Annotated in this window: 46 protein-coding genes and 1 pseudogene (1 of these 47 running past the window's edge); 27 read left to right on the plus strand and 20 right to left on the minus strand. The window is 66.3% G+C overall.

Going from position 1 to position 57,352, the window contains the following annotated elements:
* The first annotated feature begins 122 nt into the window (after positions 1-122).
* From AVHM3334_RS02320 to AVHM3334_RS02340, 5 genes are all read left to right on the plus strand, one after another.
* The gene (locus AVHM3334_RS02320; RefSeq protein WP_284409287.1) at positions 123-1,172 is read left to right on the plus strand and encodes a hypothetical protein; all 1,050 of its coding nucleotides are present in this window, start codon (positions 123-125) and stop codon (positions 1,170-1,172) included.
* 240 nt (positions 1,173-1,412) lie between these two features.
* Complete coding sequence (locus tag AVHM3334_RS02325) at positions 1,413-2,702, plus strand: M20/M25/M40 family metallo-hydrolase (RefSeq protein WP_284409289.1); 1,290 nt, start codon at positions 1,413-1,415, stop codon at positions 2,700-2,702.
* Positions 2,703-2,935: 233 nt separating this feature from the next.
* Positions 2,936-3,496, plus strand: a complete 561-nt coding sequence (locus tag AVHM3334_RS02330; protein WP_284409291.1) for a sugar O-acetyltransferase — start codon at positions 2,936-2,938, stop codon at positions 3,494-3,496.
* 178 nt (positions 3,497-3,674) lie between these two features.
* On the plus strand, positions 3,675-4,136 hold the full coding sequence (locus tag AVHM3334_RS02335) for an Rrf2 family transcriptional regulator (RefSeq protein ID WP_284409293.1): 462 nt from the start codon (positions 3,675-3,677) through the stop codon (positions 4,134-4,136).
* Positions 4,126-5,082 carry an NAD(P)/FAD-dependent oxidoreductase gene (locus AVHM3334_RS02340; protein WP_284409295.1) on the plus strand — a complete coding sequence of 319 codons (957 nt, stop codon included), beginning with the start codon at positions 4,126-4,128 and terminating at the stop codon, positions 5,080-5,082. Before AVHM3334_RS02335 ends, AVHM3334_RS02340 begins: the two co-directional genes overlap by 11 nt.
* A gap of 88 nt (positions 5,083-5,170) precedes the next feature.
* Here AVHM3334_RS02340 and AVHM3334_RS02345 read toward each other — a convergent pair whose 3' ends face one another.
* Together AVHM3334_RS02345 and AVHM3334_RS02350 are read right to left on the minus strand one after the other, a co-directional pair.
* Complete coding sequence (locus tag AVHM3334_RS02345) at positions 5,171-5,329, minus strand: hypothetical protein (RefSeq protein WP_284409297.1); 159 nt, start codon at positions 5,327-5,329, stop codon at positions 5,171-5,173.
* A gap of 248 nt (positions 5,330-5,577) precedes the next feature.
* Positions 5,578-7,413, minus strand: coding sequence for an ABC transporter ATP-binding protein (locus tag AVHM3334_RS02350; RefSeq protein WP_284409299.1), 1,836 nt, complete (start codon positions 7,411-7,413; stop codon positions 5,578-5,580).
* 234 nt (positions 7,414-7,647) lie between these two features.
* On the opposite strand from AVHM3334_RS02350, the gene AVHM3334_RS02355 reads away from it, so the two are divergent.
* A complete protein-coding gene (locus AVHM3334_RS02355; RefSeq protein WP_284409301.1) occupies positions 7,648-8,913 on the plus strand; it encodes an SLC13 family permease in 1,266 nt (421 codons plus the stop codon).
* 14 nt (positions 8,914-8,927) lie between these two features.
* On the opposite strand, the gene AVHM3334_RS02360 is transcribed toward AVHM3334_RS02355, so the two are convergent.
* Positions 8,928-9,599 (minus strand): hypothetical protein, encoded by a 672-nt coding sequence (locus AVHM3334_RS02360; RefSeq protein ID WP_284409303.1) that lies wholly within the window; start codon positions 9,597-9,599, stop codon positions 8,928-8,930.
* Positions 9,600-9,908: 309 nt separating this feature from the next.
* On the opposite strand from AVHM3334_RS02360, the gene AVHM3334_RS02365 reads away from it, so the two are divergent.
* Positions 9,909-10,460 (plus strand): hypothetical protein, encoded by a 552-nt coding sequence (locus tag AVHM3334_RS02365; RefSeq protein WP_284409305.1) that lies wholly within the window; start codon positions 9,909-9,911, stop codon positions 10,458-10,460.
* Positions 10,460-10,630, plus strand: a complete 171-nt coding sequence (locus AVHM3334_RS02370) for a hypothetical protein (protein ID WP_284409307.1) — start codon at positions 10,460-10,462, stop codon at positions 10,628-10,630. The genes AVHM3334_RS02365 and AVHM3334_RS02370 overlap by 1 nt, the downstream gene beginning before the upstream one ends.
* Before the next feature lie 57 nt (positions 10,631-10,687).
* Here AVHM3334_RS02370 and AVHM3334_RS02375 read toward each other — a convergent pair.
* Positions 10,688-11,469, minus strand: a pseudogene (locus AVHM3334_RS02375) (IS630 family transposase).
* 663 nt (positions 11,470-12,132) lie between these two features.
* On the opposite strand from AVHM3334_RS02375, the gene AVHM3334_RS02380 reads away from it, so the two are divergent.
* From AVHM3334_RS02380 to AVHM3334_RS02390, 3 genes are all read left to right on the plus strand, one after another.
* Positions 12,133-12,432 (plus strand): iron uptake protein, encoded by a 300-nt coding sequence (locus AVHM3334_RS02380; protein ID WP_284409309.1) that lies wholly within the window; start codon positions 12,133-12,135, stop codon positions 12,430-12,432.
* 74 nt (positions 12,433-12,506) lie between these two features.
* Complete coding sequence (locus AVHM3334_RS02385; RefSeq protein ID WP_284409311.1) at positions 12,507-14,189, plus strand: PepSY-associated TM helix domain-containing protein; 1,683 nt, start codon at positions 12,507-12,509, stop codon at positions 14,187-14,189.
* Positions 14,182-14,535: a DUF3325 domain-containing protein gene (locus tag AVHM3334_RS02390; protein WP_284409313.1), complete on the plus strand. Its 354-nt coding sequence runs from the start codon at positions 14,182-14,184 to the stop codon at positions 14,533-14,535. The genes AVHM3334_RS02385 and AVHM3334_RS02390 overlap by 8 nt, the downstream gene beginning before the upstream one ends.
* A 277-nt stretch (positions 14,536-14,812) precedes the next feature.
* Here the strand turns inward: AVHM3334_RS02390 and AVHM3334_RS02395 are convergent, their stop codons facing one another.
* Positions 14,813-15,283, minus strand: coding sequence for a CopD family protein (locus AVHM3334_RS02395; RefSeq protein ID WP_284409315.1), 471 nt, complete (start codon positions 15,281-15,283; stop codon positions 14,813-14,815).
* Positions 15,284-15,518: 235 nt separating this feature from the next.
* Between AVHM3334_RS02395 and AVHM3334_RS02400 the strand changes: the two genes are divergently transcribed.
* The 8 genes from AVHM3334_RS02400 to AVHM3334_RS02435 all read left to right on the plus strand — a co-directional run bounded on the left by AVHM3334_RS02400 (position 15,519) and on the right by AVHM3334_RS02435 (position 30,490).
* Complete coding sequence (locus AVHM3334_RS02400; RefSeq protein ID WP_284409317.1) at positions 15,519-18,674, plus strand: bifunctional diguanylate cyclase/phosphodiesterase; 3,156 nt, start codon at positions 15,519-15,521, stop codon at positions 18,672-18,674.
* Positions 18,675-18,744: 70 nt separating this feature from the next.
* Positions 18,745-19,077 (plus strand): YnfA family protein, encoded by a 333-nt coding sequence (locus AVHM3334_RS02405; protein WP_284409319.1) that lies wholly within the window; start codon positions 18,745-18,747, stop codon positions 19,075-19,077.
* A gap of 219 nt (positions 19,078-19,296) precedes the next feature.
* The gene (gene smc / locus AVHM3334_RS02410) at positions 19,297-22,821 is read left to right on the plus strand and encodes a chromosome segregation protein SMC (protein WP_284409321.1); all 3,525 of its coding nucleotides are present in this window, start codon (positions 19,297-19,299) and stop codon (positions 22,819-22,821) included.
* A 27-nt stretch (positions 22,822-22,848) separates the two neighbouring features.
* Positions 22,849-23,973, plus strand: coding sequence for a cell division protein FtsZ (locus AVHM3334_RS02415; protein WP_284409323.1), 1,125 nt, complete (start codon positions 22,849-22,851; stop codon positions 23,971-23,973).
* Between the two features lie 33 nt (positions 23,974-24,006).
* Positions 24,007-24,543 (plus strand): hypothetical protein, encoded by a 537-nt coding sequence (locus AVHM3334_RS02420; protein WP_284409325.1) that lies wholly within the window; start codon positions 24,007-24,009, stop codon positions 24,541-24,543.
* 31 nt (positions 24,544-24,574) lie between these two features.
* Positions 24,575-26,791, plus strand: coding sequence for an NAD-dependent DNA ligase LigA (gene ligA, locus AVHM3334_RS02425; protein WP_284409405.1), 2,217 nt, complete (start codon positions 24,575-24,577; stop codon positions 26,789-26,791).
* Between the two features lie 99 nt (positions 26,792-26,890).
* Complete coding sequence (locus tag AVHM3334_RS02430) at positions 26,891-29,482, plus strand: penicillin-binding protein 1A (protein WP_502869834.1); 2,592 nt, start codon at positions 26,891-26,893, stop codon at positions 29,480-29,482.
* Positions 29,483-29,707: 225 nt separating this feature from the next.
* Entirely contained in the window at positions 29,708-30,490 is a 783-nt protein-coding gene (locus AVHM3334_RS02435) for a transporter substrate-binding domain-containing protein (RefSeq protein ID WP_502869835.1), read from the plus strand.
* Between the two features lie 149 nt (positions 30,491-30,639).
* Here AVHM3334_RS02435 and AVHM3334_RS02440 read toward each other — a convergent pair whose 3' ends face one another.
* Both AVHM3334_RS02440 and AVHM3334_RS02445 read right to left on the minus strand, forming a co-directional pair.
* Entirely contained in the window at positions 30,640-31,188 is a 549-nt protein-coding gene (locus AVHM3334_RS02440) for an NUDIX hydrolase (protein WP_284409327.1), read from the minus strand.
* Positions 31,189-31,325: 137 nt separating this feature from the next.
* Positions 31,326-32,021, minus strand: coding sequence for a fumarylacetoacetate hydrolase family protein (locus AVHM3334_RS02445; protein WP_284409329.1), 696 nt, complete (start codon positions 32,019-32,021; stop codon positions 31,326-31,328).
* A gap of 144 nt (positions 32,022-32,165) precedes the next feature.
* Here AVHM3334_RS02445 and maiA point away from each other — a divergent pair, with 144 nt between their 5' ends.
* Positions 32,166-32,834: a maleylacetoacetate isomerase gene (gene maiA, locus AVHM3334_RS02450; protein ID WP_284409331.1), complete on the plus strand. Its 669-nt coding sequence runs from the start codon at positions 32,166-32,168 to the stop codon at positions 32,832-32,834.
* 14 nt (positions 32,835-32,848) lie between these two features.
* Positions 32,849-33,739, plus strand: a complete 891-nt coding sequence (locus tag AVHM3334_RS02455; RefSeq protein WP_284409333.1) for a purine nucleoside phosphorylase YfiH/LACC1 family protein — start codon at positions 32,849-32,851, stop codon at positions 33,737-33,739.
* On the opposite strand, the gene AVHM3334_RS02460 is transcribed toward AVHM3334_RS02455, so the two are convergent.
* Positions 33,647-34,024: a hypothetical protein gene (locus tag AVHM3334_RS02460; protein WP_284409335.1), complete on the minus strand. Its 378-nt coding sequence runs from the start codon at positions 34,022-34,024 to the stop codon at positions 33,647-33,649. The genes AVHM3334_RS02455 and AVHM3334_RS02460 overlap by 93 nt on opposite strands.
* Before the next feature lie 130 nt (positions 34,025-34,154).
* Between AVHM3334_RS02460 and AVHM3334_RS02465 the strand changes: the two genes are divergently transcribed.
* The 3 genes from AVHM3334_RS02465 to phbB all read left to right on the plus strand — a co-directional run bounded on the left by AVHM3334_RS02465 (position 34,155) and on the right by phbB (position 38,134).
* Entirely contained in the window at positions 34,155-35,870 is a 1,716-nt protein-coding gene (locus AVHM3334_RS02465) for a PHA/PHB synthase family protein (RefSeq protein WP_284409337.1), read from the plus strand.
* Positions 35,871-35,984: 114 nt separating this feature from the next.
* Positions 35,985-37,166: an acetyl-CoA C-acetyltransferase gene (locus tag AVHM3334_RS02470; protein WP_284409339.1), complete on the plus strand. Its 1,182-nt coding sequence runs from the start codon at positions 35,985-35,987 to the stop codon at positions 37,164-37,166.
* A gap of 230 nt (positions 37,167-37,396) precedes the next feature.
* Entirely contained in the window at positions 37,397-38,134 is a 738-nt protein-coding gene (gene phbB, locus AVHM3334_RS02475; protein WP_284409341.1) for an acetoacetyl-CoA reductase, read from the plus strand.
* A 402-nt stretch (positions 38,135-38,536) separates the two neighbouring features.
* On the opposite strand, the gene AVHM3334_RS02480 is transcribed toward phbB, so the two are convergent.
* The 6 genes from AVHM3334_RS02480 to dapC all read right to left on the minus strand — a co-directional run bounded on the left by AVHM3334_RS02480 (position 38,537) and on the right by dapC (position 46,203).
* A complete protein-coding gene (locus AVHM3334_RS02480) occupies positions 38,537-40,594 on the minus strand; it encodes an ABC-F family ATP-binding cassette domain-containing protein (RefSeq protein WP_284409343.1) in 2,058 nt (685 codons plus the stop codon).
* A 143-nt stretch (positions 40,595-40,737) separates the two neighbouring features.
* Entirely contained in the window at positions 40,738-41,685 is a 948-nt protein-coding gene (prmB, locus tag AVHM3334_RS02485) for a 50S ribosomal protein L3 N(5)-glutamine methyltransferase (protein WP_284409345.1), read from the minus strand.
* Positions 41,682-42,857 carry a succinyl-diaminopimelate desuccinylase gene (gene dapE / locus AVHM3334_RS02490; protein WP_284409347.1) on the minus strand — a complete coding sequence of 392 codons (1,176 nt, stop codon included), beginning with the start codon at positions 42,855-42,857 and terminating at the stop codon, positions 41,682-41,684. The genes prmB and dapE overlap by 4 nt, the downstream gene beginning before the upstream one ends.
* 60 nt (positions 42,858-42,917) lie before the next feature.
* Entirely contained in the window at positions 42,918-44,078 is a 1,161-nt protein-coding gene (locus AVHM3334_RS02495; RefSeq protein ID WP_284409349.1) for a PilT/PilU family type 4a pilus ATPase, read from the minus strand.
* An 89-nt stretch (positions 44,079-44,167) separates the two neighbouring features.
* A complete protein-coding gene (gene dapD / locus AVHM3334_RS02500; protein ID WP_092745800.1) occupies positions 44,168-44,992 on the minus strand; it encodes a 2,3,4,5-tetrahydropyridine-2,6-dicarboxylate N-succinyltransferase in 825 nt (274 codons plus the stop codon).
* 8 nt (positions 44,993-45,000) lie between these two features.
* Positions 45,001-46,203 (minus strand): succinyldiaminopimelate transaminase, encoded by a 1,203-nt coding sequence (gene dapC, locus AVHM3334_RS02505; RefSeq protein WP_284409353.1) that lies wholly within the window; start codon positions 46,201-46,203, stop codon positions 45,001-45,003.
* Between the two features lie 222 nt (positions 46,204-46,425).
* Here dapC and AVHM3334_RS02510 point away from each other — a divergent pair, with 222 nt between their 5' ends.
* Complete coding sequence (locus AVHM3334_RS02510) at positions 46,426-47,919, plus strand: methyl-accepting chemotaxis protein (protein WP_284409354.1); 1,494 nt, start codon at positions 46,426-46,428, stop codon at positions 47,917-47,919.
* Positions 47,920-48,007: 88 nt separating this feature from the next.
* Here AVHM3334_RS02510 and rsxB read toward each other — a convergent pair whose 3' ends face one another.
* The 5 genes from rsxB to AVHM3334_RS02535 all read right to left on the minus strand — a co-directional run bounded on the left by rsxB (position 48,008) and on the right by AVHM3334_RS02535 (position 53,166).
* A complete protein-coding gene (gene rsxB, locus AVHM3334_RS02515; protein WP_284409360.1) occupies positions 48,008-48,700 on the minus strand; it encodes an electron transport complex subunit RsxB in 693 nt (230 codons plus the stop codon).
* The gene (locus AVHM3334_RS02520) at positions 48,697-50,118 is read right to left on the minus strand and encodes a polyhydroxyalkanoate depolymerase (protein ID WP_284409361.1); all 1,422 of its coding nucleotides are present in this window, start codon (positions 50,116-50,118) and stop codon (positions 48,697-48,699) included. Before AVHM3334_RS02520 ends, rsxB begins: the two co-directional genes overlap by 4 nt.
* 203 nt (positions 50,119-50,321) lie before the next feature.
* Entirely contained in the window at positions 50,322-51,386 is a 1,065-nt protein-coding gene (locus AVHM3334_RS02525) for a GTP pyrophosphokinase (RefSeq protein WP_284409363.1), read from the minus strand.
* A gap of 150 nt (positions 51,387-51,536) precedes the next feature.
* Positions 51,537-52,571 carry a tRNA dihydrouridine(20/20a) synthase DusA gene (dusA, locus tag AVHM3334_RS02530; RefSeq protein WP_284409365.1) on the minus strand — a complete coding sequence of 345 codons (1,035 nt, stop codon included), beginning with the start codon at positions 52,569-52,571 and terminating at the stop codon, positions 51,537-51,539.
* 142 nt (positions 52,572-52,713) lie between these two features.
* The gene (locus tag AVHM3334_RS02535) at positions 52,714-53,166 is read right to left on the minus strand and encodes an Lrp/AsnC family transcriptional regulator (RefSeq protein ID WP_284409367.1); all 453 of its coding nucleotides are present in this window, start codon (positions 53,164-53,166) and stop codon (positions 52,714-52,716) included.
* Positions 53,167-53,319: 153 nt separating this feature from the next.
* Between AVHM3334_RS02535 and AVHM3334_RS02540 the strand changes: the two genes are divergently transcribed.
* Both AVHM3334_RS02540 and xopAP read left to right on the plus strand, forming a co-directional pair.
* Positions 53,320-54,459: a saccharopine dehydrogenase family protein gene (locus AVHM3334_RS02540; RefSeq protein ID WP_284409369.1), complete on the plus strand. Its 1,140-nt coding sequence runs from the start codon at positions 53,320-53,322 to the stop codon at positions 54,457-54,459.
* A gap of 391 nt (positions 54,460-54,850) precedes the next feature.
* Entirely contained in the window at positions 54,851-55,816 is a 966-nt protein-coding gene (xopAP, locus tag AVHM3334_RS02545) for a XopAP family type III secretion system effector (protein WP_284409371.1), read from the plus strand.
* On the opposite strand, the gene AVHM3334_RS02550 is transcribed toward xopAP, so the two are convergent.
* A protein-coding gene (locus AVHM3334_RS02550; protein WP_284409373.1) for a sensor domain-containing diguanylate cyclase crosses the window boundary here: on the minus strand, positions 55,813-57,352 show its 3' portion. It continues 539 nt past the right edge of the window; only the last 1,540 of its 2,079 coding nucleotides appear in the window; its start codon lies off the right edge, out of view; its stop codon occupies positions 55,813-55,815. The two genes, xopAP and AVHM3334_RS02550, sit on opposite strands and share 4 nt — an antisense overlap.

Here is a 57,352-nt window from a genome sequence, read left to right on the forward strand (position 1 = left end):
GCGACGACGTACCGGCCGCGAATCGGTTCGGCTCTTGAGCGATGACTTCGCAATGGCGCACCGTTTGATCGACAGGACTGCGCACACTTTGATCACCAACGATCCACGCTCAGGCCACCGCCATGAATACTTCCGTCAACAACTTCACCTCCGGCAAACTGGGGGGCATCCCTCCGAGAACTGAGTCCGCACCTGTCAAGGAGCCGGCCCTTAAAAAGTCGGACTCGCAGAAAAGCCTGAGCGGCCCCGGTGGACTGCAGGCAAACAACCATGCGAAGCGGGATTTGGACGTCAGCTCCCGTCCGCGCGTCAATATCAACGACCTGCGAAAGACCGCACTGCTCAAGCACCAAAGGCAGGAACAGAATGCCGAGATGGTTGCCGCACGCAATCAAAGCACCAGGGCCCTTGACGGAAAAGTGTCTGCCGATGAGAAGGGCTCCTTCCTGAGCGCTCTTACCAGCAGCCCACTGTTCAACAAGATGCGGGAGACCAACAGCGGCAATGAAAACGCGATCATTACCGAGACGCCGCCTGCTGCCGATCCGGTGCATTCGGAGGGGGTGGATGTGCCGCCAAAAGCTCAGCCTACCCCTCCGCCTCCACCGCCGTTGCCTCCCAAGGCAGGGCAGGGTACCCCGGATGAAATCAAGGTGGACATCGACGCGCCACCGCTTTCGGAGAGCGATTCCGACGACGAGGTGGACATCGACGCGCCACCGCTTTCGGAGAGCGATTCCGACGACGAGGTGGACATCGACGCGCCACCGCTTTCGGAGAGCGATTCCGACGACGAGGTAGATGTTGATATGCACCTCAAGGCCAACCCCGGAAATCACGGCATCCAGGAGGAAATCGAGGTGGACATGGATGCTCCGCCCCCGCCGGACGACGAACCCGACGATGGGCACGAGTTGGGTGTCACTGCGCATAACGGTAAATTTGCGCTACCGCACGGACTTTTTGAACACCTCCAGCCGGACGAACAAACGAATAAACTGATGCAGATGCAGATGCAGCATCAGATCAACGCGAATGCAGTGAACGAGTTAACTGTCCAGAATGAGATGCTAGCGACCATTCGCGATGTGCGTGCAAAAATTGCAGAGGCTTACCGCAAGAGTTTCGAGGCCGCTGCCAAAGCGATGGTGGACGGGGCTGGCAAAGGCTAAACGCAAGATGTTCGAGGCCGCAGCCAAAGCGATGGTGGACGCAGCACCTACATAGGCCCGCAAAGCTTCTCGTACCTCGGGGGCTCGCCGGTTCTGGCGCGTCCCTGGGGGCTGCTTGCGTCAGCCATGGCTATCGCAGCCCCACGGAATGATTCATCCATTGCAAGAATCGTCGTGGTTGGAATCTCTGTTGCAGCGGCCAATAATGGCTTTTCCATGGTTCATGCCGCTCGCTCCACCATGCACTCTTTGCAGACCGCTCCGTCTTCCGTGCGACCCCTGATCGCAGCCCTGTCCCTGGTTTTTGTTGCCACGCTGGCCCATGCCGCACCGGTGGCCGATGTCCATGCCCTGGCGCAGAAAGAGCAGCAACCGCTGCTCGATACGCTCCGCGACCTGGTGCACATCGAATCGGGCAGCAAGGACATCGAAGGCTTGAACCAGATCGCAGAGCGGATCGCCAAGCCACTGCAGGCGCAGGGCGCCCAGGTCGAGATCCTGCAGCCCGCCGACATCTATCGCCTGGACGACACCCCGGAGAAGGTAGGGCCGATCGTCCACGCCGAGTTCAAGGGCACCGGCACGAAGAAGATCCTTTTCATCGCCCACATGGACACCGTGTACCTGAAGGGCATGCTGAAAGACCAGCCGTTTCGCATCGACGGCGGCAAGGCGTACGGCCTGGGCATCGCGGACGACAAGCAGGGCGTGGCGACCATCCTGCACACCGTCAACATGTTGCAAAAACTGGGCTTCAAGGAGTACGGCACGCTCACGGTGCTGATCAACGGCGACGAAGAAATCAGCTCCCCCGGCGCTCGCAGCACCATCACGCGCATCGCGGCCGATCAGGACGCGGTGTTTTCGTTCGAGGGCGGAGGCTCCGACGGCAGCCTGCGGCTGGCTACCAGCGGCATCGGCGCGGCTTACCTCACGGTGCAGGGCCGGGCCTCGCATGCCGGCGCGGCACCTGAAAAGGGCGTGAACGCGCTCTACGAGTTGTCGCACCAGTTGCTGCAACTGAAGGACCTGTCCAAGCCCGAGCAGGGCCTGAAGCTGAACTGGACCGTTGCCCAGGCCGGCACCAATCGCAATGTGATTCCCGCCGAGGCCACGGCCCAGGCGGATGCCCGCGCCCTGCGCGTGGCCGATTTCGAGGGGCTGGAAAAAGAACTCCAGGCCAAGGTGCAGACCAGGCTGCTGCCCGACTCCAAGGTGTCGATGAAGTTCGAGGTTCGCCGCCCGCCGCTGGAAGCCAGCGAGGCATCGCGCCGCGTGGCCGGCTACGGCAAGGTGATCTATGAAGAACTGGGCCTGCCGCTCAACGTGGTGGACAAGGCCACGGGCGGTGGCACCGACGCCGCTTTCGCCGCGCTCAAGACGCGCGGCGCGGTGGTGGAGGGCATGGGCCTGTCGGGCTACGGCGCGCATTCCAACAATGCCGAATACGTGCAGATCGACACCATCGTGCCCCGGCTGTACCTGGCCACGCGCATGGTCATGGACATCTCGCGCGGCGTGCTCAAGTAACGCGGCGCGGAGCGCTCGGCCGACGGCCGGGCGTGGTGCAGCCCCCGCCAGCCGATGGCGGGCGGGCCGAGCCACCCGAGCCACAGCAGAGCTTGCGGCCGGCTCCATGAGTTTGCTATTTATTTGATAGCTATATGCCGGCGTTTTTATTGCGCTAGAGGCTTTTTTGCCATCACCCCTGGTGAGGGTCGAGATCGCTTTCCGGTCCCCGGCGGCCACCGCACAATGGCCCGATGACCTCCCAAAAAGAAAACATGCTGGCCGGCCGGCCCTACCATGCCCGCGACCCCGAACTCCAGGCCGACATGGCCGCCAACAAGCGCTGGCTCGTGCGCTACAACGCGGCGCTGGCGGCCGATCCAGCGGAGCGCCGCGCACTGCTGGCCGAACACCTGGGCTCGGTGGGCGAGGGCGCGGTGATCCGCCCGCCGTTCCACTGCGATTACGGCTTCAACATCCACCTGGGAACCGGCGTGTTCCTCAATTTCAACTGCGTCATCCTGGACGTGGTCGAGGTGCACATCGGTGACGGCACGCAGATCGGCCCCGGCGTTCAGTTGCTGGCCGCCGACCATCCCCGTTCGCCGCAGGAGCGGGCAAGCGGCCTGGAGTTCGGCCGTCCGGTCCATATCGGTCGCAATGTGTGGATCGGCGGGGGGGCGCTGGTGATGCCCGGCGTGACGGTGGGCGACGACGCGATCATCGGTGCCGGCAGCGTCGTGACGCGCGACGTGCCGACCGGCGCCATTGTGGTGGGCAACCCGGCGCGGGTGCTGCCGCCACGACAACACTGACCAAAGCGGACGCGCGGTGCGCTGCGCGGGCCATTGATGTGCGCGGACCGAACTGGCCTGAAAAGCAACTCTTTCGCTGGAGCGGGCGGTGCCACGCAGTGCCCGAACGCCTGGGCCGATGCACGCCCGCATCAACCCTTCGCTTGTCAAAAGCATTTCATGCGACTAGTAATGTTGCATGAAAAAAGACGGCAAGTTGTCCGCCGTGCTGCATGTGCTCTTGCACATGGCGGAGAGTAAGACCCCGTCAACCTCGGAATCGCTGGCGCAGGCCGTGCAGAGCCATCCGGTGGTCGTGCGGCGCGTGATGGCGGGTCTGCGCGACGCCGGCTTCGTGGCATCGGCCAAGGGGCATGGCGGCGGGTGGGTGCTCTCGTGCCCGCTGGAAGGCGTGAGCCTGGCCGACATCCACCGCGCCGTGGGCGAGCCGGCTTTTCTGGCAGTAGGCCACCGCACCGAGCGCCCTGAATGCCTCGTCGAGCAGGCGGTGAACGCGGCGCTCGACGGCACTTACCGCGAAGCCGAGGCATTGCTGCTGGCGCGCCTGGAGCAGATCACCCTGGTCGATCTGTCGCGCGATTTCCACGACCGTTGGGCCAGCAGCGGTGTTTCTAAAAAGGATATTTCCCATGCGGTTTGATGCTCTGGTGATTGGCGGCAGTGTTGCCGGGCTGTCTGCCGCGATGCAGATCGCCCGCGCGCGGCGCAGTGTGTGCATGGTGGATGCGTGTGCACCGCGCAACCGCTTCGCAGCGGCGTCGCACGGTTTTTTCGGGCAGGACTGCACCCGGCCGCAAGACATGGTTGCGCTGGCGCGCAGCCAGCTCATGGCCTACCCTTCGGTGACCTTCAAGGCCGCATCGGCCCTTCACGCCCGGGCCATCGGCAAGGCAGCGCTTTCACGCCGGGCCAGCGGTGCAGGCACCGATGCAGCGGGGACCGAAGAGGGATTCGCGGTGGAGCTGGATTCGGGCGAAACGCTGCTCGCCCAAAAGCTCCTGCTGGCCACCGGCCTGCGTGATGAACTGCCTGCGATCCCTGGCCTGTCGGAACGCTGGGGCGCCACGGTGCTGCATTGCCCGTATTGCCACGGCTACGAAGTCGGAGGCGCTCCAGCCGGAACGCTGTATGCCGCGCCGACGTCGGTGCACCACGCGATGCTGGTGGGCGATTGGGGGCCGATGACGCTGTTCCTGAACGGGCATGAAGCGCCCGAGCCGCAGGCGCTGGCGCAACGGGCTGCCCGCGGCATTGCCGTCGAGCCGGCCCGGGTGCTGGGACTGGAGGGCGATGCGCCCGCGTTGTCCGGCGTGCGCCTGGACGATGGACGCTGCGTGCCGATCAAGGCCCTGTTCGTGCCCCCGCGCACGCACATGGCCAGCCCGTTGGCAGAGCAGTTGGGATGTGCTTTCGACGAAGGCATGTCGGGCCCGATGATCCGCGTCGATGCGACGCAGCAGACGACCGTGCCTGGGGTGTTCGCCGCCGGCGATGCGGCCATGCCGGGCCACAACGCCGCGCTGGCCGCGGCCAACGGTGTCATGGCGGGCGTGTGCCTGCACAAGGCACTGGTCTTCGGGACCTGAAGAGAAAGTCTTTTCGAGGGGGAATGATGCGGCGGCTGGCCGAGTGGGCGCAGCGCGGTGTCGCGCTGGCCTGTCCGGTGAAATCAGTTCAAAGAATGATCCGCAGCACGATGAACACCACCACCGTGGTGCCCACGCACATCAGTACGCGCTTGCCCTGGGGTATGGGGTTGTTCTTGAGCGTGAAATAAGTGCCTGCGCCGGCGCCGGCGCCGATCGAGATGCCGAGAATGGATGCGAATGACATGGAAGGTTCCCCCTGGAGTGATGAATCGGATGGAGCGCCGCGTGTCTGGCCAGGGGGCAGGGCGCGTTGCCTGCGTTGGCGCGTCGCGGCGGGAGAAGGGGCGCAGCCTACGGAGGCTTGCGCCCTGAACCTTTAACCCCCGGCAAGCGGGTCGGGCATGGCTGCCGGATTGCTATATTAATGATAGCATCCCGCCGTCATGGAATATGCCCTGGAGCGCTGCCAGGGCCCCAGCTTTTTCCGCAGTTTCAATCGTCTTCGGATTTGCCCAGGAAGCCGCCGCTCTGGTGCCCCCACAGCCGCGCATACACGCCGCCCTGGGCCAGCAATTGCGCGTGAGTGCCTTCCTCGATCACCCGGCCGGCGTCCAGCACGATCAGGCGATCCATCGCGGCGATGGTCGAGAGGCGGTGGGCGATGGCGATCACCGTCTTGCCCTCCATCAGCGTGTCCAGGCTCTCCTGGATCGCTGCCTCGACCTCGGAATCGAGCGCGCTGGTCGCCTCGTCCAGCAGCAGGATGGGCGCGTCCTTCAGCATCACCCGGGCGATGGCCACGCGCTGGCGCTGGCCGCCCGAGAGCTTCACGCCGCGCTCGCCCACGTGGGCTTCGTAGCCACGGCGGCCCTGCAGGTCGGTCAGCGTATCGATGAAATCGGCCGCTTGCGCACGGGCGGCGGCGGCATTCAGGTCTTCTTCGCTCGCATCGGGCCGGCCGTAGAGGATGTTGTCGCGCATGGAGCGGTGCAGCAGCGAGGTGTCCTGCGTGACCATGCCGATCGCCTGGCGCAGGCTGTCCTGCGTCACATGGGCGATGTCCTGCCCGTCGATCAGCACGCGGCCGGTCTGCACGTCGTGAAAGCGCAGCAGCAGGTTCACCAGCGTCGATTTACCCGCGCCCGAGCGGCCGATCAGGCCGATCTTCTCGCCCGGGCGGATGGTGAGATTCAATTGATCGATCACCGGCTTGCCGCCCTGATAGGCGAAGGTCACGTTGTCGAATCGCACCTCGCCGCGCGGCACGGCCAGCGGGCGGGCGTCGGGGGCGTCCACCACCGTGCGTGGCCGGGTCAGGGTGTTGATGCCGTCCTGGATGGTGCCCACGCTTTCGAACAGCGTGGTCATCTCCCACATCACCCAGTGGGCGTGGCCCGACACGCGCAGGGCCATGGCGGTGACGGCCGCCACGGCGCCCGCACCCACCTGGCCCAGCGACCAAAGCCACAGCGCGGTGCCGCATGCGCCGACCATCATGCCCACGACCAGGATGTGGTTCACGATCTCGAACTGGCTCACCAGGCGCATCTGCGCATAGCCGGTGTGCTTGAACGCATCCATGGCCGCACGGGCGAACTCGGCCTCGCGCCGGGTGTGCGAGAACAGCTTGACGGTAGCGATGTTGGTGTAGGCGTCGGTGATGCGCCCGGTCATGACGGACCGCGCATCGGCCTGCGCCTTGCCCACCTGGCCCAGGCGCGGCACGAAATACCAGCACGCCAGGCCATAGAACCCGATCCAGATGAGGAACGGGGCCAGCAGCCGCACGTCGAAGCCGGCCGCCAGCAGCAGGATGGTGAACAGGTACACGCCCATGCCGATCACCACATCGGTGGTGGTGAAGATCATGTCGCGCACGGCCAGGGCGGTCTGCATGATCTTGGTGGTGATGCGGCCCGCGAACTCGTCGGCATAGAAGGCCATGCTCTGGCCCAGCATCAGCCGGTGGAAGTTCCAGCGCAGGCGCAGCGGAAAATTGATGGCGAGCGTCTGGTGCTTGACGCTGGTCTGCACCGCCACCAGCACGATGCTGGCCAGCAGCATGCCGATCACCAGCGCCAGCGTGCCTTTGCGCTCGGCCCACAGCATGGCCGGGGTCACCTGGGTGAGCCAGTCCACCACGTGGCCCAGCACCGCGAACAGCAGGGCTTCGTACACGGCGATGGCGGCCGACAGGCCGGCCATGGCCACGACGTAGCGGCGAAGTCCACGCGTGCCGGCCCACACGAAGGCCATGAAATCCTCAGGGGGAAGGGTGGGTTCTGCGATGGGGTAGGCGGGCAGTCGCTTCTCGAAAAACTGGAACACGGGCTCAACTCCTTGGGCCGCCATCCTAAGGGGCTGCCGTGAATCTTGTGGCTGGGGGGCTTGCCCAGGCCTTCGCCACCATGGGCCTTGGCCCGCGTCCGACGCATGGCAGGCCGGCGCGCTCCCTAGAATCCCGAATGCTGGCCATGGCGCGACGACATTCGCGCTTCATGAACATGCCGGCCTCTCTTTTTTATGGTTCTCGTCGATCGTTTTTTTGGAACAAAGGCTTTCATGCTTGCACCGCAGCAGTGGATTTGGGGCGTGGTCGGGGTGGCAACGGGTGCAGTCATCCTGCGGCCGTGGCGCTTGCCCGAGGCTGTGTGGGCGGTGGCGGGCGCGCTGGCGCTGGTCGGCTTCGGGCTCCTGCCGGCAAGCCAGGCCTGGCGGGGCGTGCTGCGCGGCGAGGACGTCTATCTGTTTCTCGCCGGGATGATGCTGCTGTCCGAAATGGCGCGGCGCGAGGGCGTGTTCGACTGGCTGGCGGCACTCGCCGCCCGGCGCGCAGGCGGCTCGGGCAGCCGGCTTTTCACCTGGGTGTACTTGGTGGGCACGCTGGTGACCGTGTTCCTGTCCAACGATGCCACGGCGGTGGTGCTCACGCCTGCGGTGTTCGCCGTGGCCCGCGCGGTCGGCGCGTCGCCGCTGCCCTACCTGTTCATCTGTGCGTTCGTCGCCAATGCGGCGAGCTTCGTGCTGCCGATCTCCAACCCCGCCAATCTGGTGCTGTGGGGCGGCCACATGCCATCGCTGCCCCAGTGGCTGGCGCTGTTCGCGCTGCCATCGCTGGCCTCCATCGCCGCGACGTTCCTGGCCCTGCGGTTCGCCCTGCGGCACGATATCGACGCCACCATCCGCACCGAGGTGCCCTCGAGTCCGCTGAGCCGCGGTGGCCAGCTCGCGGCGGGTGGCCTGGCCGTGTCGGTGGTGGTGCTGGTGGCGTGCGCCTGGATGCGCGTGCCGCTGGGCTGGCCCACGCTGGGCGCGGCGCTGGTCACGCTGGTGCTGCTGCGCCTGGGGTGCGGCAGTGCGGCCTGGCCGGCGGTGCGCGCGGTGTCGTGGAGCGTGCTGCCGCTGGTGGCCGGCCTGTTCGTGTTCGTTCAGGCGCTGGAGTACACGGGCGTGGTGGGCCTGCTGGCCGGCGCCCTTCGGCATGCCGCTACCGCCTGGCCGGGCGGCGCCGACGTGGGCGTAGGGGCCTTGCTCGGCGTGGCCGCCAATCTGGTGAACAACCTGCCGGCGGGCCTGTTGGCGGGCGCGGCGCTGGACGCCGCCAATGCATCGCCCTCCATGCGTGCAGCCGCGCTGATGGGCATCGACATCGGGCCGAACCTGTCGATCACCGGCTCGCTGGCCACGCTGCTGTGGCTGGCCGCCCTGCGGCGCGAGGGCGAATCAGTGAGCGGCTGGCAGTTTCTGCGGCTGGGCGCCTGGGTGATGCCCATGGGCCTGGGTGCAGCGCTGCTGACCCTCTGGCTGACCCACGCCGTGACGCGCTGACCGGCCGGCAAGTCCTATCGGTACACCACCGTGATGCGTGGCACGGTTTTCACGCCAGGCTGGCGGGCTAGGAAATCCGACAGGAATGCGATCAGGCTCTTTTCGCACAGCGCCATCACGGCCGGGTCAGACGCCATGGCCGCGCCCTGTTTCGCCGCCCGCTGCGATGCCTCCTGGGTCAGTTTGATCACCGCGCCCTTGTTGTCCGTCAGCAGGCCGCCCGACAGCACGCGATGGCGCAGCTGGGTGATGGCGGGGGTCGCTACCAGCGTGGGTTTGGCCAGGTGGATCTCGATGCCGGCGGGCGTGCTGCGCAGCTCGTAGCTCTGCGGACGCAGGTCGTAGCCGAACGAATATTCGGCGGTGTACCAGATCGCCACTACGCCGGTGGATGCCAGTCCCAGCACCGACTTTTCGACGATCTGCGTGGTGCCTTCCTCGCGCACCACGGTCGCGGCCATCAGCTTCATCTGCTCCGACAACGACTGCTTGCTCACCGTCAGGTAGTCGGTGTAGCGGGTGTAGCCCAGCAATTGCTCGGTTTTCTGGCTCACTTCCTGCTGGAGTTGCGCCACCTGGGCCCGGGCTGCACGCATGCGGCCCTGGGCCACCCACCAGGCCGTGGCGGCAATGGCGGCCAGCATGGCAAGCAGCAAGGTCAAAAGGGTGAGGCGGGCACGTGACATAAGCGAAGGCAGGCGAAAAAGCGAAGGGCAGAGCATAGCCGGGCGGCGGCCGATGCCTGCAGCGGCTGAAGGGAGTTGAGATAAACCCAGTCCCTGCACTGCGATAAATCGGGATTTAGGGGGACCAGATGGGATTTACCGAATCGGCCCACTGAAATCAGATTGCAATCACTGCAACGCCCTGTTTCCGGTTGGCGGGGCAGTTTGTAAGTCTAGCGAAAGCAGAACCATCGGTAATCCGGGGCCGGCAGGGAGGCCGGTACGTCTTCCGCGCATCGTGGAGCGGCGTGACAAAAAAAGTCGGGACCAATGGCCGATAACTCACTCACCTGCCGCCGCGAGGGCTGCAACACACCCGTCCAGATATCCGATGCGGGCACCATCAACCGACTCATGCTCAAGCTGCGGCAGCTGTACGTGCAATCCACGCAGGCGGCCGATGAAGCCACGCAGTACTGGGCAGACGTCGCCACGCAATCGCAGAGCCCTTTGGCGCCGCTGGCCCACGTGCCAGGCGTGTTCGCGGCGCTTTGGACTCCTGATGTTGCACCCACCACAGCAACGGTGCTGGGTACGGCCGGGTACGGCTTTGCAGCGCTGCCCAAAAGCCTCATCCACTTCACGACCAAGGCAGGGGCTGCAGGCATCGCGCGAACCGGCGTCATCAACTCCAGCAAGTTCGGGCTGCACGGATTCTTCGGTCCCGGTGTGTACATGGCGAGATTCGGCCGGCCTGTGAACATGATGATAAAAGAGGCGGCCAGCATTCCGATCCATCTTCCAACGCCTGGGGGCACTGTCCGAATCCTCCCTTACCTCGTGTACGTGCGCTGGGGCTTCAACGGTGTGAAGATGCTCTGATGAAACGCCCTCGCTTTTCGACCCTTTTCGGCTGGTTCGCCGTGCTCTTCGGCTGGAGCTGCTGGGTGCTGGCCTACGTGCAGGCCAACTGGTGGTGGGTGGTGGTCTCCGTGATCCCGTATGTGATCTACCAGGCATTCTTCAACAAGGATGGGCAGGACACCGACTGAGCTACTCGAACAGGTCCGACTGCGGGCCGCTGGCCAGCTTGGCTTTGATGCGTTTACTCACAAGTCAGAAATATAGGCGACAGATGGGTGTCTGAAGAATGACCTGATGAGTGCAGGATCTTCAGCCACCGACTGCAACTGCGCATCCACACGCTCCTTGAGCTTCTCCCCCTTTCGCAATGGACTGCGTGCCACCCCTGTGCGCTTGGCGTGGCTCCATACCAGCTCATCTGGATTGAGGTCTGGCGCATAGCCGGGCAGGAAGTGCAACGTCAATGCGCCCGCCGTGCTTGCCACGTATTGCTTGACGAGGGCCTTCTTGTGAGCCGGCAAGCCATCGACGACCAAGTGCACGGGTTTCTCACGCTCGGCCATCATGTTCTTGAGCAGTTGCACTAACAACTCGCCTGTAAGCGCTCCCTGGTAGGTCTCAAACCAGAACGCCCCTTTGGAGTTGACGGCTGAGGCCGCCGAGATCGACTGGCGCTGGCCCGGGCGCTCCACGACCGGGGTCTGGCCCTTGGCTCCCCAGGTCTTGCCATGCACGGCATCAGCGCGAAAGCCCGACGTGGGTTTTTGCCGTTGACCCAGCGAAAAACCTGGCGCTCCTGCACGGGTGTGAGGCTGCGCGGGCGGCCTGTGCCTTTGGTCGAGCGCAGCGCGCGCAGCCCATTTCCGCGCCCGCTGGCAGCGGCTTTGCACTTGTAGGCCCAGCCCCTGTGCATGCCAAAGGAAGCCGCCACCGATGCTGGCGACTCTCCTTCGCGCATGCGCTGTACGGCCAGCATGCGCATTTCTTCCAACACATTGTGGGCCAGGGTGCGTCCGTCTCTTTTCATGCCGTCAATGAAAGCACCGATCGCCGCTCTGCGCAAGAGAGTGTTCTCTAAGTTACTGACTTATGAGTAAGTGCAACGAGATCGCGGTGATAGCGAGAACCGCATTGAAATCAAAAGTCCAGCACAACTTCGGTAACTTCTGGAACTTCAAATGCACTAAATGCGGGGAACAAGTGCGCACCAGGCAAAGCCGAGACGGGTCACCTACTGAGGCCATGTGCTACGGGAAGGAGCGAGTTGGCTGCGGTGCTACTTACAAAGTCACCCCTGACGGATCGGGTCAGTGTGACGTGGTGCCGCATAAAAGCTCGGTCACATGCCCCAGTGATGCTTGCAAGCAAGTGTTCTCCGTTTGGACCAGCGAGGTGAGGCATGGAATGTCCTGGCCTTGCCCCGCCTGCTGCAAGAAGGCATGGGTGGCCTATAGCGTCAAGGAAGCGCCACAAGCACTCTAAAGACCGGACTGAACGCCGACTGCAATTACCTTGCACTCAATAAAACTCGGGCATGTGTCATTTATCGCAGGGCACGCTCGTGAGTTATCGCGGCGCGCTTCAAGCGGCCCCTTTGCGAAAAGCCCCTGCCGGTGCTGCAGACGGCTTTTCGGCCCCCGCCGGCACAGGCATAATTGAGAACTAGTCGCATTTTGAAATGGGTAAAACGATGGCTGGCAGCACTGCCGCGTCCCGCCTGCATGTCGTTTCCCGCATCGCGGCCGGCATGCTGGGCGGCTACGCGTTCACATGGGGATTCGTCGGGCTGTGCATCGGTCTGCTGTTCGCGGCGGGCATGCCTTTTCACGATGCCGAAGCCATGGGCTACATCGTGGGTTTCATCGTGTTCCTGGGCGCCTTTCTGTGGGCGTTTTCGGATTCCAGGCTCTGGCGCGTCTGGCTCGTGCTCGCCGGGGGCGGTGCCTTGATGTCCGGTGCGGCATCGCTGGTGCAAATGGCGCTGGTCTGACGCCACCGGGCTGCCGGCGCCCTGCGCGCCGTGGGCCCGTGCCTGTTGTCTTGTTGGCGGAAAGGCGGTTGACCGTGCTCCAGAATTTCCGGCTCACCATGGCCTGGCTCCACACCTGGTTCGGCCTGGTGCTGGGCTTCGTGCTCATGGTCGTCTTCTTCTTCGGTTCGCTCTCGGTGTTCGACCGTGAGATCGACCGCTGGGCCATTCCGCAAACGCGGTTCGCGCCCCAGCCCATGCCGTCGTTCGACCGAGTGCTGCAGCCGGCTTTCCTCAGCATGGTGCGGCCCGATGCGGCCAACATCGAAGCGGCGCGCAGCCGGGTGAACGGCCCGCTGGCCGAGAGTTTTCCGATCGTGAACAGCTGGGGTGCCTACACCACGCACCGCGACCCGGTGCTCGGCCTGTTCGCCAGCTTTGCGTTGCCCGGTGCCAAGCTGCCGGACGATCAGGTATGGGGCACACGCACCATCGATCCTCGCAATGGCCGTGCCTTGCCGGACGATCACCTCAAGATCGGAAGCCGGTTCTTCTACCCGCTGCATTACAGCCTTCACCTGGAATGGAAGAACCTGGGTTATTGGATCGTGGGTTTCGCCGCACTGATGATGCTGGTCGCCCTGGTGAGCGGCGTGGTCATGCACCGCAAGATCTTCCGCGAGATGTTCACCTTCCGCCCGCGCAAGCACATGCAGCGCAGCGCCCTCGACCTGCACAACCTGACCGGCGTCGTGGCGCTGCCGTTCCATTTCATCTTTGCGCTGTCGGGCTTGGTGATCTTCGGCGGCATCTACTTTCCCGTGACCGAAACGCAATTGCATCCGCTGCATGAGCTGCACGAACAGCACGAGGCCATGGAAACCGGCTTGCCCGCCAAGCGGGCCGGCACACCGGGCACGCTCGCATCGGTGGACGCCATGGTGGCCGAGGCCCAGCGCCGCTGGGCCGCCAAAGGCATGGCCGGCGAGGTGGGCTACCTCAACGTGCAGCACGTGGGCGATGCGAATGCCTATGTGAGCGTGTTCCGCGCCGGCACCGACCGGGTCACCCTCACGGGCGAGGGCATTCATTTCAAAGGAGCGACCGGCGAAGTGCTGCGCGAAGACCCGCCGCCGACCGCCGTGGCCGGCATCAACAACTTTCTCACGGGCCTGCACCTGCAGCATTTTCGTCACTGGCTGCTGCGCTGGCTGTATGTGCTGGGCGGCCTGGCGGGCTGCGCGTGCATCGCCACGGGCTTCATCTTCTTCGTGGAAAAGCGCAAGCGCCAGCACGCCAGACAGGGCGTGTCCGGCGCGCGGTGGGTGGACGCCTTCGCTGTGGCCACCGTGACCGGCATGCTGATCGCCACCTTCTGCATGCTGATCGGCAACCGGCTGCTGCCGACCGATCTGCCCGCGCGGGGGCGCTGGGAGCAATCCATTTTCTGGGGTGCGTGGGCGCTGGCCTTCCTGCATGGCATCTGGCGCACGGCCCCGGTAGCGCAGGGCCGCATGGCTCCCGCCTGGGCCGAACAATGCTGGACCGCCGCCGCGCTGGCAGTGGCCGCCGTGCTGCTGAACTGGGCCACGACCGGTGACCACTTGCTGCGCACCCTCGCCAACGGCTACTGGCCCGTGGCGGGCATGGACCTGGCCCTGCTGGCCAGCGCCTTGCTGGCCGTGGTGGCGGCACGCCGGCTCCACCATCGCGCGCAAGGCGCCGCCGCACCGGCCGCCCGCGTTTCCCAGGACCTGACGGAGGCTTCCCGTGCTTGATGCGTTGCTCTTGCTGGCGGCGGTGGCGGCCAATGTCACCGGCATGGGATGGCTGGCGCTGTCCATGGACGTGCACTGGGCCCAGGTGCTCGGCGATGCCCGATCCCCGCCGCCCCGCCGCACCGTGGCGCTGCTGCGCGTGGCAGGCGCGGCCGCATTGGCCGCGTCACTGGCGTTGTCCCTCGGCGTGGACCATGGCTCGATGGCTTCCCTCGTCTGGGTGATGGCGATGGCGGGGGCTGCGCTTTGCATCGCTTTGACACTGGCCTGGCGCCCGAGAACGCTGGGGGTGCTCGTTCCGTGGGTCTCTGCCACCACGGATTCCGGCTGCGGAATGAGTGACTAATGAATGAACGAAGCAGCCCACTGCGTCCGAAAAAAAGAAAACCCGCCGAAGCGGGTAAAAGCAGCCCAGGAGGGAGGAGGAGATCGATTGATGCGGGCTGCTGGGTTGCATGGTTGCCGTGCCAGCTTAGGTGAGCCTTAAGTCCGCCCACTCGTTGCCCCAATCGCTGCGGGCTACGTTTTTGCCCAGCTGAGCGGGAACCTCATCGGCAGGGCAACGGCGCTGACGCCCCAGGCACTGTCGGCGGCGTGCCAATAGTTTGCCGCGCTGCCGGTGTTTACCGCACCAGGAACACGACCGCCACGATCACCGCGCCCAGCGCGATGTTGACGCCCACCCAGGTGCGGATCGAGGCCAGCGCCTTGCCGCCCGCCGCCCAGTCGGAGGCCGCCACGGCGCGCTGCAGGCGCTTGAAGAGGGCGAACCGCACATGGCCGAAGAGGGCGATCATCACGATGCCCAGCGTGGCCATCACCGTCCACGACAGCGGCATGGCGAAGCGGCCACCCGACTGCGCAGCGGCGCGGGCCACGTTGCCGATCATCCAGAGCCCGCTGGTCAGAACGAGCACGACCGCCACCAGGACCGCGTTCAGGAAACGCTGCAGCACGCCATGCATGAGTGCAACGCGCTGGGCGGGCTCCAGCGACTGGGCTGCGGGGCGCAGAAAGAAATGCGCGAACACCATGCCCCCCAGCCAGACGATGAGCGACGAAACGTGAAGGAGCTTGAGCACGGCATACAACATGGTGGGATTTCTTTCTAGGAGGAACGGCGACGATGATGGTCCACGATCAACCAACACAGCGGCTTTGTACCGTGATGGGTTTCTGAATGGCGATGGCTACGACACATCCATGATTTGTTACTAAAACAAACAGGCAGCAGTGTGATTGTTAAAACTGCTTCCGATTGTGGCTATCCTCGCGGGTTATCGTGCGCGGATCTCCGCGCCGCGCCTGGGGTTACCTTTCCATTCGACCATGACGCTTCCGAAAGCACTGCGACTGCAACGCTGGCCCTGGCTGCCAGGGCTGCTGTGCGTGCTGGTGGGCACGGCGGCCAGTTGGGCGCTGTGGCAGCAGCAGAACGCGTCGGTCGCGCGCATCACCCGGGAGCGTTTCACGCAGGAGGCCCGCTCTTTCACCGGCGCGCTGGAAACCCGCATCGCCGCGCACACCGAACTGGTGGTCGGCCTGCGCAGCCTGTTCCTGGTCAACCCCCGGCTGGGGCGCGCTGATTTCGAGCGCGCAGCGCGCGAACTGCGGCTGGCGCAGCACTATCCCGGTGTGAAGAACGTGGCGTTCACCCGTTATGTGCCGCGTGCGGACAAAGAAGCCTTCGAGGCGCGGATGCGGACTGATGATGCGGTCCGCATGCCTGGGCCGGGCGCCTTCGCGATCCGCCCGCCCGGCGACCGGCCTGAATACCACGTGGCCGACTACGTCTGGCCGCTGCTGGGCAATGAATACGTGGTGGGGCTGGACGTCGGCTCGCTCCCGGCCACGCTCGCCTCGATCCGCTACAGCCGCGACACCGCAGAGGTGGTGGCGTCGGAGCCTTTCGATCTGCTGCAAGAGCGCGAGAATCGCGCCGGCTTCGTCATCCGCCTTCCGGTGTTCGACGACAGTGCGGCCGGCGGGCGCCGCTACGTCGGCTCGGTGGCCGCCACCATACGCTTTTACGACATGGTCAAAGCCATCCAGTCCGAAGGCCTGCTGCGCGGCGTGGCGATGTCGGTGCGCGACATCGGTTCGGTGCGCGATGTGCCTCCGGTGGCCGAACGCCCGTTGCTCGCCCTCGAAACCGGCGTGCGCCCCGCCGTGGAGCGCTACGAACGCGAACTGCTCGTGCACGACCGGCGCTGGCGGCTGACCTTTCAGCCCATGCAGCCTTTCCTGTCGCGGTCCGAAGCGCAGCTGCCCGCGCTCATGGGGGGCGGCGGCCTGGTCGTGACGGCGTTGCTGGCCGCGTTGATCACCCTGCTGGTGCGCAGGCGCACGCAGGCCATGAGCTATGCCAACGCCGCAGGGTCGGCGCTGCGCGAGAGCGAAGAGCGTTTTCGCGCGCTGTTCAATCAGGCGGCGGTGGGCGTGGCGCAGGTGGACGCCCAGACCCGCCACTTCGTGCGGGCCAACAGCAAGTTCTGCGACATCCTGGGCTATACCGAGGCCGAGCTGGCCACCAAGACGGTCGGGTCGATCACACACCCGGACGACCTCGCGGCGGGCGAGGCCCTCATGCAGCAGATCGCCTCGGAGCAGCTCGAAGAATTCCGCTACGAAAAGCGCTACTTCCACAAGGACGGCCGCGTCATCTGGACCGACATCACCGTGTCGCCCATGCGCATGGCGGGTAGACCCTCCAACCATTCCATTGCCGTGGTGCAGGACATCACCGAGCGCAAACAGATGGAAGAGGCCCAGCGCGACAGCGAACTGCGCCTGCGCGGCATCCTGTACCGCCTGCCGGTGGGCGTGTGCCTGGTGCGCAAGGACGGGCTGGTGAGCTTTCGCAACGAGCGTTTCGTGCAGATCTGCGGCTACACCGCCGAAGATGCCCCGAACGTGGACGACTGGTGGCGGCTGGCTTTTCCCGATGGTGCCGAGCGCGACCAGGCCGTGGCCGACTGGATGGCGGTGTGCGCCGAAGCGCCCGGCGATGGCGACGCCGTCGCCCCGCGCGAGCACACCATCACCTGCAAGGGCGGGCAGGTCCGCACGGTGGACCTGGCGGGCGTGCTGCTGGGTGACGACCGGCTCATCACCCTGGTGGACATGAGCCAGCACAAGGCGGCCGAAGAAGAGATCCGCTACCTCGCCTATTACGACCCGCTCACCCAGTTGCCCAACCGCCGTTTGCTGCTGGACCAGCTGCAGCAGGCGCTGGCCGCCAGCACGCGCAGCCAGCGCTGCGGCGCCGTGCTGATGCTGGACCTGGACAACTTCAAGACGCTGAACGAAACGCAGGGCCACGAGCGCGGCGACATGCTGCTGCGCCAGGTGGCGCTGCGGCTGCGCGACTGCGTGCGAAGCGAAGACACCTTGGCCCGCCACGGGGGCGACGAGTTCGTCGTGGTGCTCGAAGACCTGGGCGACAGCCGCGAAGACGCCGCCGCCCGCGCGGAGGAAACGGGCCAGAAGATTCTGGCGGCGCTGCGCCGCCCGTTCCTGCTGGAGGGCGAGTCGCACCACAGCACCCTCAGCATGGGCGTGACGATCTTCCAGGGCCTGCGCGAGACGGGGGACGAGCTGCTGCAGCGCGCCGATCTGGCCATGTACCAGGCCAAGGCCGGCGGGCGCAACACGCTGCAGTTCTACGACCCGAAGATGCAGGCTTCGGTCGCGGCCCGCGCCGCGCTCGAATCCGACCTGCGCGAGGGCCTGGCGCAGGGGCAGTTCGAACTGTTCTACCAGCCGCAGATGGACAACGGCCACATCACCGGCGCCGAGGCGCTGCTGCGCTGGCGCCACCCCGTGCGGGGTTTCGTCTCGCCGGCCGATTTCATTCCGCTGACCGAAGAGACCGGGCTCATCCTGCCCCTGGGCGAATGGGTGCTGCAGGCGGCGTGCGCGCGGCTCGCCCTGTGGGCGCAGCGGCCGGCGCTAGCGCATCTGGGCCTGTCGGTCAACGTGAGCGCGCGCCAGTTTCACCAGAGCGGCTTCGTCGGCCAGGTGCTGGCCGCGCTGGCCAGCACGGGCGCCGATGGCCGCCGCCTCAAGCTGGAGATGACCGAAAGCCTGCTGCTGCAGGACGTGGAGGACACCATCGACAAGATGGCCCAGCTGCGGGCCTACGGCGTGGGGTTCTCGCTGGACGATTTCGGCACCGGCTATTCCTCGCTCGCTTATCTGAAGCGCCTGCCGCTGGACGAACTCAAGATCGACCAGAGCTTCGTGCGCGACGTGCTCACCGACCCCAACGATGCCGCCATCGCCCGGACCATCGTCGCGCTGGGCACCAGCCTGGGCCTGCGCGTCATTGCCGAAGGGGTCGAGACCGAGGCGCAGCGGGCCTTTCTGGCGCGCAACCAGTGCTATGTGTGGCAGGGCTACCTGCTCAGCCCGCCGCTGCCGGTGGACGGGTTCGAGCGGCTGGTGGTCGATCACGCCGCAGGCCAGAGCCCGCTGATCGTCTGACGCCGCCAGCCGGCCAGCCACCGGAGCAGGGCGGCATCGCCCCGGCGCCGGTTTTTTAAGGAGCCGCCCCGTGTTCGAGTTGAAAACCCTGGCGCTGTACGCCGTCACCGCGCTGGCCGAAATCGTCGGCTGCTACCTGCCTTGGCTCTGGCTCCGGCAGGGTGCGAGCGCGTGGCTGCTGCTGCCCGCCGCCGCATGCCTGGCGCTGTTCGCCGGGCTGCTCACACTGCACCCGGCCGCGGCCGGGCGGGTGTACGCGGCCTATGGCGGTGTCTATGTGGCGGCGGCCATCGGATGGCTGTGGGCGGTGGACGGCGTGCGCCCCACGGCGTGGGATGTGGCGGGCGTTGCCGTCACCCTGGCCGGCATGGCGATCATCGCCTTCGCGCCGCGCGCGGGGTAGTGCTACTGATTCAATAGCTAATCCCCCTAGTGGTGATTGCGCTGGAGGCCGATTTCTCTCATAGTGCCGGCGCGCCTTCCGTGGGCTTCGCCACGGGGCAGGGCGGCCACCCCGGCACGGTATCATCCGGGGCTCGGGCCGCGCCGCCTCCCGAGGGGCAGCGCGGCCGCGCCATTTCACGCACCCCCATGCCCTCAGCCTGCTGACAGACCCAGACCCGTGCGTCTCAACTCCATCAAACTCGCCGGCTTCAAGTCGTTCGCCGAGCCCACCAATTTCATGCTCCCAGGCCAGCTGGTGGGCGTGGTGGGTCCGAACGGCTGCGGCAAGTCCAACATCATGGATGCGGTGCGCTGGGTGCTGGGCGAGTCGAAAGCCAGCGAACTGCGCGGCGAGTCGATGCAGGACGTGATCTTCAGCGGCACCACCAGCCGCAAGCAGGCCAGCCGCGCCAGCGTGGAACTGGTCTTCGACAACGCCGACCACCGGGCCGGCGGCCAGTGGAACCAATACGGCGAGATCGCCGTCAAGCGCGTGCTCACGCGGGACGGCAACAGCAGCTACTTCATCAACAACCAGCCCGTGCGCCGGCGCGACGTGCAGGACGTGTTCCTGGGCACGGGCCTGGGGCCCCGCGCCTACGCCATCATCGGCCAGGGCACCATCAGCCGCATCATCGAATCGCGTCCCGAGGAACTGCGCCTGTTCCTCGAAGAGGCCGCCGGCGTTTCCAAATACAAGGAACGCCGCCGCGAGACGGAAAACCGCCTGTCGGACACCCGCGAGAACCTCACGCGGGTCGAAGACATCCTGCGCGAGCTGAACGCCAACCTGGAGCGCCTGGAAAAGCAGGCCGAGGTGGCCGCCCGCTACAACGCGCTGCAGGCCGATGTCACCCTCAAGCAGCACCAGCTGTGGTTCCTGAAGCGTGCCGACGCCGAGGCCGACCAGGCCAAGGTGCGGGCCGATGGCCTGCAGGCCGTGAACGACCTCGAATCGCGCATGGCCGACCTGCGCTCGGTCGAATCCGACCTCGAAACCATCCGCCAGGCGCATTACGCCGCGGGCGACCATGTCAACCAGGCGCAGGGCAAGCTCTACGAGGCCACGGCCGAAGTGGGCCGGCTGGAGGCCGAGATCCGCTACGTGGTCGAGGGCCGCCAGCGCGTCGAATTGCGCCTTGGCCAGCTGGCCGAGCAGATCGCCCAGTGGTCCGCCCGCAAGGAAGAGGCCGAGGCCGAGATGGAGAACCTCGCCGGTGCCGGCGTGGACGCCGACGAGCGCGCCGAACTGCTGGCCGCCCAGGTCGAGGAACAGGCCATGCAGCTGCCCGACCTGGAAGAGGCGCTGCGGCAAAGCCAGCAGCGTGCCAACGAGCAGCGTGGCGCCGTGGTGCAGGTGCAGCAGCAGATCGGCGTGCTGGCCGCCGAGCAGCGCAGCATCGACGAGCAAAGCCGCCAGCTCGACGCCCGCCATGAACGCCTTCGCACCGACCGCAACGCCCTGGCCGCGCCCGACGAGGCCCGCCTGGTCAACCTGCGCGAGCAGCTCGAAGCGGCGCGCGAGGGCGCCGAAATGTCCGAGGCGCGGCTGGGCGAACTCCAGGAATCCGTGCCGCAACTGGACGAAGACCGCCGCACGCGCCAGCAGGCCGTGAACGTGGAGAGCGCCCGCCAGGCCGATCTCTCCGCGCGCATGGAGGCCTTGAAGGCCTTGCAGGAGAAGGTCAAGACGTCGGCCAAGCTGCAGCCCTGGCTCGCCCGGCACGGCCTGGATGGATTGCAGGGCCTGTGGAGCCGCATCCACATCGAGCCCGGCTGGGAGAACGCCCTGGAAGCGGCCCTGCGCGAGCGCCTGGGCGCGCTCGAAGTCAGCCGGCTCGATAGCGTGCGCGGCTTTCTCGGCGCGGGCGGCAACGACGCGCCCCCGGCCCGGCTGGCCTTCTACAGCGCGCCGCCTGCCGGCATCCCCGAGCCCACCGGCGCGGCCACGCGCCTGTCCGATCTGCTTCGGTTGAACGATGCCGGCCTGCGCGCCGTGCTGACCGATTGGCTCCAGGGTTGCTACACCGCGCAAACGCTCGACGAGGCCCTGAACCGCCGCCCGGCGCTGCAGCCCGGGGAAGTGGTCTATGTGCCCACGGGCCATGCGGTGAGCGCGCACAGCGTGAGCTTTTATGCCCAGGACTCCGAACAGTCCGGCCTGCTGGCCCGCGCGCAGGAGATCGAACACCTCGAAAAGGAACTGCGCGCCCAGGCCCTCATCAGCGACGAGTCGCGCACGGCGCTGGTGCGCGCCGAGTCGGCCTATGCCGACGCCTCGCAGCGCCTCGTGGCTGCGCGCCGCGAAGCCAGCGAGGCGCAAAGCCGCGCCCATGAACTGCAGGTGGAAACGCTGCGCCTGACCCAGTTGGCCGACCAGGCCCGCGCGCGCAGCGAGCAGATCGGCGCCGACCTGGCCGAGGTCGAGGCGCAGCTTGCCGACCTGCAGGAGCGCCGCGTGACGGCCGAGGCGCGCTTCGAAGAACTCGACATGCAATTGGCCGACAGCCAAGAGCGCCATGCCCAGCTGGACGAGCGCGTGATCGCGGCCGAGCGCAAGCTGGCCGAGAGCCGTGAGCAGCAGCGCAGCCTGGAGCGTCAGGCGCAAGAAGCCACGTTTTCGCGCCGCAGCCTGGAGGCCCGCCGCGCCGAACTGGCCCGCACGCTCGACACGGCCGGCAGCCAGACGCGCGCCCTCGCCGATGAGCAGCAACGCGCCCGCGACGAGATGGCGCGCCTGTCCGACGCCGCGGCGCAGGGCGGCCTGCAGCAGGCGCTGGACCTCAAGATGGAGCGCGAAAAGGCCCTGGGCGCCCAGCGCAGCGAATACGACGACCTCACCGCCAAGCTGCGCGCGAGCGACGAGCGCCGCATGCAGCTGGAACGCGCGCTCGACCCGCTGCGCGCCCGCATCACCGAGTTCCAGCTGAAGGAGCAGGCCGCGCGGCTGGGCCTGGAGCAATACACCACGCTGCTGGCGGATGCGCAGGCCGATCTGGAGGCCGTGGCGCAGTCCATCGAAGCCGGCGGCGTGCGCGCGGCCGGCCTGCAAAGCGAGATCGACCGCCTGCACCGCGAGATCACGGCGCTGGGCGCGGTGAACCTCGCCGCGCTCGAAGAACTGAACCTCGCGCGCGAGCGCAAGACGTTTCTCGATTCGCAGACCGCCGACCTGACCGAGGCCATGACCACGCTGGAGGACGCGATCCGCAAGATCGACGCCGAAACGCGCGACCTGCTTTCGGGCACCTTCGATGCCGTCAACGGCCATTTCGGCCGCATGTTCCCCGAACTGTTCGGTGGCGGCAATGCCCGCCTCATCATCACCGGCGACGAGATTCTCGACTCCGGCGTGCAGGTGATGGCGCAGCCGCCGGGCAAGAAGAACCAGACCATCCACCTGCTGTCCGGCGGGGAGAAGGCCCTGACCGCCATCGCGCTCGTCTTCGCCATCTTCCAGCTCAACCCCGCGCCGTTCTGCCTGCTGGACGAAGTGGATGCGCCGCTGGACGATGCCAACACCGAACGCTATGCCAAGCTCGTGTCGAGCATGAGCAGCGGCACGCAGTTCCTTTTCATCAGCCACAACAAGATCGCCATGGAAATGGCCGAACAACTGATCGGCGTGACCATGCAGGAGCAGGGCGTGTCGCGTATCGTGGCCGTGGACATGGAATCCGCGCTGTCCATGGCCGATGCCTGAACCCCAGAAGCCGCACGTTTTTTCACCATGAGCAACTTCCAACTCGGCCTCATCATCGCGGGCGGCGTCGTCCTGGCGGCCATCGTCGCCTTCAACGCCTGGTCCGCCCACCGCAATGCCCCCAAGCGCGCGAAACCGCCCGAGCCCGACGGCGCGGCCGAGCCCGCGCTGCGCCAGGAACCGGCGTTCGACGCCAGCGGCGCATCGGTCGAAAGCCCTGAAGGCATGGGGGGTGGTGGCGGAAGCGGCAGCGGTACAGATCCGTCCTTCGAGGGCCACACGGTGGACCTGCGCGATGCGATGCAGCTGCCCGTACCCCCGGCCGAGCGCCGCGGCGGGCTGGACCCGCTGATCGACGCCATCGCGCCGCTGGTGGCCGAGCAGCTCGTCTCGGGCGATGCGGCCCTGGCGGCCCTGCCGCCCACGCGCCGCGCGGGCAGCAAGGCGTTCGCGATCGAAGGCTTCAACGAAACGACCCAGCAGTGGGAAACCCCGGTGGCAGGGCAGCGCTACAGCCATTTCCAGGCCGGCGTGCAACTGGCCAACCGGGTGGGCGCGCTCAACGAGATCGAGTTTTCGGAGTTCGTCGTCAAGGCCCAGGGCTTTGCCGATGCCGTCAATGCCGCGGCCGACTTTCCCGACATGTTGCACGAGGTGGCACGCGCCCGCGAACTGGACCAGTTCGCCAGCGACCACGACGCGCAACTGGCCTTCGTGCTGCGCGCTCGCCATGCGGCCTGGAGCCCCGGCTACGTGCAGCAGAACGCCGTGCGACTGGGCTTCACCGCAGGCGCCATACCCGGCCGCCTCGTGCTGCCTGCCAGCGGCCCGGGCGTGCCGCCGGTGCTCACCCTCGCGTACGACACGCAGTTCGCGCTGTCCGACGACCCCGAGCAATCGGCCATCCGCGACATCACCCTGAGCCTGGACGTGGCCCAGGTGCACCGCTCCGAGCAGCCCTTCGCCCGCCTGCGCGAAGTGGCGGCCACCCTGGGCGAGGCGATGGACGGCGTGCTGTGCGACCAGAACGGCACCCCGCTGCCGGCCATGACCATGGACCCCATCGCCGCCGACCTGGAACTGCTGTACGACAAGCTGGACAGCCGCGAACTGTCGGCCGGCTCGCTGCTGGCGCGCCGCCTGTTCAGCTGAGTGGCCGGTCATTTCGGACCGAAAGGACCTCCCATGCGCTGGTGGCACGTGCTGTTTCCCCCGGTGGTGGAAACACCCCAGGGGCTTTTCCGCCCATCGAACGCCGTCCTGGACCGGTGGCTGCCGGCGATCGGCTGCCTGACGGTCGCGGGCGTTACGCTGTGGCAGTATCGGACCGTCGGCCGGTTCAACTACTTTGGCCTGTTCTATCTAGGACTGTTCATCGCCCCCGCCATCGCCGGTTGGCGTGCCCGGCGCCAATTCGGCCGCATGGGCAAGCCCCTGGTGCGCATCGACGGTTCGGAAGTCTTCCTGAGCCTGCCCCAGAACGTGCGCCCCGGCCACGTGCGGGTGCCGCTGGCAGACGTCCGGGCCATCGTGGTCAAGGGCACGCCAGGCCAGCGCAGCTACGTGTTCGAGCGCCATACGGGCGAGCCCATCGAGGTGCGCCCCGGGTTCGGTCGGCTCGATGCGCGGGTCGTCGATTTCCTGCAGCGCGCCATGCCCGCCACCATTCCTGTGAACGTGCAGGAGCCTCCTACTTTTCTGGGTTCCATCCGTGGTGACTGATTCCAAACCTTCCGCAGCCGGCGCGCTGCCCCTGCAACCTGCCGAGGCCATCGACGCGCTGCGCGCCCAGCTCAACCGCTGGGCGCACCAGTACTACGTGCTGGACGAGCCCACCGTGCCGGATGCCGAATACGACCGCGCGTTCCAGGCCCTGCAGGCGCTGGAGGCCGCGCACCCCGAACTGCTCACGCCCGATTCGCCCACCCAGCGTGTGATCGGCGCCGTGATGGAGGGCCTGGCGCCCGTGCGCCACCGCGTGCCGATGCTCAGCATCCGCACCGAGACCGATACCGAAGCCAGCGGCGCTCGCACCTTCGATGCCCGCGTGCGGCGGGAGCTGAAGCTCACCGATGCCGACGCTCCCGTCGAATACGTGGCCGAGCCCAAGTTCGATGGCCTGGCCATGAGCCTGCGCTACGAAAACGGCCGGCTGGTGCAGGCCGCCACGCGCGGCGACGGCGAAGTGGGCGAAGACGTGACGCACAACGTGCGCGCCATCCGCCAGATCCCGCTCACGCTGTCCACGGACAAGAAGAATGGCGCCCCCGCGGTGCTGGAGGTGCGGGGCGAGGTGTACATGCGCCGCGACGACTTCGACCAGCTCAACGAACGCCAGCGCGAAGCCGGCGGCAAGACCTTCGTGAACCCGCGCAACGCGGCCGCGGGCGCGGTGCGGCAGCTCGACTCGGGCATCTCGGCCAAGCGCCCCTTGAGCTTCTTTGCTTATGGCCTGGGCGACATCACGCCGGCCGGCGAGGGCGGCCCCGACTTCCGCACGCACTACGACATGCTGCAGACGCTGAAGGCTTGGGGGCTCCCCGTGGCGGCGCAGGTGCGCGTGGCGCACGGGGCGGATGAACTCATCGCCTTCCACCAGGCCGTCGGCGCCTCGCGCGACCAGTTGCCCTACGACATCGACGGCGTGGTCTACAAGGTCAACCGCCTGGACCTGCAGCGCCAGTTGGGCTTCGTCACGCGCGAGCCGCGCTGGGCCGTGGCGCACAAGTACCCGGCGCAGGAGATGGTCACGCGCATGGACGGCATCGACGTGCAGGTGGGCCGCACCGGCAAGCTCACGCCCGTGGCGCGGCTGGCGCCGGTGTTCGTGGGCGGTGTCACCGTCACCAATGCCACGCTGCACAACCTGTTCGAGCTGCGCCGCAAGAAGGCGCGCGTCGGCGACCAGGTGATCGTGCGGCGCGCGGGCGATGTGATTCCCGAGGTCGTGGCCGTCGTGCCGCCCGCGCTGGGCGCGGCCATGCCGGCCCCCAAGCCGGCCGGCCAAGGCCGGGCTGCGGCGGAGACCGCAGCGGCTGCTGCGACCGATGCGCTGGTGGATCTGGTCGATCTGGCCGACAGCACGGGTGCTGGCGCGGGCGGCGAGGCGCCCGTGGTGGTGCCGATAACGCCACGCGATCCGTACGTGCCCAATTTCCGCATGCCCCGGCAGTGCCCCATCTGCGGCAGCACCGTGGTGCGCGAAAAGGGCGAGGTCAACCACCGCTGCTCGGGCGGCCTGTTCTGCGCCGCCCAGCGCAAGGAAGCCATCCTGCACTTCGCCGCGCGCCGCGCGATGGACATCGAGGGCCTGGGCGACAAGCTGGTGGACCAGCTGGTCGAAGGCCAGGTCATCCGCACCTTGCCCGATCTGTACCGATTGGGCCTGACCGCGCTCAGCGGCCTGGAGCGCATGGCGGAAAAATCCGCGCAGAACGTGCTGGCGGCGTTGGAGAAATCCAAGCAGACCACCTTGCCGCGCTTTCTGTTCGGCCTGGGCATTCGGCACATCGGCGAGGCCACCGCCAAGGACCTGGCGCGCCATTTCGGCGGCCTGGACGCGATCATGGACGCCAGCGTGGAGCAATTGCTGGAGGTGAACGACGTGGGCCCCATCGTGGCCGAGGCCATCCGCACCTTCTTCGACCAGCCGCACAACCGCGAGGTCGTCGAGCAATTGCGCGCCTGCGGCGTCGCCTGGCCCGAGGGCGCGCCGGCCGAGCGGGCCGTGCTGCCCCTGGCCGGCCAGACCATCGTGCTCACCGGCACCTTGCCCACCCTGAGCCGCGACGAGGCCAAGGACCTGCTGGAGGCGGCCGGCGCCAAGGTGGCGGGCTCGGTCAGCAAGAAGACCAGCTACGTCGTCGCCGGCGAGGAGGCCGGCAGCAAGCTGGTGAAGGCCCAGGAGCTGGGCGTGCCCGTGCTCGACGAGGCCGGCATGCTGGCCCTGCTGGGGCGGCAGGGCGCGTGAACGCCTGCGCGATCACCATGGCGCCGATTGCTATGCTTTTGATAGCTTGCAAGGCAGATAAACCTAGGGCATGAGCCCTTTTTGACCATTAAGCCCCCGATGCCCCCTGTGCTTGCTTTCCTGCGCGCGCGCCTGACGGCCGCGTGGCGGGGCCACGTCGCGCCGCCGCTGGCCCGCACCTGGGCCTTCGCCGCCCGCCACCTGCGGTCCCGCCGCGCGGTGGTCTGGGCGCTGCTGGCCATGCCCCTGGCCCTGCTGCTGTACGTGCTGGCCCTGGTTCCGTTCACCCCGGCCATCAGCGACATTCGCAAGGCCAAGACCGACCAGCCGGCGCAGCTCGTCTCGGCGGACGGGCGGCTTTTGGCCGAATACAAATGGGTCAACCGCGAATGGGTGCCCCTGGAGAGCATCGCCCCGTCGGTGAAAGACGCGCTCATCGCCACCGAGGACCATCGTTTCTACGACCATTTCGGCCTGGACTGGCGCCGCACCGGCTCCGCGGTGATCCGCACGCTGGGGGGCGACAAGCAAGGCGGCTCCACCATCACGCAGCAACTGGCGCGCAATCTCTATCCCGAGGACATCGGCCGTGCGCCCACGCTCAACCGCAAGCTGAAAGAGGCGATCACGGCGCTCAAGATCGAGGCGCTTTACTCCAAGGACGAAATCCTGGAGACCTACCTGAACACCGTGCCGTTTCTGTACAACGCCTACGGCATCGAGATGGCCGCGCGCACCTACTTCGACAAGTCGGCCGACAAGCTCACGGTGCTGGAAAGCGCCACGCTCATCGGCATGCTCAAGGGCACGAGCTACTACAACCCGGTGCTGAACCCCGAACGTGCGCAGGCGCGGCGCAATACCGTGCTGTCGCAGATGAAAAAGCGCGGCAAGCTCTCCGCTGAACAGTACGACGCGCTGTCGCAGCGGCCCCTGCGCATCCGCTTCGAGCGCCAGCTGGAGACGGCTGGCCCCGCACCGCACCTTGCGCAGCAGCTGCGCAAGCAGCTCATCGACTGGGCCGACCGCAACGGCTACAGCCTGTATGCCGATGGCCTGGTGATTCGCACCACCATCGATGCGCGCCTGCAGACGCTCGCCAATCAGGCGGTCGCCCGCCAGGGCAGGCAGTTGCAGGGCGTGGCCGACAGCGCCTGGGCGTCACGCAACGCCTGGAATCCCAAAGGCCCGCTCGTGCAGGCCCTGGTGCGTGAATCGCCCCAGTACGAATCGGCCGTGGCCAAAGGCGCCACGCCGGACGATGCCCTGAAAGAGTTGCTGGACGACGCGTCGTTCATGCGCCTGCTGCGCCAGCAAAAGACGCGGGTGCAGGCGGGCTTTCTCGCCGTGGACCCACGCACCGGCGAGGTGCGCGCCTGGGTCGGCAGCCGGGATTTCGCCATTGACCCGTTCGACCATGTGCAGGCCGCGCGCCGCCAGCCCGGCTCCACGTTCAAGCCGTTCGTCTATGGCGCCGCGTTCGCCAACGGCCTGCTGCCCACCGACACGCTGATGGACGAGGCCGTCGAGATTCCCCTGGGCGGCCGGCAGGTCTGGCGCCCGACGGACGAAGGCCCGCCCAGCAACGAAGCCATGACCCTGGCCGATGGCCTGGCGTTTTCCAAGAACACCATCACCGCGCAGGTCATGCAGAAGGTCGGCCCCGAACGCGTGGCGCAACTGGCCCGTGCCATGGGCGTGCGCGAGTCCAAGCTGGACGTGGTGCCTTCGCTCGCCCTGGGCACCAGCCCCGTCACGCTGAAGGAAATGGTGGCGGCCTACGGCACCATCGCCAATGGCGGGCAGTACCGCGCGCCCATCGTCATCACCCGCATCGAAGACAAGAACGGCAAGGTGCTGCAAGACTTCGCGCCCGCCGATCCCGAGCGCGCCGCAGGCCTTGCCGCCGTGCAGATGCTGCGCGACGCGATGCGCGGCGTGATCGACAAGGGCACGGGCGCCGCGATCCGCACGCGCTACGGCATCACGGCCGACGTGGCCGGCAAGACCGGCACCACGCAGGACAACACCGATGGCTGGTTCATCCTGATGCACCCGCAGCTCGTGGCCGGGGCCTGGGTCGGCTTCAACGACGGGCGCATCACCCTGCGCAGCGACTACTGGGGGCAGGGCGCCCACAGCGCGCTGCCCATGGTGGGCGAGGTGTTCCAGCAAGCCCTGCGAACCAAGGTGATCGACACGCGCGAGCGGTTCATCGACGAAGAGGAAAAGGGCGGCTGGGTGGACAACGCCGTGGGCGGCATGCGCAACTGGGTTTATGACCTGTTCGGCCGCCGCACCGGCCCGGCCGCCGATGCCCCGCCCGTGCCGCCCGGCAGCGATGTGCCGGTGCCGGTGCGCCCCGCATCGGACGCTTCTGCGCCCCTGGGCCTTCCCCAAGCGCCCGAGATCAGCGAAGCGCCGCTCGTGCCATTGCAGAACGCGACGCCCGAGGCACCGCCTGCCACGGCGCCGATGGACGAGAGCGCGCCGTCAGGGTCGCCTTCCGGCGCGGCCTTCGGCGGCCAGCAGTCGGCGCCCGGTGCGGCATCGCCTGCTCAGGCTGTACCGCAAGGCGCCCAGTTCGGCGGGTCGCCGGGCGCGAATGCCCCCGGGGGCGGTGCGCCCACACCGGCGGCGCCTGCTTCTGCCGGGGGCGGCTTGCCGTTCTTCATCGAATCCAAGCCCTGAGGTTCCGGCGCTTTCGGCCATTCGTATTCGTGCATGGGTTCTGCAACTGCGAAAGCCAGGCGTGCGGGTCGGCACGAAGCCTGCAACGGACATGCAGCGCTTTCCACGCCCCGGTGCTTCGCGCCCGCAAACACTCCGCTATGCTTGCCAGCGGTGCGTTTGGGGCCGGAGCAAAGGCCGGCGCGCCGTTGCGATCCTCTCCCTTCAACCTCTGGATACCTTGCCATGATTGCTCGAAAAATGCGTTCCCTGGTCACCGCTGGCGCCGTGATCTGCCTGTCGCTTCTGACCGCCGCCCATGCAGGGCCCCGGCTGGACAAGATCATGGAGGGCAAGGTGCTGCGCGTGGGCACGCCGGGCGACTACCGGCCCTTCGCCATCAAGACCGATGGCGGCTACAGCGGGCATGACATCGACGTGATCGAACTCATGGCCAAGGAGATGGGTGTCAAGGTCGAATATGTGGCGACGAGCTGGCCCAACCTCATGAAGGATCTGCAGGCCGACAAGTTCGACGTGGCCGTGGGCGGCATCACCCGCAACGTGACGCGCATTCGCCAGATCGAAATGCTCCCCGGCTATGCGCCTTTCGGCAAGGTGGCGCTGGTGCGCACGGCGGACAAGGCCCAGTACAAGACGCTGCAAGACCTGAACAAGTCGTCCGTGCGCGTCATCAAGAACCCCGGCGGCACCAACGAAACCTTCGTGCTGCAGAACCTGACCGCCGCACAGGTCAGCACCCATGAAAAGAATGCCGAGATTCCGGCGCTCATCGCCGAGGGCAAGGGCGACGTGATGATCACCGAAACCTACGAAGCGCTGTACTACGCCAAGGCCGATCCGCGCCTGACGGCCGCCTTCGTCGATGCGCCGCTCACCCCCACCAACACGCTGGGCTTCATGCTGCCCAAGGACGACGCCGATTATTCGCGCGTGATGGGGTTCGTCTGGGGCCTGCTGGAGGCCCGCGGAACGCTCAAGCAGTCGGCCGACAAGTGGCTGAAGTGATGCGGATCGGCGGGATGTGAACGAACGCCCGGTTGCGCCGCACGGCCAAGGGCCGTGGGGTGGCCGGGCGAAAAAGCACAGGGAAGAGGGCATGTGGCACCTGGGGGTGCTTCATGCCCTTTTTCGTGGGCCGGCGCGGATCGGGCCGGTCAGTCGATGTCCACGCAGTGCAGCCCGAACTGCCCCGTCCTGCGATCGGCGAAAAAGCGCTCCAGCGTGGTCTTCACGGTGCGAAAGGCGATCTCGTCCCAGGGAATGTCGTCTTCGCCGAACAGGCGCGCTTCGAGGGTTTCGTAGCCGGGATTGAACTCGTCGCTCAGCAGCTTGGCCAGGTAGAAGAAATGGACCTGTCCCACGTGCCGCACGTTCAGCAGGCTGAACAGCGGGCCCATCTGGATCTGCGCGCCCGCCTCTTCATCGGTTTCGCGCTCGGCGCCCTGCGCGGTGGTTTCGTTCAGCTCCATGAAGCCGGCGGGCAGGGTCCACTTGCCCCGGCGCGGCTCGATGGCGCGGCGGCACAGCAGCACCTGGTCGCGCCACACGGGCACGGTGCCGACGACGTTCAGCGGGTTCTCGTAATGGATGGTGTGGCAGGCCGGGCAGACGGCGCGCGGCTTGGTGTCGCCGTCGTCGGGAATGCGGTACACCACGGCCGTCCCGCATTCGCGGCAGTGCTTGATGGGGCTGCGGAGGGTCATTCGGTTTTCAAGAAGAAATGAAGCACAAAGCGTTGGAGGCCTGGCCTGCCTGCCCGTTGCGGTGGGCACCACCGACACCACCGACACCACCTGCACCGAAGCGACGGCGGGCAGCAGGCGGCGCAGGCAGGATCAGCTCAGGCCACGCTCACGCGCAGCGTGCCCAGGCCGTCCACGCCGCCTTCGAGCGAGTCGCCGCGCACCACGGCCGCGACGCCTTCGGGCGTACCCGTATAGATCAGGTCACCGGGTTGCAGCTCCCACGCGGCCGACAGATGTTCGATGGTTTCGGCGATGTTCCAGATCAGTTGCGAGACGTTGCTGCGCTGGCGGTCGGTACCGTTCACCTGCAGCCAGATCGCGGCCTTTTGCACATCGCCCGCCTGCGCTGCCGGCGTGATGGGGCCGATGGGGGCGCTGTGTTCGAACGCCTTGCCGATCTCCCAGGGGCGGCCCTGTTTCTTCATGTCGTTTTGCAGGTCGCGGCGCGTCATGTCCAGGCCCACGGCATAGCCGTACACGTGCTGGAGCGCGTCGGCCGCCGCGATGCTTTTGCCGCCCTTGCCGATGGCCACCACCAGTTCGATCTCGTGGTGCAGGTTGGCGGTGAGCGTGGGGTAGGGCAGCGAGCCGGTCTTGCCGGCATCGACGACGACCAGGGCATCGGCGGGCTTCATGAAGAAGAAGGGTGGCTCGCGGCCGGTGAAGCCCATTTCCCTGGCGTGTTCTTCGTAATTGCGGCCCACGCAGTAGATGCGGTGGACGGGGAAGCGGTCGGTGGTGCCCACCACGGGCACGCTGGCCACGGCGGCGGGAGGAATCACATAGCTCATGTCTGCCTTTCTTCGGAAGGGGACTGCGCGCAATGCGGGGCCGTGCGGGGCCGTGCGGGGCCGCGCCCGCGCGCAAACCGGCAGTGTGCCATGGTGCCGGGGCGGTCGCTGTCCCCGGTGGAGCGGCGTTATGCTCGCTGAACCATGAAGCTGTTCAACTACTTCCGTTCGTCGTCCTCGTACCGCGTGCGCATCGCGCTGGGGCTCAAGGGCTTGCCTTACGACTACGTGCCCGTGCACCTGGTGCGCGCCGAGCACCGCCAGCCCGCCTACGCGGACAAGCTGGGCGATCCCCTCTTGCCGGCCCTGGTCACCGACGACGGCCACACGCTGGCGCAATCGCTGGCCATCATCGAATACCTGGACGAAACCCATCCCGAGCCGCCCCTCCTGCCCGCCGACCCGCTCGGCCGTGCCCAGGTGCGGGCGCTGGCGCAGATGATCGCGTGCGAGATCCACCCCATCAACAACCTGCGCGTGCTCAAGTACCTGACACAGGAACTGCAGCAGAGCGAAGACGCCAAGACCGCCTGGTACCACCACTGGACGCGCAACGGCCTGGCCGCCTTCGAGCGCCAGCTCCACCTGCTGGCACAGGAGCGGGCGATTGCCGGGCTCGCGCCGTCGCAGTTCTGCTGGGGCGATACGCCCACGCTGGCCGACTGCTGCCTGGTGCCGCAGATCTTCAACGCCCAGCGCTTCCGGGTGGATCTGGAAGGGCTGCCGCTCACCATGGCCGCCTGGGAGGCCGCGATGTCGCTGCCGGCGTTCCAGGGCGCGCATCCGTCCACCTGCCCGGACCACGAAGCCTGACCGCTCCGGCACCAATGCCCATCGCTTCTTCCCACTCCGGCTGGCTGGTGCCGGACTGGCCAGCGCCGGTCCACGTGCGGGCGCTGTGCACCACCCGCGCAGGCGGCGTGAGTGCCGCGCCCTTCGATTCGCTCAACCTCGGCGATCACGTGGGAGACGACCCGAAGGCCGTTCAGGCCAACCGGCAGGTGCTCCACGCTGCGCTGGGCTGGGGCCCGGAAAAAACCGCCCGGCCGGTCTTTTTGCGGCAGGTGCACGGATGGTCCGTGGCGGCGCTCGGCCCCGATACCGAAGACGGCACCGAGGCGGATGCCTGCACGGCCACCGAACCGGGCGTGGCCTGCACCATCATGGTGGCCGACTGCCTGCCGGTGCTGCTGACCGACACGCGCGGCACCCGGGTGGCTGCGGCCCACGCGGGCTGGCGTGGCCTGGCGGGTGAAGGCGGGCAGGGGGTAATGGAAGCCGCCTTGGAGTGTTTCAGGCCTCCAGCGCAATCAGCACTAGGGGATGATGCTATGAAAAATATAGCAAACACTGCAGTGCCTGCTATTCCTTCATCGTCACGACCGAGCGACTGCATGGCCTGGCTGGGGCCATGCATCGGCCCGACCGCCTTCCAGGTGGGTGCCGAAGTGCGCGCGGCGTTCTGCGACGTACAGGCCGCCGCCGAGCGGCACTTCACGCCGCAGGGAGACGGCAAATACCTGGCGGATCTGGCCGGCCTGGCGCGTCAACGGCTGGCGGCCCTGGGGGTCGAGCGGGTGTACGGCAACGACGGCAGCCCCGTGTGGTGCACCGTCAGCCAGCCGTCACATTTCTTTTCGCACCGATACGGCAGCGCCTTCGGGGGCAGTGGACGCTTCGCTGCCTGCATCTGGCTCGACCGGCCCACCGGGGCGTGAAGGCGGCGGGGCCACCTCTGCCGGCTCTACTGGCTTTGTAGCCGCCACTGCGGCTTCGGTGTTTCGGGCCGCAGCGGCTTGGGCGTCCCGCTCGGCCAGTTGCCGGGCGTGGATGGCCCGCTTTCGGCCCGGCGTGCCGAGGATGTACACCGCGATGGACATGGGCAGCAGCCCGTACAGGGCGAACGTGATGATGGCGCCCAGCACCGTGCCGTTCGGGGCCATGGCTTCGGCCACCGCCATCAGCAGCGTGACATACAGCCATCCAATGACAACGAGATACATGTTTCAGCCCGGGTTGGAAGGCAGTTGGTGAAAAAAGGCAAGCGTCGTTGCCATGGGCCTCGCCACTCGGCAACAATGGCCGCAACGGCCCGCACCTGACGGACCGCTTATTCTTGTGGAGGAGACGAACATGGCGGATTCTGAATCACCCTGGGGGCCGAGTGCCCAGCAATTCCAGCAGATGCTCGGCAGAGGCTGGACCCAGGCGATACAGGCCTTCCAGCAGGCAGTACCCGGCGGACCCGCTGGCACCCCGGGGGCCGCGCCCGTGGCACCCGTCAAGCTGGACCCGGAAAAACTCACCGCGCTGCAGCAGCAGTACCTGAAAGACGCCACCGCGCTCTGGACGCAAGGTACGCAGCCCGCCGCCACGGGTGACCGCCGTTTCAACGGAGAGGCCTGGGCGCAGAACCCACTGGCCGCGTTTTCGGCGGCGGCCTACCTGCTCAATGCACGCACGCTGATGGGCCTGGTCGATGCCGTCGATGCCGATGCCAAGACCCGCGCGCGCATCCGGTTCGGGGTCGAGCAATGGATGGCCGCCATGGCGCCCAGCAACTTCCTCGCCTTCAATGCGGAGGCGCAGAAAAAGGCCATCGAAACCAAGGGCGAGAGCATCGCCAAGGGCGTGGCCAACCTGCTGCACGACCTGCGCCAGGGCCACGTCTCGATGACCGACGAAAGCCTGTTCGAGGTGGGCCGCAACGTGGCGACCACCGAGGGCGCGGTGGTGTTCGAAAACGCGCTGTTCCAGCTCATCGAATACAAGCCGCTGACCGACAAGGTCCATGAACGCCCCTTCCTCATGGTGCCGCCGTGCATCAACAAGTTCTACATCCTCGACCTGCAGCCCGAGAACTCGCTGATCCGCCATGCCGTGAGCGAAGGTCATCGCACTTTCGTCGTGAGCTGGCGCAACCCCGACGACACGCTGGCCGACAAGATGTGGGACGACTATGTCGAAGAAGGTGCCATGGCCGCCATCGAGGTCGTGCAGGCCATCACCGGCGCAGCGCAGATCAATGCCCTGGGCTTTTGCGTGGGCGGCACCATCCTCGGCAACGCACTGGCCGTGCTGGCCGCGCGCGGCGAAGAGCCCGTGGCCAGCGCCACGTTCCTCACCACGCTCATCGACTTTTCCAACACCGGCATCCTGGACGTGTTCATCGACGAAGCGTTCGTGCAGTTCCGGGAGTTGCAGATGGGCAAGGGCGGGATGATGAAGGGGCAGGACCTGGCCTCCACCTTCAGCTTCTTGCGGCCCAACGATCTGGTGTGGAACTACGTGGTGGGCAACTACCTCAAGGGCGAGACACCGCCGCCGTTCGACCTGCTGTACTGGAACAGCGACAGCACCAATCTGCCGGGCCCTTTCTACGCCTGGTACCTGCGTAACTTCTATCTCGAAAACAACCTCGTGCAGCCCGGCCGTCTCACCGTGTGCGGCGAGGCGATCGACCTGAACCTGGTGGACCTGCCTGTGTACATCTATGGCTCGCGCGAGGACCACATCGTGCCCATCGACGCGGCCTACGCGTCCACGCAGGTGTTTCCGGGCAAGAAGCGCTTTGCCATGGGGGCGTCCGGGCACATCGCCGGTGTGATCAATCCGCCTTCCAAGAAAAAGCGCAGCCACTGGCTCCGTGAAGACGGCCAGTTGCCCGCGACGCTCGACGAATGGCTCCAGGGCGCGACCGAGCATCCCGGCAGCTGGTGGACCGACTGGTCCCGCTGGCTCAAGGGGCATGCGGGCAAGCTGGTCCCGGCGCCCAAGGCCTATGGCCGCAGCCCGCGTTTCAAGGCCATCGAGCCGGCCCCCGGCCGCTACGTCAAGCAGAAGGCCTGACACCGATCACGCGTTCACCGCTGCTGCGAGAATCGGCCGCACTGGCGCGCCGACCTTCGCACCTGCATCGCCTCCCGCTTTCGAAATTCCCGTTTCTGCACAAAAAGGACTGATATGGAAGACATCGTCATCGTTTCCGCCGTTCGCACCGCCGTGGGCAAGTTTGGCGGCGCGCTCGCCAAGACCCCCGCCACCGAACTGGGCGCTATCGTCATCAAGGAGGCGCTGGCCCGTGCCAAGGTGCCGCTCGATCAGGTCGGCGAAGTGATCATGGGCCAGGTGCTGACGGCCGGCGTGGGCCAGAACCCCGCGCGCCAGGCCATGATGAAAGCCGGCGTGGCCAAGGAAACGCCCGCGCTGACCATCAACGCCGTCTGCGGCTCGGGCCTCAAGGCCGTCATGCTGGCCGCCCAATCCATCGCGACGGGCGACAGCGAGATCGTGGTGGCTGGCGGGCAGGAGAACATGAGCCTGTCGCCCCACGTGCTCAACGGATCGCGCGACGGCCAGCGCATGGGCGAGTGGAAGATGGCCGACACCATGATCGTGGACGGCCTGTGGGACGTGTACAACCAGTACCACATGGGCATCACCGCCGAGAACGTGGCAAAGGAACAGGGCATCACGCGCGAGCAGCAGGATGCGCTCGCCCTGGGCAGCCAGCAAAAGGCCGCGGCCGCGCAGGACGCCGGCAAGTTCGCCGACGAGATCGTGCCCGTCAGCCTGCCCCAGAAAAAGGGCGACCCGGTGCAGTTCAACGCCGACGAGTACCTCAACCGCAAGACCAACGCGGAAGCGCTTTCGGGCCTGCGCCCAGCCTTCGACAAGGCTGGTTCGGTCACGGCCGGCAATGCCTCGGGTTTGAACGATGGCGCCGCCGCCGTGGTGGTGATGAGCGGCAAGAAAGCTGCCGAGCTGGGCCTGGAACCGCTGGCGCGCATCGTCTCCTATGGCACGACCGGCCTGGACCCGGCCACCATGGGCATGGGCCCCGTTTCCGCCACTCGCAAGGCCCTGAAGCGGGCAGGCTGGACGGCCGGCGATGTGGACCTGTTCGAGCTGAACGAGGCGTTCGCTGCCCAGGCCTGCGCCGTCAACCAGGCCCTGGGCCTGGACCCTGCCAAGGTCAACGTGAACGGCGGTGCGATCGCCATCGGGCACCCGATCGGTGCTTCCGGTTGCCGCGTGCTCGTCACCTTGCTGCACGAGATGAAGCGCCGAGACGCCAAGAAGGGCGTTGCAGCCCTGTGCATCGGCGGCGGCATGGGTGTTTCGCTCGCTGTCGAGAGGGCCTGAGCGGCGGGCGGCTTAGCTGCCGCCCGTTGACCTGAACCAGCCGGAATTGAACCGCACCCCCAATGGTGCGGTTTTTTTTAACCGCGGCAGTCACCCGCTGCTGCGGTTCTGATAGCACGCAGGCCGCGCACTGCTTTGTCAAAATTTGCAAGGCTCGGTGTTTTCCAGAGCGGCCGGGTGTGGAATCTTGGGTAGAGTGCTTGCGTGAATCGTTGATAAGGAGAACTCACATGAACCAGAAAGTAGCGTATGTCACAGGGGGCATGGGTGGCATCGGAACGGCCATCTGCCAGCGTTTGCACAAGGATGGTTTCAAGGTCATCGCTGGTTGCGGCCCCACGCGTGACCACGCCAAATGGCTGGCCGAGCAGAATGCGCTGGGCTATACCTTCTATGCATCGGTCGGGAATGTCGGCGACTGGGATTCGACCGTGGAGGCATTCACGGCGACCAAGGCCAACCACGGCACCATCGACGTGCTGGTGAACAACGCCGGCATCACGCGCGACCGCATGTTCCTCAAGATGTCGCGCGAGGATTGGGACGCGGTCATCGAAACCAACCTCAACAGCATGTTCAACGTGACCAAGCAGGTCGTGGGCGACATGGTGGAAAAAGGCTGGGGCCGCATCATCAACATCAGCAGCGTGAACGGCGAGAAGGGCCAGGCGGGCCAGACCAACTATTCCGCTGCCAAGGCAGGCATGCATGGTTTTTCGATGGCCCTGGCCCAGGAACTGGCCAACAAGGGCGTGACCGTGAACACGGTGAGCCCGGGCTACATCGGCACCGACATGGTCAAGGCCATCCGCCCCGACGTGCTGGAGAAAATCGTCGCCACCGTACCGGTCAAGCGCCTGGGCGAGCCGAGCGAAATCGCATCGATCATCGCCTGGCTGGCGTCGGAAGAGGGCGGCTATGCCACCGGGGCCGATTTTTCGGTCAACGGCGGCCTGCACATGGGCTGAGCGCAAAAGGTATCGCTGCCAAGCGGTACCGTCCAGACAACAAAAACCCCGCGGATGCGGGGTTTTTTAATGGGGGATGAATGGGGACGTGAAGGAGGCGCTCGCAGTGGCTGAGGAAAAGGGTTCGTCGAACCTTCTGGTCGTTGCGCCGGCCTTCAGAGGCGGGCCGGTGCGCGCTTGCGGTCGCGTTCGTCTTCGGGCCAGGCGGACATGATAGCGGTGGTATTCATTCGGTTATCTCCTGTGATGGATGAACAACGCCCGGCCTGGAAGACGCGTTGACAGAAGAATGCAAAAAAACGCAACCGGTCCATGTCGATTTTTTAGCTCCTAAAAACATAGCAAAAAACCGTTGACAGAATTGCGCAAGAACCTGAATTCAGTGTCAATGGTTACATGGTTTTACGCTTCGCTGGCTTGAGATTCGAGAGCCTCTACCTCGGAAGAGAGCTCCAGCCAACGTTCTTCCAAAGCGTCGGTCTCATCGCCGCACGTCTTCAGCCGACGGCCGTTTTCTGCGATCTCGGCCGGCGGCAGCGGTTGGGTGAGCCGCTCTTCGATCTGCGCCTTCTCGGCCGTGAGCGCTGCCAGGCGCTGATTGATCTGCTCCAGTTCGCGCTTCAAGGGGCGGGTTTTCTCAGCCAGTTGCTGCCGAGCCTGCGCCCCGAGCTTGCGTTGCTCCCGGGCGTCCTTCGCAACGGGGGCACTGGCAGCTGACGGCGCTACGGGCGCGGGCGCGGGCACGGGCGTTGGCGCAGGAGCGGCTGCCGCTTTAGAGGGTACTGGGGCCGCCATTGGCGCGGTGGCGGCAGCAGCCGACTCGGCGGCTTTGGCCTGTTCGCGCAGGCGCTTGGATTCTTCGAGCAGGTAGCGCTGGTAATCGTCCAGATCGCCGTCGAAAGGGCCCACCACGCCGCGTCCCACCAGCCAGAATTCGTCGCACACCGCACGCAGCAGGGCGCGGTCATGGCTGACCAGCATCACGGTGCCTTCGAACTCGTTGAGCGCCATGGACAGCGCCTCGCGGGTGGCCAGGTCCAAATGGTTGGTCGGCTCGTCCAGCAGCAGCAAATTGGGGCGCTGCCAGACGATCATCGCCAGCACCAGGCGGGCTTTTTCGCCGCCGCTCATGGTGCCCACGGCCTGCTTGACCATGTCGCCGGAGAAGTTGAAGCTGCCCAGGTAGCTGCGCAGGTCTTGCTCGCGGCTGGGCTCGCGGGCGTTGGCGCCCAGTTCCCGGGCCAGGCGGATCATGTGTTCCAGCGGGTTGTCGCTGGGGCGGAGCACGTCCAGTTCCTGCTGGGCGAAGTACCCGATGGACAACCCCTTGCCTTCGATGACCGAGCCGGCGAGCGGCTTCATCTCCCGCGCGATCGTCTTGACCAGCGTGGACTTGCCCTGGCCGTTGGCTCCCAGAATGCCGATGCGCTGGCCCGCCAGCACCGAACGGCTCACGTGGCGCAGGATGGTCGTCGGCTCGCCTTCTTCTGGCGTGTAGCCAAACGACGCATCGCTGATCGCCAGCATCGGGTTCGGCAGGTTGACCGGCTCCTTGAACTCGAACGTGAACTCGGCCTCGGCCAGCAGCGGCGCGATCTTTTCCATGCGCTCCAGCGCCTTGACGCGACTTTGCGCCTGCTTGGCCTTGCTGGCCTTGGCCTTGAAGCGGTCGATGAACTTCTGCAGGTGGGCGATCTTGTCCTGCTGCTTGGCGAACGAGGCTTGCTGCAGCTCGATCTGCTGGGCGCGCAGTTCTTCGAAGCGGCTGTAGTTGCCGCCATAGCGGTTCAGCTGCGCGTTTTCGATCTGCAGCGTGACGTTGGTGATCGCATCGAGGAATTCTCGGTCATGGCTGATCACGATCAGCGTGCCGGCGTAACGCTTGAGCCACGCTTCCAGCCACACCAGGGCATCCAGGTCCAAGTGGTTGGTGGGCTCGTCGAGCAGCAGCAGGTCGCTCGGGCTCATGAGGGCGCGGGCCAATTGCAGCCGCATGCGCCAGCCGCCCGAGAAGCTGTTGACGGGGTTTTCGAGTTCGGAAACGCGAAAACCCAGCCCCAGGATCAGCGCCTGCGCCCGTGGCACGGCGTCATGGTCGCCGGCATCGGCCAAATCCGAATAGGCATGCGCGATGGCCATGCCGTCTTCGTCCTGCTCCGCTTTGACCAGCGCTTGACGCAGTTCAGCCAGGCGCGTGTCGCCGTTCAGCACGAATTCGGTGGCCGGCTCCGATGTCTCGGGCATGTTCTGCGCCACCTGGGCCATTCGCCATTGCGGGGGCACGAAGAAGTCGCCGCCGTCTTCATGCAGCGTGCGGTTGAGCAGGGCGAAAAGGCTGGATTTGCCCGCGCCGTTGCGACCGACCAAGCCCACGTTTTCACCGGGATTGATGGTGACGGATACGCGGTCCAGCAGAACCTTCGCGCTGCGGCGCAAGGTGACGTTCTTGAGTGTGATCATCGATAAAAAGCCAAAAGGAGTGTGCCAAAGACACCCGGGAGAACATCAAAAGACCGGCAAGGCCGGCCGCGCGCGCCCAAACATGGCAAACGCGAAGGGGGGTGAAAGAGTGCGCCAGGCGCTCTTTCCATGCAGAGCGCGGATCAGGTCGGGTGCGCCACCAGAGCCTCGCGGGTGATCAGCAGCACCTGGTCTTCGCCGGCACTGGTGTCGAGCCAGAACACGGGAAGGTCCGGAAATGCCGCTTCGAAATGGCTGCGCTCGTTGCCGATCTCCAGCACCAGCACGGCCTGCTCGTTCATGCAGCCGGGCGCTTGTGCCAACAGGCGGCGGATGAAGTCCATGCCATCCGTGCCACCGGCCAGCGCCAGAGCGGGCTCGGCGCGGTACTCCTCGGGCAATGCCGCCATGCTCTGCGCGTTCACGTAGGGCGGATTGCACAGGATCAGATCCCACGGACCCGGCACCGCATTCAGGCCGTCCGACAGTTGCAGGGCCACGCGGTCCTGCAGACTGTGTTTTTCCACATTGATGCGAGCGACTTCGAGCACCTCGGGCGAAATATCGGCTCCGGTCAGATGCACGTCCGGGTACACCATCGCGGCCAGGACCGCCAAGCTGCCATTGCCGGTGCACAGGTCGAGGACCGCGCGCGTGTCTTCGCCGAGAAAGCCGTCGATGCCGCCGTCCGCTGGCGGATCGACCAACAGCTCGGCGATGAAGCTGCGCGGCACGATGGACCGCTCGTCCACGTAGAACGGCACGCCCTGTAGCCACGCTTCGCGCGTCAGGTAGGCCGCAGGCTTGCGCGTGGCGATGCGTTCTTCGAACAGCTCGGCCACGCGGGCCTGGTCGGCCGAGGTGACGGTGCGGCCCAAGACGGGCTCGGGGCCGTCATTCAAAGGCTCGTCCAGCGGAATGCCCAGGCACCACAGCACCAGCCAAACCGCTTCGTCGTGCGCATTGGCCGTGCCGTGGCCGAACGCCACGCCCGACGCCTGGAGCCGCGCCGTGCCGGAGGCGATCAACGCGCCGACGGTATCGCCACGCACGGCATCCTGGCCGCCGGGGGGTTGCGGGTCGGTACTCATGCGTTTGCCAATGCGTTCAGGTGGTCGAGCGTGCGGCGGTAGATGTTCTTCAGCGGCTCGATGTCGGCCACGACCACATGCTCGTCGATCTTGTGGATGGTGGCGTTGGGCGGGCCCAGTTCGATCACCTGCGGGCAAATCTGCGCAATGAAGCGCCCGTCGCTGGTCCCGCCCGTGGTGGAAAGCTCGGTCGCCAGCCCGGTTTCGTCCAGGATGGCCTGCTGCACCGCGCGCACCAGTTCGCCAGGCTGCGTGAGAAAGGGCTGCCCGCCCAGCGTCCAGGACAGGTCGTATTCCAGGTTGTAGCGGTCGAGCAGGGCATGCACGCGCTGCTTCAAGCCTTCCGCCGTCGATTCGGTGGAGAACCGGAAGTTGAAATCGATCACCACCGCGCCCGGGATGACGTTGGTCGCTCCCGTGCCGCCGTGCATGTTGCTGATCTGCCAGCTCGTGGGTGGGAAGAAGGCATTGCCTTCGTCCCAGCGGATGCCGGCCAACTCCGTCAGCGCGGGCAGCGCCTGGTGGATGGGGTTGCGGGCCAGTTGCGGGTAGGCGATGTGGCCCTGCACGCCGCGCACGGTGAGCCGTCCGCTCAAGGTGCCGCGCCGGCCGTTCTTGATCATGTCGCCGGTCTTCTCGACCGAAGTGGGCTCGCCCACGATGCAGTAGTGCAGCGCCTCGCCACGCTCGCGCAGCCGCTCGACCACGACCTTGGTGCCGTCCACCGAGGGGCCTTCTTCATCGCTGGTGAGCAGAAAGGCGATCTGCAGATCGGGGTCAGGCGTTGCTGCCAGAAACTCTTCGACCGCCACCACGAACGCGGCGATCGATGTCTTCATGTCGCTCGCGCCACGGCCGTAGAGCTTGCCGCCGCGGTGCATGGGCGTGAATGGATCGCTGCCCCATTGCTCGACGGGGCCGGTGGGCACCACATCGGTATGGCCGGCAAATACTACTGTTTTGATAGCAGACTGCCCTAGTACTGATTGCGCTGCAGGCCGTTTTGCCCATAAGTTGCTAACGCGGAAATCCTGCGGCCCGCTGTCCATGCGCTCGCAGTCGAAGCCGAGCGGCCGCAGGCGGTCCGCCAGCAGTTCCAGGCAACCCGCATCGTTGGGGGTGATGGAGGGGCGGGCAATGAGCTGTTCGGCCAGGTGCAGGGTACGGGACATCGTGTGTGGGGCAGGCGGTTCGGGCGGGGAGGGCGTGATGGGCAGGCCAGGTGGGACGGATCAGGACGGTTTGACGTCCAGCACGATCTCGGTGAACGACGGCTGGTCTTCTTCTTCCCGCGCTGCTTCGCTCTGGGCCTTGGCGTTTTTCGACGCCAGTGAAAAATCGTTCTGCAGGCGCCACATCAGGTTGGTGGGCGAGTCGGCGTAGGCCATGCCTTCCTTGCGGTCGATGCGGCCTTCCAGGATGAGCTGTGCCAGCGCTCCTTCGAACGTTTGCGAGCCTTCGGCCATGGATTTTTCCATGGCTTCGCGCACGCCGGAGAAGTCGCCCTTTTCGATCAGGTCGCCCACCAGCTTGGTGTTGAGCATCACCTCCACGGCGGGCACGCGCTCACCGGCGGGGGTTCGCACCAGGCGCTGCGAGACGATGGCTTTCAGCGCCGAGCCGAGATCGCCCAGCATGGTCGGGCGCACCTCGACGGGGTAGAAGCTCAGGATCCGGTTGAGCGCGTGGTAGCTGTTGTTGCCGTGCAGGGTGGCAAGGCACAGGTGGCCCGACTGCGCATAGGCGATGGCGGCGGACATGGTCTCGCGGTCGCGGATTTCGCCGATCAGGATCACGTCGGGCGCCTGGCGCAGGGCGTTTTTCAGGGCGATTTGCAGCGACTGCGTATCGGCGCCGATCTCGCGCTGGTTCACGATCGATTTCTTGTTGCGGAACTGGTATTCGACCGGGTCTTCCACCGTGAGGATGTGTCCGGTGAGCTGTTCGTTGCGGCTGTCGATCATCGAGGCGAGGGTGGTGCTCTTGCCCGAGCCCGTGGCCCCGACGACCAGCAGCAGGCCCCGCTTTTCCAGGATGAGATCGCTCAGTACCGCCGGCAGGTTCAGCGTGGCCAGGGGCGGGATGTGCTGTGCGATGAAGCGGATCACCACCGCGTAGCTGCCGCGCTGGCGCATGGCGCTCACCCGGAACCGCCCCACGCCGGTCAGCGGCACGCCCATGTTGAGCTCGCCCGTTTCCTCCAGCTCTTCGATGCGGTCGGGTGGCACGATCTCGGCCAGCAGGTTCTTGGGCGCTTCGGCCGGCAGCACCTGGCTGTTGATCGGCACGCACTCGCCGTTGATCTTGATCAGCGCCGGCGCGTTGGCCGACAGGTAGACGTCCGACGCCCGCTTTTCGGCCATCAGGCGAAGAATCCGTTCCATCGTGCTCATGGGGATTGCTCTTTCGTTCGTCGGTGCGCGGGTCGCGGAAGGGGCGGGGGGCGGATCGGATCGGGGGCGGAGTGCGGCAGGCTGCGTGCTCAGTCGCGCAGCAGGTCGTTCAGGCTGGTGGTGGAACGGGTCTTGGCGTCCACCTTCTTGACGATGATGGCGGCATACATGCTGTAGCGGCCATTGTCCTTGGGCAGGCTGCCACTCACCACGACGGAGCCGGCGGGCACGCGGCCGAAGCTGGTCTCGCCGGTGGCGCGGTCGTAGATGGGGGTGCTCTGGCCGATGTACACACCCATCGAGATGACCGAGTTCTCTTCCACGATCACGCCTTCGACGATTTCCGAGCGCGCGCCGATGAAGCAGTTGTCTTCGATGATGGTCGGGTTGGCCTGCAGCGGCTCCAGCACGCCGCCCAGGCCCACGCCGCCGGACAGGTGGACGTTCTTGCCCACCTGGGCGCAGCTGCCCACGGTGGCCCAGGTATCGACCATGGTGCCCTCATCGACGTAGGCGCCGATGTTCACGTAGCTGGGCATCAGGATGGCGCCCTTGGCGATGTAGCTGCCGCGGCGCGCGACGGCGGGTGGCACAACGCGCACGCCCGTGGCGGCCATTTCTTCGGCAGAGAGGTGGCCGAACTTGGTGGGCACCTTGTCGTAGAAGCCCAGTTCCCCGGCCTTCATGAGTTCGTTGTCCTTGAGGCGGAACGACAGCAGTACGGCCTTCTTGATCCACTGGTGCACCGTCCACTGGCCGACGCCCTCGCGGGTGGCCACGCGCAGCTTGCCGTTGTTCAGCTCGGCGATCACGTGTTCCACGGCATCCTGCACTTCCTTGGGTGCCGCTGCGGGCGAGAGGCTGGCGCGGTTGTCCCAGGCGGTGTCGATGAGGGTCTGCAGTTGTTGTGTCATGGGTCGGTTCAGGGATGGGATTGGATGAATTGCACGATGCGCCGGGCTGCCTTGACGCACTCTTCGGCTTCGGCCACCAGGGCCATGCGGATGCGCTGCGCGCCGGGATTGAAGCCGCCGGCCTCGCGGGCGAGGTAGCTGCCGGGCAGCACCGTCACATTGTATTGAGCGAGCAGTTCGCGGGCGAACTCCGCGTCCGTCAGGCCGAGGGCGTCGGGCACGCGGGCCCACAGGTAAAAGCCCGCGTCGGGCAGGGCCACGTCCATGACGCTGGCCAGCAGCGGCGTCACTTCTTCGAACTTGCGGCGGTAGAGCGCCCGGTTGTCGTCCACGTGCTGCTCGTCGTTCCAGGCCGCGATGCTCGCGCCCTGTACCGCAGGGCCCATGGCGCTGCCGTGGTAGGTGCGGTACAGCAAGAAGGCCTGGATCAGCTTTGCATCGCCCGCCACGAAGCCGCTGCGCAGGCCGGGCACGTTGCTGCGCTTGGACAGGCTGGTGAAGGCCATCAGATTGCGGAAGTCGGCCCGGCCGAGCTTCGCCGCAGCCTCCAGCCCACCCAGCGGGGGCTCGCCCTGGAAGTAGATCTCGCTGTAGCACTCGTCCGATGCGATGACGAAACCGTGGCGGTCGCTCAGCGCGAAAAGCTTTTCCCATTCCGGCAGCGGCATGACCGCCCCGGTCGGGTTACCCGGCGAGCAGACGAAGAGCAACTGCGTGCGCTGCCAGACGTCTTCGGGCACGCTGTCCCAGTCCACGGCGAAATTGCGGGCCGGGTCGCTGGGTGCGTAGTATGGCGTGGCGCCCGACAGCAGGGCCGCACCTTCGTAGATCTGGTAGAAGGGATTGGGGCAAACCACCGTTGCGCCGGCACGCGTTGGGTCGATGATGGTCTGCGCGAACGCGAACAGTGCTTCGCGTGATCCGTTGATGGGCAGAACCTGCGTGGCAGCATCCAGCGCAAGTCCGTAGCGCCGCTGTATCCAGGCAGCGCAGGCCTTGCGAAGGGCAGGATCGCCCGCAGTGGCGGGGTAGCTGGCCAGGCCTGAGAGGCTGTCGGTGAAGGCGTCTTTGATGAACGCGGGAGTCGGATGCCGGGGTTCGCCCATGCCAAGGCTGATGGGGCGGACGCCTTCCGGGGGTGTGACCCCCGCGAAGAGTTGCCGCAGCCGCTCGAAAGGGTAGGGCTGCAGTTGGGAGAGCAGGGGATTCATGGGCCGTCATTATGGTGGATGGGCCGGGGCCTGTGGCTGGGCATTCGCCTTCGGTACGAGCCGCGCGCGCGGGGCGAACGGCATGACCGCAGTCCGCCCATGTGCCTGGGGCGGCGGTCCGTGTCAAGCGTGTCAAGCGTGTCAAGCGTGTCAAGCGTGTCAATTGTCCGTAAGTCGCAACCTCTAGCATCGGCGCATTAAAAGCGCATGGGAGACATCAGGATGGGCTCATTTTCGCCAATGCAGCCGGGAATCCGGCTGATGCGCCGACTGGCACTGCCGGCAAAGATGGCGCTGCTGTCAGGCGCGGCCCTGGCCTCGATGCTCGCGGTGGCGCTGGCAACGGAGGGCCGCTGGTGGTGGTTCGCCGGGGGCGCGGTTTTGGTGGCCTACCTGGCTGCGGCGATGCACCGCGGCATGGCGGACGACCTGGCGGTATTGGCCAAGGCGATGGACAGCGCAGCGCACGGCGACCTGGGCGCCCGGCCCCGCATCGACGGACAGGACGAAATGGCGCGCCTGGGGAGCCTGCTGGAGCGCATGGTGCTGATGCTCTCGTCGATGGTGGCCGACATCCGCAGCAACGCTGCGCTCGTCGCCCACGCGGGTGAAAGCCTGGCGTCCGACAATCGCGCGTTGGCTGAGCGCACCGAGCAGCAGGCTGCGAATCTGGAGCAGACCGCTGCCAGCGTCGAGGAGCTTTCGTCCGCTGTGCAGCAAAACGCCGAAACCGCACGCTCCGCAGACCAGAAAGCCGCCCAGGTGCGCAGTTCGGCCGATGCCGGAGCCCAGGCCATGGGTCGGGCGGTTCAGTCGGTCGAGGCGATTCAGCAAGGCGCCAGCCGCATGGCCGAGATCACGGCCGTGATCGACGGCATCGCTTTTCAGACCAACATCCTTGCGCTCAACGCAGCTGTCGAAGCCGCGCGCGCTGGCGAGCAGGGCCGGGGTTTCGCGGTGGTCGCGTCGGAAGTGCGCTCGTTGGCCGGGCGCTCGGGCGCGGCGGCCCGCGAGATTCGCGACCTCATCGGCGAATCGGTGCGACAGGTGGAAACCAGCGCGCAATTGATCCGCGCGGCAGGCTCCGGCATTTCGGAAATGGCCGGCGGGGTGCGCAGCGTCGCCGCCAATGTGAGTGAAATCTCGGCGTCCAGTGCCGAGCAGAGCACGGGCTTGAGCGAAATCAGCGCGGCCGTGCAGCAGCTCGACCAGATCACCCAGCGCAACGCGCAGATGGTGGGCCAGGCCGTTCACCAGGCGGAGGCCCTGGAGCACCGCGCCTCCACGCTGTCGCGGGCCGTCATGTCGTTTCGATTGCAACAGGGCACGGCCAACGAAGCCAAGGCCTTGGTGGAGCGTGCCCTGGCGCTGGCGCGGACGGCGCCCCGGGCCAGCCTGCTGCGGACGCTGACCGATCCGGCCCAGCCTTTTCATGACCGCGACATGTATGTGTTCGCGCTGGGCGCGGATGGCACCTACCTCGCCTTCGGCGGCAATCCGGCCAAGGTCGGCTCGCGCGTGCAGGACATCGCCGGCATCGACGGCGCTGCGCTGATGGCATCCATTGCCGGACAGGCCGAGCAGGGGCCGGGGTGGGTCGAATACGACATCACCAACCCGGCCACCGGGCGGGTGCAGACGAAGATGTCGTTCGTTTGCAAAGCCGCAGACGTTTATCTGGGCTGCGGCGTCTATAAGTCGCTGGTGGCGGCCTGAGGGCTTGCAACCGCTGCGGCAATGGCCTGCCGCCTTGGCCGCCGCCATGTCAATGCGCATGGCGAATGCCAAGCGGCGCCCTGTCTTGTCAGCCGTGACTGCCGGGTGGCGCGCGCTTGGCCCGAGCGCGCGCCAATGCGGCGGCAATCGCCGCCTGCTTGGCATCAGGGGCGGGCGCCGCGGTGATCGATGCGCCCGTTGCGACTGCGGGGGCAGCCGCACAAGGGCGCACCGCAGCGGCCTCTGCGCTGGCGGATTTTTCGGTGCGGACCAGCCGCAGGGTGCGCGCGGCGTAGCGGCTGCGGGCATGCGCGGCCTGCTCGGGAGACCACGCATTCCAGCCGGTCGCATTGCCGCTGGCGTTTTCCAGCACGATGCAATCGACCGGGCAAACCGGAATGCACAGCTCGCAGCCGGTGCAGTGGTCTTCGATCACGGTATGCATCAGCTTGTTGGCGCCGAAGATCGCATCGGTCGGGCAGGCTTTGAGGCACAGCGTGCAGCCGATGCACCAGTTTTCATCGATGAACGCCACTGCACGCGGCCCTTCCTTGCCGTGTTCTGGTGAAAGGGAAAGGATTGGCCGCTGCGTGAGTGCGGCCAGGCGCTCCACGCCCTGTGTGCCTCCGGGCGGGCATTGGTTGATACCCGCCTCGCCCGTGGCGACCGCCAACGCGTAAGCCGCGCAGTCGGGGTAGCCGCAGCGCGTGCACTGCGTCTGCGGAAGCGCCGCGTCGATGCGCGCAGCCAGCGCGCGGACAGCGTCCGCGGCGGGGGTCAAGCCTTGCGGGGCGCGCGCTTGGTGCGCGGCGCGCTGGCGGCCGTGGCCGCGGCTTTCAAGCCGGCGGTTTCTGCCTGGGCTGCGGCCGCGGCGCCCGTGCGGCGGCGAGGAGCGTCGTCGCTGGGCAGCGTCACCACCGGTGCGGCAGCATGCGCGGGCTCGTGGGCCAGGATGAAGTCGCGAACCTTCGGGTACACCAGATCACGCCAACGGCGGCCGCTGAAGATGCCGTAGTGGCCGGCACCTTTCGCCTCGTAGTGGCTGCGGTTTTTCTGGGCGATGCCGGTGCACAGGCTGTGCGCGGCTTCGGTCTGGCCGGAGCCGGAAATGTCGTCGAGTTCGCCTTCGACCGTCAGCAGCGCAGTCGTGTGAATGTCCTGAGGGCGCACGCGCTCGGGCTGCCCTTCAGGATTGCGCACGTCCCAAGTCCCATGGACCAGGTTGTAGTCCTGAAAAACGGTCTTGATGGTTTCGAGGTAGTAATCCGCGTCCATGTCGAGCACGGCGTTGTACTCGTCGTAGAACTTGCGATGGGCCTCGGCGCTGGCGTCGTCGCCCTTGATGAGGTCTTTGAAATAGTCGTAGTGGCTGGTCGCGTGGCGGTCGGGGTTCATGGCCACGAAACCGGTGTGCTGCAGGAAGCCTGGGTACACGCGCCGCCCGGCGCCGGCGAAATTGTCTGGCACGGGGTAGATCACGTTGTTCTCGAACCACTCGTAGCTGCGGTTCGTGGCCAGGTTGTTCACGGCGGTGGGGGACTTGCGGGCGTCGATGGGGCCGCCCATCATGGTCATCGACAGCGGCGTGGTTTCGCCGCGGCTGGCCATGAGCGAAACGGCCGCCAGCACCGGCACGGTCGGCTGGCAGACGCTCACCACGTGGCAGTTGCCGTAGCGCGACTGCAAGTGGCGGATGAATTCCTGCACGTAGTTCACGTAGTCGTCCAGGTGGAAGGCGCCATCGGCCAGCGGCACGAGGCGGGCGTTCTTCCAGTCGGTGATATAGACCTTGTGGCCCTGGAGCATGGTGCGCACGGTGTCCCGCAGCAGCGTCGCATAGTGGCCGGACAGCGGCGCCACGATGAGCACGGCAGGCTGCTGCTTGATCTGCGTCAGGGTGGCGGGATCGTCGGAGAAGCGCTTGAAACGGCGCAGTTCACAAAACGGCTTGTCGATCTCTATCCGCTCGTGGATGGCGACATCGGTGCCATCCACGCTGACGGTGTGGATGCCGAACACCGGTTTTTCATAATCCTTGCCCAGGCGGTAGAGCAGGTCGTAGCCCGCGGACATGCGCTGGGCGTACATCGTCTGGGTGAAAGGCGAGAGAGGGTTGCTGAGCAGCTTGGACGCGGTCTGGGCAAAGTCCGCGAACGGCTCCATGAGCGAACGCTGGGTTTCGTAGATGTTGTAAAGCATTTGGGGCGAAACTCCGGGGTATGTTGCAGTGCAATATAGCAGCACTGCGCAAGTGCTGTCTGGCGTGAAAGTACGCACATCGAGTCACCTTTGCGACATCCAGAAACATCCAGTAGGCCACGCCTTGGTGCTTTTTTGCTATTGAAAATATAGCTATATGCCGTTGATTTTATTGCGCTGATCACGGTTTTGATGCTTGTATTTCAAGCGTGATCTTTCAACCAGGCCTCGAAGGCTTCGCGCGAACTGTTGCGCAGGGCCCGGCGAAAAGTGGTGCGGTCACCCAGGTACAGACAATGTCGTATCACGGTGTAGGCGTTGAAGCTGCCCTGCGGGTTGTGGTCTTCGAAATGCTGCTTGTAGCGCTTGACGGTGCCAATGGTGGCCCGCATCAGGGTGTTGAATCTCGCGCGCGTGATCGATGGCGACCACGCACGGATGTCGTCCACGAACAGATCGACCTTCTGAGGCTCGAATTCCTGGTCCTTGAAGAAGTGGTTCGCGATCTTGAGGAACGTGAATGCATTGAGTTCGCTGCCAGGCGCCTGCGACTTTTCAGCGGGGGCCAGTTCCAGGTCGGAGTCGGGCTCGGCCGTTTCATCGGGGGCCTGCAGCAGTTCGGCATCGGTCGCATCTCGGATCTGCCGGAACTCGCGGTCGGCCAGCTCGAACAACGCCGACAGCACGTTGATGCGCCGCTTGAGCTGCCCGGGGATCGACTTCTTGTATTTGATCTTGTGGTCCAGCACGCTCCACGAGTCCTGGATGATCGTGCGCACCTGCAACTCGAACGGCTGGTTGGCATAGGCCGCATGCTCGGCCAGGGCGGCCTGCGCGGGGGTCAGCCGCAGGTCCAGGTGCAGGCCTTTGTAGCCGAAGGAGTCTTCCGTGCTTTCCACCGCCGTCACCTTGTCGGTCACGTCGATCACCTCGAAGTGGGAGCGCACGGCCTGCGCCACCTCTTCCAGTTCGTCCTCATAGAGGCACACCACGCGTACGCCGATCAGGTCGGTGATGTAGCTGCGGATTTCGTAGGGGGTGTTGCTCTCTTCCAGCGCGGCGCGGTACTTGCGCGAGAACTTGTTCACGCATTCGCGGCGGTCTTTCACGCGGCCCTCGACCTTGGTGATGTCCAGGCCGGGCGTTCGCGACAGGATCGCCTGCAGCAGCGCCATATAAGAAGCGCAGGCGTATTGCAGCGCGGGCAGTTCCTGGGTGTAGGCGGCTTCGAAAGCTTTTTCTTCCCGGGAGAAATCGAGCGATGGCATGGGCGGACGGCAGGGCAGAAAGTGCGACGGCCTCCAAGGCGGGCCATCGTCAGGCCCCATCGTAGTCCATGTGCAAGGCACGCCGGGCGGCGGTGGAGCCGCCCACTCGACCTCTGGTGGTGCCAGAAGAAATCAGCGGCCCGCTGCCAGTCAAGCGGGTGCGGCGACAGGCGCTGGCGCTGGCGCTGACGCAGGCGCTTCCCGCTGAGGCGCTTGCGCCAGCGCCATCACTTCGTGTGCGGGCAGGCCCTTCAACCGATGGTCGCTCCACACCTGCCGCCACCGCCGCGCGCCCGGCAGGCCGTGGCGCAGGCCCAGCATGTGGCGCGCGATCGAGTACCAGTGGGTGCCATGAAGCGCCGCCTCGCGGGCCATGTAGTCAACCATGGCGGATTCGACCGCTTCGCGCGTCAACTCGGATTCCGGTGCGCCGAAATAGAGCGCGTCCCAGCGTGCGAGCCACCAGGGGTTGTGATACGCCTCGCGCCCGACCATGGCGCCATCGACGCGCGCCAGGGCATCGGCGACGCCCTCGTCGGTCGCCAGCCCGCCGTTGAGCGCGATGGTCAGGTGCGGAAAATCAGCCTTCAATCGCTGCACCACGTCGTAGCGCAGCGGCGGAATCTCGCGGTTTTCCTTGGGCGACAACCCCTTGAGCCAGGCATTGCGCGCATGCACGATGAACACGTTGCAGCCCGCTTCGGACACGGTGCCGATGAAGTCGCGCACGAAACCGTAGTCCTCGCTTTTGTCGATGCCGATGCGGTGCTTGACCGTGACCGGCACGTCCACCACATCGACCATGGCCTTCACGCCATCGGCCACCAGTTGCGGCTCGTTCATCAGGCAGGCCCCGAAAGCGCCGCGCTGCACCCGTTCGCTGGGGCATCCGCAGTTGAGGTTGATCTCGCCGTAACCCCACTGCGCGCCCAGCCGCGCGGCCTGCGCCAGATCGGCCGGCTCGCTGCCGCCCAGTTGCAGGGCGACCGGATGCTCCTCGGCATTGAAGCGCAGGTGCCGCTCCACGTCGCCATGGATCAGCGCGCCAGTGGTCACCATCTCGGTGTACAGCAGCGCGTGGCGGCTCAGCAGGCGATGCAGGTAGCGGCAGTGGCGGTCGGTCCAGTCCATCATCGGCGCGACGGAGAGGCGCCAGGGACTGTGTGGGGGGGTGGGGAGTGTCACGGGGAGATGGCCGGAGCGGGGAGGAAAAGGGCAGGGCGGATTATCCCATCGGGACCTGCCTGCGGGGTTTCAAGGGGAATGGCCCTATGCCGCCTTATTCATTGGCTTTGATGCTATCAATTAAATAGCATTTGTTTTTCATTCACCCGCCAGCACCGCGCCGGTCGATCCTGCGGCTGAGCACGATGCTGGTCTGCGTCTGGTGCACGCCCTCCAATTGGCCGATGCGGTCCAGCAATGCGTCCAGCTGTTCATGGCTCGTGCAGCGAAGGAACACCAGGTAGTCGAACGCTCCGCTGACCGCCGAGACTTCTTCCACTTCTGGCAGCGACCCGAGCATGCGCAGCACGGCCGGCGATGCCTTGGGCAGCACGCTCAGGCTGCACCAGGCGCGCACGGCCTGGGCTTCGAGTGGTGCGCCCAGCCGCACGCCGTAGCCCGCGACGATGCCTTCGCGCTCCAGCCGGGCGATGCGCGCGACGACGGTGGTGCGCGCCAAGCCCAGGCGGCGAGCGAGCAGGGCGGTGCTTTCGCGGGCGTTGGCCTGCAACAGGCTGAGCAACTGGCGGTCGGTGGAATCCATCTCTGCGGCCATGGGTGTCCTTTGTTCAAAAGGTGAATGCGTCGGCCATTTTTGCCATAACGACGATTGAAATAGCAAATAACGACGTTTTGCACGCTACACATCGACAGCCTTCGCGCCTAGCATGGCCTGCATCCCTTCGTTGCCTCAACCCTGGAGATCGCCATGCCTTCCACTTCGACACAGCTTTCCCGTAACCCCCGGCGCTCTATCGCCATCCTGGGCGCGGGTCACATCGGTTTTGCCATGGCCGCCTTGCTGCAGGGCACCGGCGATTACGACGTGGCGGTGGCCGACCGCGATCCCGAAGCGCTGGCGCGAGTGGCTGCGCTGGGCGTCGGCACTGCACTGCTGCAGGACGAGGCCGCGCTGGAATCCCTGGTGACCGGCCAGTTCGCCGTGTTGAACGCACTGCCGTTTCACCGCGCGGTGCCCGTTGCCACGGTGTGCGTCGCCCAAGGCATGCACTACTTCGATCTGACGGAAGACGTGCGCAGCACTCAGGCGATCCGCAGTCTCGCCCAGGGCGCGCGCAGCGTGCTCATGCCGCAGTGCGGGCTTGCGCCGGGTTTCATCGGTGTGGTGGGCAACGATCTGGCGCGGCACTTCGACACGCTGCACGATCTGCGCATGCGGGTGGGGGCCTTGCCCCGCTATCCCCTGGGGGCGCTGCGCTACAACCTGACGTGGAGCACCGAAGGCCTCATCAACGAGTATTGCAACCCTTGTGAAGCGATCGTGGACGGCCAGCCCACCCGCGTAGCGGCGCTGGACGGCCTGGAGACCTTCGCGCTGGACGGGGTGGAGTACGAGGCGTTCAACACCTCGGGCGGGCTGGGCACGCTGCCCGAAACCTGGGCGGGGCGTGCCCGCCGCATGGACTACCAGTCCATCCGCTACCCCGGCCACTGCGCCATCCTGAAGCTGCTGCTGAACGACCTGCAGCTGCGCGACCGGCGTGACCTTCTCAAGGAGATTTTCGAAGCCGCCATTCCCGCCACCGAGCAGGATGTCATCGTGATCTTCGCCAGTGCCTCGGGCCTGCGCGGCGGTCGCCTGGTGCAGGACGCCTATTCGGCCCGCATCGTCGGCGCCCGGGTGGGTGGGCAGGCGTTGAACGCGATTCAGCTCACCACCGCAGCGAGTATTTGTGCCGCGCTGGACCTGGTGGTGCAGGGCCGGTTGCCGCAGTCGGGCTTCATCCGGCAGGAGCAGATCGCGCTGGGCGACTTTCTGGAAAACCGGTTTGGTCGGGCCTACCGCGACCATGCGCTGGCGCAGACAGGCGGGGTGGCTGCGGCTTGAGCCGGAGTCCGAAAGGAGCGAGGTAGGGCACGGGGTGGTTCGCGGGGCAACATGTCGGTTCGTGCCCGGTAAAACCGGACTGCGGCTTGCGCAGTGCAATACGGCCTTGATTCTTCTTCCCATCCCACGAGTCGGTGCCCATGGCCAGGGGGGGCATGCATTACTCGCTCACTTCTGACTGATGATGACGACATTTTTCCGACAACCTCTTTCAGCGACGGCACGGCAGTACTCTGCGGGCCTGGGTACCCAGCAAGCCCATCCGGCCAGCGTCCCTGTGAGAATCCCTGTGCCTGGCACTGCGGCTGGGCCTCTGCGCGGGCTGTCCGTGAGCAGGCCGCCGCTCTCGGAGTCGATGCAGGCTCGTCCGGCCACGCGGATTGCTATCGACATGGCTTCGGTCGATATCGCCGATGCCCTTTGTGTGGTCGATCTGCCGCATGCAGGCGGCGCGCGACATTTGCCGCCCAGGAACACTCAGGCCTTGCAGCGGGCCGTGCTGGAGGGAATGCGGGATTTCGCAGGGCAGGCGTACACCGTGGATTTCGACGAGATCACTGGCCGGGGTGGCCTGCGGTTCTGCGTCGACCAGTCCAGCGCGGCGACGAAATGCTGGGACAACCTGGAGCACCCGCAGGTTCTTGCCGTCGTGCTGGGGTTTGCAGGCACGCGCATAGAAGATAGCGAAGATCTGATCTGTGATATCAAGTCGCAGATTCCGCAGTTCCATGCCAATCCGCTGGACCCAGGCTTGCCCGGTTTGGGACGAGTGGGAGGTGGATGGCAGGACCGGTGGCATGCCGAAGCGCTGGCGCCGCGCGCCGACGGGCTGGATCTGGCCAGCCTGTTGATGCGCTACGCCAGGATGGCTCAGGACAGCGGCAAAGCACTGTCCGTTTCGGTGGTGGGTCATAGCCTGGGCGCGGCGGTGGCCACGCTGGCCAGCTTCGATATCGCACATTTTCTTGACGCCAGCGGTGCGCGTGGCAAGGTCAGCACCTATGCCTTCAATCCGCCGCGCCTGGGGATGGAGGCCGTCGCGCATCGCTACGCCGCGCCGCGCTCCCAAGGGGGCATGGCCTTTGCGCTGCGCCAGTTCACGCGGACCCTCGACCCGATTCAGTCCGTGCCTTTGCTCATGCATCACCCAGGCTGGGTGGATTCGCCTCAGCCGGGGACCTACTCCGCTCCAGATAATCCTCAGGTCGTTACCTACCAGGACCGCTGGGCGGATCGGATCAACCTGTCCAGCAATCACGAATTGCCCAAGTGGCAACCTGTGATCGCCTCGGACATGCGTGCGGCGGACCTGGCGCACCTCTTCAGCGCCCCGGCGGACCTGGCGCTCGGCAGCTAGCGACCCGATGCGTGCAGCGGCGCCTGCACCATGGGTTTGGTGTCGTTGAACCGGCGGCAGTGGTTCTTGCCGTTCTGTTTGGCTTCGTACATGGCGTGGTCGGCCTGGCGCAGCAGCAGGTCGGGGGTGTCTCCGTCCAGCGGGTAGATGCTCAGGCCGATGCTGGCGGAAACGAACCCCTGGCCGTGCGGCAGGGGGACGGGCTGGTGCACGGCCTGCAGCACGCGCTCCAGCAGAGGCGCGCAGTCCGAAGGGGACTGCAGCCCGCCCAGCAGCAGCACCATCTCGTCGCCGCCCAGGCGCGCCAGCGTGTCCTCTGCGCGCAGGTGCGACTGGATGCGGCGGCCTACCTCGATGAGAAGTTGGTCGCCCGCCGCGTGGCCGTGCTGGTCGTTCACGCGCTTGAACCCGTCCAGGTCGAGGTAGCACACGGCCAGGAGTTCCTGGTGCCGCTGCGCATGGGCGATCGCCAGCACCAGCCGGTCGGCCAGCAGGCGCCGGTTGGGCAACCCGGTCAGGCTGTCGTAGAGCGCGATGTGCTCCAGCTCCTGCTCGTGCGCCTTGATCTGCGTGATGTCGCTGATCACCACGATGTAGTGGTGCGGATAGCCTTCGTCGCCCAGCACGGCTGCGATCGAAACGCGTTGCGGAACGCCGCCCTGCGGGCTGCGGCCCAGCAGTTCCCCCTGCCAGTAGCCCTGCGCCTGGACGGCGCGCCACAGGCCGGCAAAGTCGGGGTTGGGTGCGCCGTTGTAGAGCGTTTGCACATTGCGGCCCAGCACCTGCGTGCGGCTTTCACCCGTCATGCGCTTGAAGGCCGGGTTCGCATCGACGATGAGGCGGTCGGCGTCCAGGATGAGCACTGCCTCGTAGCTGTGCGCGAACACGCTGGCCGCGATGCCGAGCCGCATCTCGGCTTCTTTCACTCCGCGCAGGTCGGTGACGAAGCCCACGAACATCGGCCCGCCGGGCGCATCCGCCCGGCCGATGGACAGCCGCAGCGGAAACGTGCTGCCGTCCCGGTGCAGGCCCAGCACTTCGCGCCCCGTGCCGATGATGCGGGACTCGCCGGTTTCCAGATGGTGGCGCAGGTAGCCGTCATGGGCGGCGCTGTCCGGCTGCGGCATCAGCATCCGGATGTTGTGGCCCAGCACTTCGGCGGGTGGCCAGCCGAAGATGCGCTCGGCCGACCGGTTGTAGTTTTGTACCGTGCCTTCATGGTCAATCGTGATGATGCCGTCCACCGCCGTGTCCACCAGGGCGCGAAGGCGCGACTCGCTGCTGCGCACCTTGCGGTACATGTCGCGGTAGCGGATGAGCCCGTTGATCACCCCCGCGAAAATGCCGACGCCGGCCGTCACCAGCGCCACCATGAGGGCGAGCGTCTGCGTCCAGGCATGGCTGTCCGGCAATTCCGGTTCGGCCTGCCCCACGAACCGCGCGGCGGCCATGGCGGTGTAGTGCATGCCAGAGATCGCCATGCCCATGATGCAGCCTGACAGCAGGTTGGCCTGCCAGGTGGACATGCGCGTGCGC

Source organism: Acidovorax sp. SUPP3334, from assembly GCF_030159055.1.
Classification (GTDB): Bacteria; Pseudomonadota; Gammaproteobacteria; order Burkholderiales; family Burkholderiaceae_C; genus Paracidovorax.

Excerpts from the sequence above, each read along its gene's own strand:
- AVHM3334_RS02445 (WP_284409329.1), bottom strand. The coding sequence starts at position 32,021 with ATGAGCTATGTGATTCCTCCCGCCGCCGTGGCCAGCGTGCCCGTGGTG.
- AVHM3334_RS02400 (WP_284409317.1), top strand. The coding sequence starts at position 15,519 with ATGACGCTTCCGAAAGCACTGCGACTGCAACGCTGGCCCTGGCTGCCA.
- xopAP (WP_284409371.1), top strand. The coding sequence starts at position 54,851 with ATGGCTTCGGTCGATATCGCCGATGCCCTTTGTGTGGTCGATCTGCCG.
- AVHM3334_RS02540 (WP_284409369.1), top strand. The coding sequence starts at position 53,320 with ATGCCTTCCACTTCGACACAGCTTTCCCGTAACCCCCGGCGCTCTATC.
- AVHM3334_RS02470 (WP_284409339.1), top strand. The coding sequence starts at position 35,985 with ATGGAAGACATCGTCATCGTTTCCGCCGTTCGCACCGCCGTGGGCAAG.
- dapE (WP_284409347.1), bottom strand. The coding sequence starts at position 42,857 with ATGTCCCGTACCCTGCACCTGGCCGAACAGCTCATTGCCCGCCCCTCC.
- AVHM3334_RS02535 (WP_284409367.1), bottom strand. The coding sequence starts at position 53,166 with ATGGCCGCAGAGATGGATTCCACCGACCGCCAGTTGCTCAGCCTGTTG.
- maiA (WP_284409331.1), top strand. The coding sequence starts at position 32,166 with ATGAAGCTGTTCAACTACTTCCGTTCGTCGTCCTCGTACCGCGTGCGC.
- AVHM3334_RS02420 (WP_284409325.1), top strand. The coding sequence starts at position 24,007 with ATGCGCTGGTGGCACGTGCTGTTTCCCCCGGTGGTGGAAACACCCCAG.
- prmB (WP_284409345.1), bottom strand. The coding sequence starts at position 41,685 with ATGAGTACCGACCCGCAACCCCCCGGCGGCCAGGATGCCGTGCGTGGC.
- AVHM3334_RS02510 (WP_284409354.1), top strand. The coding sequence starts at position 46,426 with ATGGGCTCATTTTCGCCAATGCAGCCGGGAATCCGGCTGATGCGCCGA.
- AVHM3334_RS02345 (WP_284409297.1), bottom strand. The coding sequence starts at position 5,329 with ATGTCATTCGCATCCATTCTCGGCATCTCGATCGGCGCCGGCGCCGGC.
- AVHM3334_RS02330 (WP_284409291.1), top strand. The coding sequence starts at position 2,936 with ATGACCTCCCAAAAAGAAAACATGCTGGCCGGCCGGCCCTACCATGCC.
- AVHM3334_RS02360 (WP_284409303.1), bottom strand. The coding sequence starts at position 9,599 with ATGTCACGTGCCCGCCTCACCCTTTTGACCTTGCTGCTTGCCATGCTG.
- AVHM3334_RS02455 (WP_284409333.1), top strand. The coding sequence starts at position 32,849 with ATGCCCATCGCTTCTTCCCACTCCGGCTGGCTGGTGCCGGACTGGCCA.
- AVHM3334_RS02460 (WP_284409335.1), bottom strand. The coding sequence starts at position 34,024 with ATGTATCTCGTTGTCATTGGATGGCTGTATGTCACGCTGCTGATGGCG.
- AVHM3334_RS02525 (WP_284409363.1), bottom strand. The coding sequence starts at position 51,386 with ATGCCATCGCTCGATTTCTCCCGGGAAGAAAAAGCTTTCGAAGCCGCC.
- AVHM3334_RS02395 (WP_284409315.1), bottom strand. The coding sequence starts at position 15,283 with ATGTTGTATGCCGTGCTCAAGCTCCTTCACGTTTCGTCGCTCATCGTC.
- AVHM3334_RS02495 (WP_284409349.1), bottom strand. The coding sequence starts at position 44,078 with ATGAGCACGATGGAACGGATTCTTCGCCTGATGGCCGAAAAGCGGGCG.
- AVHM3334_RS02480 (WP_284409343.1), bottom strand. The coding sequence starts at position 40,594 with ATGATCACACTCAAGAACGTCACCTTGCGCCGCAGCGCGAAGGTTCTG.
- AVHM3334_RS02325 (WP_284409289.1), top strand. The coding sequence starts at position 1,413 with ATGCACTCTTTGCAGACCGCTCCGTCTTCCGTGCGACCCCTGATCGCA.
- AVHM3334_RS02370 (WP_284409307.1), top strand. The coding sequence starts at position 10,460 with ATGAAACGCCCTCGCTTTTCGACCCTTTTCGGCTGGTTCGCCGTGCTC.
- phbB (WP_284409341.1), top strand. The coding sequence starts at position 37,397 with ATGAACCAGAAAGTAGCGTATGTCACAGGGGGCATGGGTGGCATCGGA.
- AVHM3334_RS02340 (WP_284409295.1), top strand. The coding sequence starts at position 4,126 with ATGCGGTTTGATGCTCTGGTGATTGGCGGCAGTGTTGCCGGGCTGTCT.
- AVHM3334_RS02355 (WP_284409301.1), top strand. The coding sequence starts at position 7,648 with ATGCTTGCACCGCAGCAGTGGATTTGGGGCGTGGTCGGGGTGGCAACG.
- AVHM3334_RS02380 (WP_284409309.1), top strand. The coding sequence starts at position 12,133 with ATGGCTGGCAGCACTGCCGCGTCCCGCCTGCATGTCGTTTCCCGCATC.
- AVHM3334_RS02335 (WP_284409293.1), top strand. The coding sequence starts at position 3,675 with ATGAAAAAAGACGGCAAGTTGTCCGCCGTGCTGCATGTGCTCTTGCAC.
- dapC (WP_284409353.1), bottom strand. The coding sequence starts at position 46,203 with ATGAATCCCCTGCTCTCCCAACTGCAGCCCTACCCTTTCGAGCGGCTG.
- AVHM3334_RS02465 (WP_284409337.1), top strand. The coding sequence starts at position 34,155 with ATGGCGGATTCTGAATCACCCTGGGGGCCGAGTGCCCAGCAATTCCAG.
- AVHM3334_RS02520 (WP_284409361.1), bottom strand. The coding sequence starts at position 50,118 with ATGCTTTACAACATCTACGAAACCCAGCGTTCGCTCATGGAGCCGTTC.
- AVHM3334_RS02435 (WP_502869835.1), top strand. The coding sequence starts at position 29,708 with ATGATTGCTCGAAAAATGCGTTCCCTGGTCACCGCTGGCGCCGTGATC.
- dapD (WP_092745800.1), bottom strand. The coding sequence starts at position 44,992 with ATGACACAACAACTGCAGACCCTCATCGACACCGCCTGGGACAACCGC.
- AVHM3334_RS02320 (WP_284409287.1), top strand. The coding sequence starts at position 123 with ATGAATACTTCCGTCAACAACTTCACCTCCGGCAAACTGGGGGGCATC.
- AVHM3334_RS02440 (WP_284409327.1), bottom strand. The coding sequence starts at position 31,188 with ATGACCCTCCGCAGCCCCATCAAGCACTGCCGCGAATGCGGGACGGCC.
- AVHM3334_RS02365 (WP_284409305.1), top strand. The coding sequence starts at position 9,909 with ATGGCCGATAACTCACTCACCTGCCGCCGCGAGGGCTGCAACACACCC.
- AVHM3334_RS02430 (WP_502869834.1), top strand. The coding sequence starts at position 26,891 with ATGCCCCCTGTGCTTGCTTTCCTGCGCGCGCGCCTGACGGCCGCGTGG.
- AVHM3334_RS02415 (WP_284409323.1), top strand. The coding sequence starts at position 22,849 with ATGAGCAACTTCCAACTCGGCCTCATCATCGCGGGCGGCGTCGTCCTG.